44 protein-coding genes and 2 pseudogenes are annotated in these 45,421 nt (G+C 67.1%); 30 read left to right on the top strand and 16 right to left on the bottom strand.

Features of this window, described 5'->3' with window-relative positions; translation table 11 throughout:
* From FE811_RS11820 to FE811_RS11835, 4 genes are all read left to right on the top strand, one after another.
* Positions 1–199, top strand: a 199-nt coding sequence (locus tag FE811_RS11820; RefSeq protein ID WP_140847679.1) for an aldehyde dehydrogenase family protein, incomplete at its 5' end; no start/stop codon positions are given.
* 306 nt (positions 200–505) lie between these two features.
* The gene (locus tag FE811_RS11825; protein WP_140847682.1) at positions 506–1,465 is read left to right on the top strand and encodes an ornithine cyclodeaminase family protein; all 960 of its coding nucleotides are present in this window, start codon (positions 506–508) and stop codon (positions 1,463–1,465) included.
* A gap of 144 nt (positions 1,466–1,609) precedes the next feature.
* Complete coding sequence (locus FE811_RS11830; protein WP_140847684.1) at positions 1,610–1,825, top strand: hypothetical protein; 216 nt, start codon at positions 1,610–1,612, stop codon at positions 1,823–1,825.
* Between the two features lie 190 nt (positions 1,826–2,015).
* Complete coding sequence (locus FE811_RS11835; protein WP_255469717.1) at positions 2,016–2,273, top strand: TonB-dependent receptor; 258 nt, start codon at positions 2,016–2,018, stop codon at positions 2,271–2,273.
* Positions 2,274–2,509: 236 nt separating this feature from the next.
* Here FE811_RS11835 and proC read toward each other — a convergent pair whose 3' ends face one another.
* From proC to FE811_RS11875, 8 genes are all read right to left on the bottom strand, one after another.
* A complete protein-coding gene (gene proC / locus FE811_RS11840) occupies positions 2,510–3,340 on the bottom strand; it encodes a pyrroline-5-carboxylate reductase (protein ID WP_140847687.1) in 831 nt (276 codons plus the stop codon).
* A 13-nt stretch (positions 3,341–3,353) separates the two neighbouring features.
* Positions 3,354–5,075: a chloride channel protein gene (locus tag FE811_RS11845; RefSeq protein WP_140847689.1), complete on the bottom strand. Its 1,722-nt coding sequence runs from the start codon at positions 5,073–5,075 to the stop codon at positions 3,354–3,356.
* A gap of 43 nt (positions 5,076–5,118) precedes the next feature.
* Positions 5,119–6,033 carry an aminotransferase class IV gene (locus tag FE811_RS11850; protein WP_072463447.1) on the bottom strand — a complete coding sequence of 305 codons (915 nt, stop codon included), beginning with the start codon at positions 6,031–6,033 and terminating at the stop codon, positions 5,119–5,121.
* A gap of 26 nt (positions 6,034–6,059) precedes the next feature.
* Complete coding sequence (locus FE811_RS11855; protein WP_036755495.1) at positions 6,060–6,830, bottom strand: amino acid ABC transporter ATP-binding protein; 771 nt, start codon at positions 6,828–6,830, stop codon at positions 6,060–6,062.
* 19 nt (positions 6,831–6,849) lie between these two features.
* On the bottom strand, positions 6,850–7,518 hold the full coding sequence (locus tag FE811_RS11860; protein WP_231486716.1) for an amino acid ABC transporter permease: 669 nt from the start codon (positions 7,516–7,518) through the stop codon (positions 6,850–6,852).
* 7 nt (positions 7,519–7,525) lie between these two features.
* Entirely contained in the window at positions 7,526–8,191 is a 666-nt protein-coding gene (locus FE811_RS11865) for an amino acid ABC transporter permease (RefSeq protein ID WP_024844348.1), read from the bottom strand.
* A 76-nt stretch (positions 8,192–8,267) separates the two neighbouring features.
* Entirely contained in the window at positions 8,268–9,092 is an 825-nt protein-coding gene (locus FE811_RS11870; protein ID WP_024844349.1) for a transporter substrate-binding domain-containing protein, read from the bottom strand.
* Positions 9,089–9,907 carry a GntR family transcriptional regulator gene (locus FE811_RS11875; RefSeq protein WP_255469718.1) on the bottom strand — a complete coding sequence of 273 codons (819 nt, stop codon included), beginning with the start codon at positions 9,905–9,907 and terminating at the stop codon, positions 9,089–9,091. Before FE811_RS11875 ends, FE811_RS11870 begins: the two co-directional genes overlap by 4 nt.
* Positions 9,908–10,413: 506 nt before the next feature.
* On the opposite strand from FE811_RS11875, the gene FE811_RS11880 reads away from it, so the two are divergent.
* From FE811_RS11880 to FE811_RS11940, 13 genes are all read left to right on the top strand, one after another.
* Complete coding sequence (locus FE811_RS11880) at positions 10,414–11,301, top strand: substrate-binding domain-containing protein (RefSeq protein WP_140847692.1); 888 nt, start codon at positions 10,414–10,416, stop codon at positions 11,299–11,301.
* 60 nt (positions 11,302–11,361) lie between these two features.
* The gene (locus FE811_RS11885; protein WP_140847694.1) at positions 11,362–12,873 is read left to right on the top strand and encodes a sugar ABC transporter ATP-binding protein; all 1,512 of its coding nucleotides are present in this window, start codon (positions 11,362–11,364) and stop codon (positions 12,871–12,873) included.
* Positions 12,870–13,847 (top strand): ABC transporter permease, encoded by a 978-nt coding sequence (locus FE811_RS11890; protein WP_036755508.1) that lies wholly within the window; start codon positions 12,870–12,872, stop codon positions 13,845–13,847. Before FE811_RS11885 ends, FE811_RS11890 begins: the two co-directional genes overlap by 4 nt.
* Before the next feature lie 2 nt (positions 13,848–13,849).
* Positions 13,850–14,791 (top strand): sugar kinase, encoded by a 942-nt coding sequence (locus tag FE811_RS11895; RefSeq protein ID WP_140847698.1) that lies wholly within the window; start codon positions 13,850–13,852, stop codon positions 14,789–14,791.
* Positions 14,792–14,794: 3 nt separating this feature from the next.
* The gene (locus FE811_RS11900) at positions 14,795–16,072 is read left to right on the top strand and encodes a D-tagatose-bisphosphate aldolase, class II, non-catalytic subunit (RefSeq protein ID WP_140847701.1); all 1,278 of its coding nucleotides are present in this window, start codon (positions 14,795–14,797) and stop codon (positions 16,070–16,072) included.
* Positions 16,073–16,248: 176 nt separating this feature from the next.
* Positions 16,249–17,271 carry a LacI family DNA-binding transcriptional regulator gene (locus tag FE811_RS11905; protein WP_072463455.1) on the top strand — a complete coding sequence of 341 codons (1,023 nt, stop codon included), beginning with the start codon at positions 16,249–16,251 and terminating at the stop codon, positions 17,269–17,271.
* Between the two features lie 109 nt (positions 17,272–17,380).
* On the top strand, positions 17,381–18,685 hold the full coding sequence (locus tag FE811_RS11910; RefSeq protein WP_140847703.1) for a sugar ABC transporter substrate-binding protein: 1,305 nt from the start codon (positions 17,381–17,383) through the stop codon (positions 18,683–18,685).
* Between the two features lie 101 nt (positions 18,686–18,786).
* Positions 18,787–19,659, top strand: coding sequence for a carbohydrate ABC transporter permease (locus tag FE811_RS11915; RefSeq protein ID WP_140847706.1), 873 nt, complete (start codon positions 18,787–18,789; stop codon positions 19,657–19,659).
* 7 nt (positions 19,660–19,666) lie between these two features.
* Positions 19,667–20,497, top strand: coding sequence for a carbohydrate ABC transporter permease (locus tag FE811_RS11920; protein WP_072463458.1), 831 nt, complete (start codon positions 19,667–19,669; stop codon positions 20,495–20,497).
* 10 nt (positions 20,498–20,507) lie between these two features.
* A complete protein-coding gene (locus FE811_RS11925; protein ID WP_140847708.1) occupies positions 20,508–21,506 on the top strand; it encodes an ABC transporter ATP-binding protein in 999 nt (332 codons plus the stop codon).
* The gene (locus tag FE811_RS11930) at positions 21,503–22,273 is read left to right on the top strand and encodes an L-iditol 2-dehydrogenase (RefSeq protein WP_140847711.1); all 771 of its coding nucleotides are present in this window, start codon (positions 21,503–21,505) and stop codon (positions 22,271–22,273) included. The genes FE811_RS11925 and FE811_RS11930 overlap by 4 nt, the downstream gene beginning before the upstream one ends.
* 57 nt (positions 22,274–22,330) lie before the next feature.
* Positions 22,331–23,317, top strand: coding sequence for an alcohol dehydrogenase catalytic domain-containing protein (locus FE811_RS11935; RefSeq protein ID WP_140847714.1), 987 nt, complete (start codon positions 22,331–22,333; stop codon positions 23,315–23,317).
* A gap of 82 nt (positions 23,318–23,399) precedes the next feature.
* Complete coding sequence (locus tag FE811_RS11940; RefSeq protein ID WP_255469719.1) at positions 23,400–24,071, top strand: HAD-IA family hydrolase; 672 nt, start codon at positions 23,400–23,402, stop codon at positions 24,069–24,071.
* Positions 24,072–24,119: 48 nt separating this feature from the next.
* Here the strand turns inward: FE811_RS11940 and FE811_RS11945 are convergent, their stop codons facing one another.
* The gene (locus FE811_RS11945) at positions 24,120–24,635 is read right to left on the bottom strand and encodes a GNAT family N-acetyltransferase (RefSeq protein WP_140847716.1); all 516 of its coding nucleotides are present in this window, start codon (positions 24,633–24,635) and stop codon (positions 24,120–24,122) included.
* 241 nt (positions 24,636–24,876) lie between these two features.
* On the bottom strand, positions 24,877–26,271 hold the full coding sequence (locus FE811_RS11950; protein ID WP_255469720.1) for a PLP-dependent aminotransferase family protein: 1,395 nt from the start codon (positions 26,269–26,271) through the stop codon (positions 24,877–24,879).
* Between the two features lie 121 nt (positions 26,272–26,392).
* Here FE811_RS11950 and FE811_RS11955 point away from each other — a divergent pair, with 121 nt between their 5' ends.
* The 6 genes and pseudogenes from FE811_RS11955 to FE811_RS11980 all read left to right on the top strand — a co-directional run.
* On the top strand, positions 26,393–27,253 hold the full coding sequence (locus tag FE811_RS11955; protein ID WP_140847719.1) for a DMT family transporter: 861 nt from the start codon (positions 26,393–26,395) through the stop codon (positions 27,251–27,253).
* A 248-nt stretch (positions 27,254–27,501) separates the two neighbouring features.
* Positions 27,502–27,711, top strand: a pseudogene (locus FE811_RS28720) (RNA polymerase sigma factor); the annotation flags it as partial.
* 25 nt (positions 27,712–27,736) lie between these two features.
* On the top strand, positions 27,737–28,018 hold the full coding sequence (locus FE811_RS28265) for an RNA polymerase sigma factor (RefSeq protein WP_255469721.1): 282 nt from the start codon (positions 27,737–27,739) through the stop codon (positions 28,016–28,018).
* A gap of 55 nt (positions 28,019–28,073) precedes the next feature.
* Positions 28,074–29,003, top strand: a complete 930-nt coding sequence (locus tag FE811_RS11970) for a FecR domain-containing protein (RefSeq protein WP_140847728.1) — start codon at positions 28,074–28,076, stop codon at positions 29,001–29,003.
* Between the two features lie 97 nt (positions 29,004–29,100).
* Positions 29,101–31,548: a TonB-dependent siderophore receptor gene (locus FE811_RS11975; RefSeq protein WP_181180857.1), complete on the top strand. Its 2,448-nt coding sequence runs from the start codon at positions 29,101–29,103 to the stop codon at positions 31,546–31,548.
* A 148-nt stretch (positions 31,549–31,696) separates the two neighbouring features.
* Positions 31,697–31,969 (top strand): annotated as a pseudogene (locus FE811_RS11980) (alkaline phosphatase PhoX); the annotation flags it as partial.
* A gap of 57 nt (positions 31,970–32,026) precedes the next feature.
* Here the strand turns inward: FE811_RS11980 and FE811_RS11985 are convergent.
* The 4 genes from FE811_RS11985 to aztA all read right to left on the bottom strand — a co-directional run bounded on the left by FE811_RS11985 (position 32,027) and on the right by aztA (position 35,917).
* Positions 32,027–33,259, bottom strand: coding sequence for a metallochaperone AztD (locus tag FE811_RS11985; RefSeq protein ID WP_140847734.1), 1,233 nt, complete (start codon positions 33,257–33,259; stop codon positions 32,027–32,029).
* Between the two features lie 75 nt (positions 33,260–33,334).
* Entirely contained in the window at positions 33,335–34,264 is a 930-nt protein-coding gene (gene aztC / locus FE811_RS11990; RefSeq protein ID WP_140847736.1) for a zinc ABC transporter substrate-binding protein AztC, read from the bottom strand.
* A gap of 19 nt (positions 34,265–34,283) precedes the next feature.
* Positions 34,284–35,147, bottom strand: a complete 864-nt coding sequence (gene aztB, locus FE811_RS11995; RefSeq protein WP_140847739.1) for a zinc ABC transporter permease AztB — start codon at positions 35,145–35,147, stop codon at positions 34,284–34,286.
* Positions 35,147–35,917: a zinc ABC transporter ATP-binding protein AztA gene (gene aztA, locus FE811_RS12000; RefSeq protein WP_140847742.1), complete on the bottom strand. Its 771-nt coding sequence runs from the start codon at positions 35,915–35,917 to the stop codon at positions 35,147–35,149. Before aztA ends, aztB begins: the two co-directional genes overlap by 1 nt.
* Before the next feature lie 213 nt (positions 35,918–36,130).
* On the opposite strand from aztA, the gene FE811_RS12005 reads away from it, so the two are divergent.
* Entirely contained in the window at positions 36,131–36,796 is a 666-nt protein-coding gene (locus FE811_RS12005; RefSeq protein ID WP_181180858.1) for a DUF1007 family protein, read from the top strand.
* Positions 36,778–37,674 (top strand): nickel/cobalt transporter, encoded by an 897-nt coding sequence (locus FE811_RS12010; protein WP_140847748.1) that lies wholly within the window; start codon positions 36,778–36,780, stop codon positions 37,672–37,674. The genes FE811_RS12005 and FE811_RS12010 overlap by 19 nt, the downstream gene beginning before the upstream one ends.
* A gap of 476 nt (positions 37,675–38,150) precedes the next feature.
* Here FE811_RS12010 and FE811_RS12015 read toward each other — a convergent pair whose 3' ends face one another.
* Positions 38,151–39,314, bottom strand: a complete 1,164-nt coding sequence (locus FE811_RS12015; RefSeq protein ID WP_140847752.1) for an S-(hydroxymethyl)glutathione dehydrogenase/class III alcohol dehydrogenase — start codon at positions 39,312–39,314, stop codon at positions 38,151–38,153.
* A 127-nt stretch (positions 39,315–39,441) separates the two neighbouring features.
* Here FE811_RS12015 and FE811_RS12020 point away from each other — a divergent pair, with 127 nt between their 5' ends.
* Entirely contained in the window at positions 39,442–40,449 is a 1,008-nt protein-coding gene (locus FE811_RS12020; protein ID WP_140847755.1) for a GlxA family transcriptional regulator, read from the top strand.
* Positions 40,450–40,474: 25 nt separating this feature from the next.
* Here the strand turns inward: FE811_RS12020 and FE811_RS12025 are convergent, their stop codons facing one another.
* Positions 40,475–41,809: a GTP-binding protein gene (locus tag FE811_RS12025; RefSeq protein WP_140847758.1), complete on the bottom strand. Its 1,335-nt coding sequence runs from the start codon at positions 41,807–41,809 to the stop codon at positions 40,475–40,477.
* A gap of 333 nt (positions 41,810–42,142) precedes the next feature.
* On the opposite strand from FE811_RS12025, the gene zigA reads away from it, so the two are divergent.
* The 4 genes from zigA to FE811_RS12045 form a co-directional block, all read left to right on the top strand.
* The gene (zigA, locus tag FE811_RS12030) at positions 42,143–43,366 is read left to right on the top strand and encodes a zinc metallochaperone GTPase ZigA (RefSeq protein WP_140847761.1); all 1,224 of its coding nucleotides are present in this window, start codon (positions 42,143–42,145) and stop codon (positions 43,364–43,366) included.
* A 61-nt stretch (positions 43,367–43,427) separates the two neighbouring features.
* A complete protein-coding gene (locus FE811_RS12035) occupies positions 43,428–44,093 on the top strand; it encodes a DUF1826 domain-containing protein (protein ID WP_140847764.1) in 666 nt (221 codons plus the stop codon).
* Positions 44,093–44,401 (top strand): DUF6525 family protein, encoded by a 309-nt coding sequence (locus tag FE811_RS12040; RefSeq protein ID WP_140847767.1) that lies wholly within the window; start codon positions 44,093–44,095, stop codon positions 44,399–44,401. The genes FE811_RS12035 and FE811_RS12040 overlap by 1 nt, the downstream gene beginning before the upstream one ends.
* 802 nt (positions 44,402–45,203) lie before the next feature.
* Positions 45,204–45,421: NADPH-dependent FMN reductase (locus tag FE811_RS12045; RefSeq protein ID WP_370362675.1), on the top strand; the 218-nt coding region annotated here is incomplete at its 3' end.

Here is a 45,421-nt window from a genome sequence, read left to right on the forward strand (position 1 = left end):
CTTGCGCGGGGCGCGGGCCTTGCGGGCGGGCACGGTGACCGTCAACAGCTTCGGCGAGGGCGACGTCACCACCCCCTTCGGCGGCTACAAGCAATCGGGCTTCGGCGGCCGCGACAACAGCGTCCACGCCCACGACCAGTACACCCAGCTCAAGACAATCTGGATCGACCTCAACCAGCAAGACGAGAGCCTGGGCTAGCGCTCTCCCAAGCCACCCGCTGCTTGGGGACGGGTGGCTTGAAGTGACTGGGTGAAAAGCTTTTCAGGGATCCTGGTGCATCGAAAGAGGCTTGCCCAGGATCGGGAACTTCGGGGCTGCGGCGTCGCATATCGCCGCTCGCCCGGGCCCAGGCATATGCTTCCTGCTTCAGCGACTGGACGAACGAGCATGTTGCCCGCTATCAGTTGCGTCAGCGCAATCCGTGTCGGCCGGTCCGGCCCGGCCTGGGCGTCACCATCGACTGTTTCGGCGCCCCGGTCGCCAGCTTTTCGGGAAGGAAAGACCATGCTTCCAGCCGTGCTGACCTATGAGGCAAGCGTCCATGCGCTGAGCTGGCCGGGTGCGATAGACGCCCTGCGCCGTGGCCACCGGCTGCCGCGGCCCGAGCAGGGCGACCTGCTGCTCGGCTCGGGCGATGCCAGGCTGCTGAACCGGGCCGCCCGGATCGAGGGCCTCGGCTTCGCGATCAAGGGCGACAGCATCTTTCCCGGCAATGCCGCCAAGGGCCTGCCCACGGTGCATGGCGCGGTGCTGCTCTACGATCCCGATTGCGGCGCCGTGCGCGCCGTGATCGACAGCCAGCTGGTCACGCAGGTGAAGACCGTGGCCGACAGCTTGCTGGGCGCGCAATGCCTGGCGCGCCCGGACAGCCGGCACCTGCTGATCGTTGGCGCCGGCGCGGTGGCGGCGACGCTGGCGCGCGGCTATGACGCGGCCTTTCCCGGCATCGAGCGGATCTCGATCTGGTCGCGGCGGCCCGAGCAGGCCCAGGCGCTGGTCGCGACGCTGGGCGATCTGCGGGCCGAGGTCGCGGCCGTCGGGAACCTGCCCGAGGCCGTGGGCCAGGCCGACATCGTCTCGGCCGCCACCATGGCCCGGCAGCCGGTCCTGCTGGGCGAATGGGTGCGGCCGGGCACGCATGTCGACCTGATCGGGGCCTTCACGCCGGAGATGCGCGAGGCCGACGATGCCCTGATCGCCTCGGCCCTGGTCTACGTGGATTTCGTCGACACGGTCGTGGACCGGATCGGCGAGATCATGCAGCCGATCCTATCGAGCGCTATCAGCCGCGGCCATGTGCGGGGCGACCTCTACGATCTGGTGGCGGCGGACGGCTCCAGCCGCCGGTCCGATGACCAGGTCACGCTGTTCAAGAACGGCGGCGGCGCGCATCTGGACCTGATGATCGCCAGCTATGTCGTCGAGGCGGTCGAGGCGTCAAGGATCTGTTCCACGGATGGATAGGCCCGCGCCCCGGACGCGGATCTTGTGGCTTGTCATGCGTCCAGGTTTTCTTGGCAGGCCCGCCGGATGACCGAGCGACCCGAAGCGGTCGTCAAGGCAGCGGGCGAGTGACACGGCCCACAAACAGGGGCGAAGGGGATCGTCGTGGCCAAAGCCGAGCCGCTGGGAAGCCTTGTCGCGCGGATCGCGCGTTGGTTGCCCGGCCGCGTGATCGTCGCGGATGCCGCCATCGGTCGCACGCGGATCCGCGGCCTTTTCGACATTTCCGACCCCGAGCGCGCGCTGGACGCCGCCGTCCGCCCGACCGGCGGCCGGTTGCGCCGGGTCTCGGGTCTGTTGGCGGTCATCTCCAGCGTCTGAACTTTTTTCGGCAATCGACCGAGTGAATCGCCCGCCCGGTTGTCTTAGTCATAAGGTTGGGCAATGCCTACAACCACAACAAGAACGTAAGGCATGGCGCGGTTTATCACGCCCTGACCCCGCGGCACATGCGGAAGCTGTGGACGGACTACACCCTGCCGGGCGAATACTCCGATGGAACGGTGGGGGCGTGACGGTGAAAGGCCGCCATGGCACCTCGGGGACCGCGCGGATCGGCGGAGCGAGCCAGGACTACCGGATCCGGCAGGGCGGCCATGCGGTTGGGGACGCGCATGTCAGCTGCCGGATCGACGATCCGTGGCAGATGATGCTGAACGTCAACGATGTCTTCGACAAGCCCTATTATTCGGTGCTGGGCACGCCTACCGGCGGCAACTGGTATGGCGACCCGAGGAACGCCACGCTGACGCTGCGTGGACGGTTCTGACCTTGCCGGGTCGTCGCCGATCCGTTCGGCGATACCGCGCTGCAAGGCGCCGCCCGGTCGGGAAGGCTCAGCCTTCCGCTGACTCCCTTCGCGCTGGCCTTCTGCCGGCACCGGCTTGCAGGCGCCGGTCCGGTCCGCGCGGGTGGACGGGAAGGGCGGTGGAGATGGTGGAAACCGGCAAGGCGAAAGCCGCTTGCCGGCGGCTGCTCACCGGAGCTCTGTCCTGCCGGGAGCGGCTATTGCCGGGGGCTTTCCGGCGCGGCGGTTCGGGAAAGCTCTCGCGCCCGCTGCGCGGCGGCGGCGACGGCTTTCAGGCAAAGTTCCGGCAACGCGCCTTCTGCTTCGAAGACGGCCAGACCGGCCTCGGTCGTGCCCGCCTTGCTGGTCACGGCTTTCTTCAGCTCTTCCGCCGTCCGGGGATCGGCATGCATGAGTTCGGCCGCGCCGCGGAAGGTTTGGCGCACGAGCAGGTCGGCAAGCGCGGCATCCATGCCCGACGCCATGGCCGCTTCCATCATGGATTGCGCAAAGGCGAATATGTAGCCCGGCCCGCTGCCCGCGACCGCGGTTGCCGCATCGATCAGGGTTTCGTCCGAAAGCCAGCGGAACTGGCCGACGGCCTCGAACAGGGTCGCGACCATGCGCCGGTCGGCCTGGGTCAGCCCATCCGCGGCAACTCCGACGGTCATCGCCTGCCCGACAAGGGCGGGCAGGTTCGGCATGGTCCGCGCGATCCTTTCGCTGCCGAGCCGCGCTGCAAGCGCGTCCAACGTGACGCCCGCCATGATCGAGGCGATGGCGCCGGAGCGGATCACCGAAATCGCCAAGGGGGAGAGCTCGGCAAATTGCTGCGGTTTCACGCAGAGGATGCCGAGATCGAACCTGGCCTCCCCGAGCTTTGCAAAGTCCGGGTGCATCTCGACCGCCATGCCGGCGGGCAGAAGCGCCTTTGCCCGCTCGGGCGAAGGGTCGACGACGGTGATCCTCGCATCGGGGATCGCCCGCATCGCGGCGGAGGCGATCGCGCCACCCATGTTGCCGCAGCCGACGAACAGAAACCGTCTCATGTCCTGATCCTTTCTAGCCGCGCTGGGGATAAAGCCGGCGGTTGACCTCGTTCGAATAGCGCCGCAGGCAATATTGCTCGTTCAGGGTGCCGAGAACCCGGTGGTCCGCGTCCAGTACCGCGAGCGTATCGGCCTCGTGGCGGCCGAATGCCAGGATCGCCTCGCGCACCGTCTGGTCGGGCCGCAACCATGCCGATGTCTGGTGGGCGATGGAGGCAAGCGGCATCTGCGGGTCCAGCCCTTCGCCATAAAGTTCGCTGGTGATGCACAGCCCGGCATAGCGGCCGGCGTCGTCCACCATCGGCACCGCCTTGGTCGAGCCCGGCGGAAACCGGCGCCGGGCCTCTGCCAGCTTCATCGACGCCGGTGCCTCGGACGCGACGCGACGCATCATCTTTCCGACGCTGAGTTCGCGCACCCAGCCGATGTCCGCGGCCGACCGGATCGTTTCCCCCCGGATATGGAAACGCCAGGTGGAAAAGCTGAAGCCGAAGAACTGCCGCACGATTGCCGTGGCGATCAGCGCGGCAAACAGCACCGCAAGCGCCAGGGGCAGGCTCTTGGTCGTCTCGAGGGCAAGGAAGCACATCGCCAGGGGGGCGCCGATCACCGCCGTCGCCAGGGCGCACATGCCGACCACGGCAAAGACGACGATGGGCAGTTCCAGCCCGAATGCCATCAGCCAGGCGATGCCGAGGATCTTGCCCAGGATGGCCCCGAGCAGAAGCGACGCAAAGAACAGCCCGCCCCGGAAGCCCGACCCGATGGAGATGACCGAGGCGAGCGCCTTCAGCACGAAAAGCAGGACAAGGGCACCCAGCGTCAGGTTGCTGCCGAACACCACGTCCATCGCTCCATGGCCGGAGGACAGCACGCGCGGCGTCGCCAATGCCAGCAGGCCGACGCAAAGCCCGCCGACAACCGGCTGGCTCCATCCCGGCAGGACGCTTTTGCGGAACGTGTTCTCGGTCGCGGAGACGGCGCGCATGATCAGGATGCCGACCACGGCAGAGATGACGGCAAGCACCGCGATGGGGATGAAGGACGGTGCCGGGATCTGGCCGGCGAAATAAAGGTCCAGCCCGTGATGCCCGCCGACAAGGCGGGTGACGGCCGTCGCGGAAATCGCGGCGGCAAGGACGGGCAGAAGCGCGGCGACCGTATAGGAGGCCAGGACAAGCTCGAAGGCATAGAACGCCCCGGTCAGCGGCGCGTCGAAGGCGGCGGCAATCGCGCCCCCGGCACCGGCGGCGACCAGCTGGCGCAGGTCTTCCCGGCGCAGGCGAAGCTTTTGGCCGCCCCATGAGGCGAGGGCCGAAGCGGCCTGCGTATAGGCCGCCTCCATCCCGACCGAGGCGCCGAACCCGCTGGAAACCATGGTCTGCCCGGAAATGAACAGGCTGCCGGGCACGGCGATCTTGCCGCCGGTCACGGCATTGGCCTCGATCGGGTCGGCGACGCGCCGGAACCAGCGCTGGCCGATCAGATAGGACGCGCCGAGCAGGATACCGCCGGCCAGCGGGCCGGATAGGGCGCGCAAAGGGTTCACGCTTTCCGCGCCGCTGACCTCGCCGGCGGAATCGAAGATCAGGACGGCCATGAAGGTCACGGCTTCCTGCATCAGGACCACCGCGCCGCCGGCGACGATCCCGATCACGGCCGCGATCACCGTATAGGCGATCTCGCTGCGGCGGACCAGCGCGCGCAGGCGGAAGGGGGCGAGCAGGCGCCGCAACCGATGGCGCCTGCGATTGAATCCGGTTCGCCTTGCCACCGGCTTACTGCGAAATATACTCTTGGTAGAGTTGGTTGATCCGGGCGGTGCGGGCGCCGGGCTTCCCGTCCCCGATAGGGCGGCCGTCGATCATCGCGACCGGGGTGATCCCCCCAAGCGTGCCGGTGACGAAGGCCTCGTCCGCGGAATAGACCTCGGCCAGGGTGAAAGGCTTTTCGCGCACGGTGAAGCCCGCTTCGCGCCAGATATGGATCGCCTTTTTCCGGGTGATGCCGTTGAAGCAGGTCAGCCCTTCCGAGGTCCAAAGCTCGTCGCCCCGGAAGATGAAGAAATTGGTCGAGTTGCAGGAGGCCACGAAACCCCGGTCGTCGAGCATCAGCGCCTCGTCCGCGCCCATGTTGATCGCCTGGATGAGGGCCTGGATGAAATTCAGGCGGCTGTGCGAGTTCAGCCGCAGGTCGAACACGTCCGGCGTCGAGCAGCGGATGGTGGAGGTCATCAGCTTCAGCCCCTTCTTCTTCAGTTCGGGGTTCGGCTGCTTGTATTCGGCGACGATCACGATGGTCGCGCCGGCGACGACGAAGCGCGGATCCTGGTTCGGCGTCGACTTCAGCCCGCGCGAGATCATCAGCCGGATATGGACGCCGTCCTCCATCCCGTTGTGGCGCAGGCATTTCCAGACCTCCTCGACCAGGCCCTGCTTGGAAAGGCCGATGTCCAGCTGGATCGAACGCGCGCCTTCGAAGATGCGGTCCATATGCTCGTCGATGGCCAGAAGCTTGCCGTTGACCAGGCGGAGACCTTCCCACACGCCGTCGCCCAGGACGAAGCCCGCATCGAAGATCGACACCTTGGCCTCGTCGCGCTTGTAGAACTGGCCGTTGACATAGATCTCGACGGATTCGTTGCGCGGATCCTTGACATAGCTTTGCGACGAAGCGCTGCTCTGCGGAGTCATTTCAGTGTCCTTTGATATGTGGAAGCTCAGAAGGCGAATTCGCCGAAACGGCGCAGGAATTCCTGCGTGCGGGCTTGCCGCGGGTTTTTCAGAACCTCGTCCGGCGTGCCGACCTCGTGGAACACGCCGTCCGCCAGGAAGATGACCTTGGTCGCGAAATGATAGGCGAATCCAAGCTCATGCGTGACCAGAAGCATGGTGCGGCCTTCCTCGGCAAGGTGATTGATCACCCGCAGGACCTCGCCCACCAGCTCGGGGTCGAGCGAGGATGTCGGCTCGTCGAAAAGCAGGATCTCGGGTTTCATCGACAGGGCGCGGGCAATGGCCACGCGCTGCTGCTGGCCGCCGGAAAGGCGGCCGGGCCAGGCATCGACCTTTTCCGACAGGCCGACCTTGTCCAGTTCCTGCAGGGCGATTTCCCGCGCCTGCTCCCTCGCCATGCCCTTGACGGTGACAAGCCCCTCCATGACGTTCTGAAGCACGGTCATATGCGGGAAAAGGTTGAACTGCTGGAACACCATCCCGACGCGTTCGCGCACCGCGCACAGCTGGCGTTCCGGGTAGGTGACCTGGCCGTTCCTTTCGGTGCCGATGCGCTTGCCATCCAGCCAGATTTCGCCCTCGCTCAGCGTTTCCATGAAGTTCATGCAGCGCAGGAAGGTGGACTTGCCCGAGCCCGATCCGCCGATGATCGCGATGCGCTCTCCCGCTGCGACGGAAAAGTCGATGCCCCTGAGGACGTGGTGGTCGCCGAACCGCTTGTGCAGGCCCTTGATCTCGAGAATTGGCTTTTGCATGGGGTATCCTTTCCTTTGCTCAGGACGACCGCGCGAGGCGCTTTTCCAGACGCCCTGCCAGGAAGGTGCCGGGATAGATCAGCACGAAATAGATGAAGGCCACCGCCGTCAGGATCTCGAACGGGCGGTAATAGGTCGAGGACAGAAGCCGGCCCTGATACATCAGCTCGTGGACCGAGATGACCGAGGCGAGCGAGGACATCTTGGCGACCTCGATCATCCGGTTGGTGAAGGCGGGAAGCATCCTCTTGACCACCTGGGGCAGGATCACCCGCCGCATCGCCTGGGCATGGGTCATGCCGATGGCCTTGGCCCCCTCCATCTGGCCGCGATGGATCGACTTGATGCCGCCCCGGAAGATCTCGGCCGAATAGGCCGTCGTGTTCAGCGTCAGCCCCAGCAGGGCCGCGGTGAAGGGGGTCAGCTGCACGCCGATCAGGATCGGGAAGGCGTAGAAGAACCAGATCAGCTGGATCAGCACCGGCGTGTCGCGGAACAGCTCGACATAGACCAGGCTCGGGATCGAGAGCCAGCGGCGCGACGACAGCCGGGCCTGCGAGATCAGGAAGCCGCCGATCAGCCCCAGCGCGATCGAGGGCAGCCAGATCTGGATCGTCACCCAAAGCCCGCGGGCAAGCACGGGCCAGTTGTCCAGGACGACGCTGAAATCGGGGGAATAATTCATCATCGGCCTCTTACTGATAGGCGGTCAGCCGGGCCTCGGCGAGGCGCGCGAGCTGGCTGGCGGTGACCAGCAGGACCAGATACATCAGCGCGATGGTCGTATAGACTTCGAGGGGCCGGAAGGTTTCGGCATTCACCATCATCGCCTGATAGAGCAGGTCCGCATAGGCGAGGGTCGAGGCCAGCGCCGTGGTCTTCAGCAATTCGAAGCTGCGCTCGATGAAGGGCGGGACCATGCGCGAAATCGCCTGCGGCACGATTATGCGCCGCATCAGCGCGGCATGGGTCATGCCAAGCGCGCGGGCGCCCTCCCACTGGCCGCGCTCGATCGAGACGATGCCGCCCCGGAACACCTCGGCATAGAAGGCGCCGGACTGCGTCGACAGCGCCAGGACGGCCGCGACATAGGGATCGAGGCTGACGGACAGAAGCACCGGCAGCGCATAGAAGAACCAGAAGAAATGCACGATCGGCGGCGTATTGCGGTAGAACTCGATGAAGATCGCCGCGGGCCAGGAAAGCCATTTGCGCGGCGAAAGCCGCATCAGCACCAGCACCAGGCCGACGACGACGCCCAGAAGGATCGACACGATCGCGATCTTGATCGTATTCAGGAAACCGATCGCAAGCATGTCGAAACGGGCAATGACCGGGCCGAAGTCCCAGGAATAGTCCATCTGACATCTTTCGCTTGGGGGGAAGAAGGCCGGCGCGCCCGGCCACGGGACCAGGCGGCGGGCCGTCCGGGGTGGTCTACCAGCTCTCTTTCACGAGGCCCGGAATGCCGGTCGGGTCGATGTTCTTGCTTTCCAGATAGGCGCTGAAGATCTGGTCCGGCACGCCTTCTTCATAGAATTTGGCGAAGGTTTCCCCGACCCAGGTCCTGAAGCTGTCGTCGCTTGCCTTGCGCATCCCGGCCGAGGTGGCGACAGGATCGACCGGCGTGGGCAGCACGACCTTGCCCATCTTCAGCCGCGAATATTGCACAACAAGCGCCGGATGGAACTGCACCACCGCGTCCACGCGGCCGGCGGCGAAGGCGGCGATCGCCTCGTCATTCGAGGAGAAGCGGTTGATCGCCGCACTCTTCATCATCTCGGTCACGTTGCGGTCGAGCGAGGTGCCCAGGGTCACGCCCAGCTTGGTTTCCGGCGTGTCGAGGTCGGCCCAGCTTGCGACGGCGGAATCCTCGGGGACGAGTGCCCCCATGGCATAGTAGAACAGCGGCTGATCCGGGAAATCGACGGCGTTCCGACGCTCTTCGGTGGGGTCGAGGACGAACATGATGTCGAACTGGTTGGCCTGCAGCCCCGCGACGGCATTGGCCCAGCTCGTCTCCACCGGGACCATCTCGACGCCCAGCTCCTGCGCCATGCGCTCGCCCATGGCGATGCCGACGCCGGTCCATTTCTCCGTCATCGGATCCTTGAAGAACCAGGGCTCGGCCGAGGTCACGCCGATGCGCAGCTTGCCGCTGGCCTTGACCTGCGAAAGCGTATCGTTGTCCGCCGCAAAGGCGCGCGCATAGGGCAGGCAGGACGCAGCCGCCCCTGCGATCAGGAACATCCGTCGTTTCATTTCGTTCTCCCGTTGGGTGATGTTTGCCGCCTTTGCTCGTCGAGGGACTCGACGAAGGCCTTGGTCTTGTCGAGACCGCGCCGCATGTGGCTGTGGATCTCGTTCTTCATCGCCTCGAGGCTGTCACCGCAGGCGAGGCGAATATAGTCGTCATGGCTTTCGCGGAGCGGCCCGGTGATGCCATGGGCGCGGTGATGCGCCGCCCAGTAAAGTTGCAGCCGGCCGCGAACCGCATCCCAGCTGCTGAGCAGCAGCTTGTTGCCGCACCATTCATAGGCCAGCCCGTGCAGGTCGAGTTCGGCGTCGATCGCCCGGACATCGTCGCGGGCATCGATCGCCTCCAGCAGCTTGCGGTGGCGTTCGGCCATCTCGTCCCGGAAGGCCGCATCGCGCCGGTCCCAGGCCTGTTCGAAGGCAAAGATTTCCAGACAGATCCGCATCGAATAGATGTCGTTGATGTCGGCGGTCGACAAATCCAGCACGCGCGTGCCGGTATAGGGGACGGTGACGAGCAGGCCCTGGTCGATGAGGTGCCGCATCGCCTCGCGCATGGGCCCGCGGCTGACGCCGAAACGCAGCGCCAGCGCCGTCTCGGTGACTGGCTCTCCGGGCGCGAATTCACCGGACAGGATCGCCGACCGCAGCATGGCCACCAGCTGGGCCCCCATCGTTTCACGTCTTATCGACTGCGCAGCCATGGTTCCCGTCCCGCTGTCCGAATCCCTGATTGCAGATTGTCTACAATGAAAGCGTGAGTCGGAGGAGCAGAAAATGCGACCGGCATCGCAGACGGATGTCTTGTCGTTGTTTGTCATGGATATTTTTATGTATTTCCTGGTGGAATGATGGCGGTGGAGGCCGCTTCAGGGACAGGGTCGCCAAGGGGAAGGGGCATCGGTGGCTGGTCGCGGGCCTTTGATTCGATGCGGAGACGCGGGCGTTCGGGCCGAGGTTTCTGGAAGCCGTGCCGGCATCGCTGTTTCAAGCAACGGCACAATCCCTGCCGGCCCCCGGATGAGGCCGGCAAGGCCATGTCTCCTTTCACGATTCGCCGGTTGCTGCTTACGCTGTTCGGCCTGCGTGGTCTTTAGGGTCAAAACCCTTCCAGAAGACACCTGGCCTTGTCTGGGATGATTACAATTTGAAATCAATACGATAGATTTCATACACCCGTAAGATAACTTCGCGGACAAACGTTAAATTTGACACGCGTAAAATATATGGCTAGCGTCCCCTGAGCCGCCATAGGGGGAGGAGCTTCGGCGGACGGCCGGGACTTGCCGGCACCATCTCCTCGAAATCGAGATCCTGGGAGGACTCCATGACCTTCAAGAAAGCGCTTTCGGCGCTGTTGACGACTGTTGCCTGCGGGCTGGGCGGGGCGGCCCATGCCGATGGCATCGGCGCCTCGCTGCTGACCCAGCAGCATCCGTTCTACATCGAGCTTGCCGATGCGATGAAAGCCCAGGCGGAAGCCAGGGGCGTGCCGCTGGAAATCAGCATCGCCAACCAGGATCTGAACAAGCAGCTGGCCGATGTCGAGGATTTCATCGTCAAGGGCGTCGATGTCATCGTGATCTCGCCGGTGGACAGCCAGGGGGTGATGGCTGCCATCGCCAAGGCGGATGCGGCGGGGATCAAGGTCGTCACGGTCGACGTGCCCGCCGCCGATGCCAAGGTGACGTCGCATATCGGCACGGACAACTACACCAGCGGCGTGAAGGCCGGCGAGCTGATGGCCGAGGTTCTGGGCGGCAAGGGCAAGGTCGCGATCATCGACTATCCGACCGTGCAATCGGTCGTCGCGCGGGTCGAGGGCTTCAGGAAGGCGTTGGAGGCCCATCCCGAAATCGAGATCGTCGCCCAGCAGACCGGCATCACGCGGGCCGAGGCACTGGCTGTCGCGCAGAACATGCTCCAGGCCAATCCCGACATCTCGGGCATCTTCGGCTTCGGCGACGATGCTGCGCTGGCCGCCGCCGTCGCGGTGAAGTCGGCGGGCCTTCAGGACCAGGTCAAGGTGATCGGCTTCGACGGCATGGAAGAGGCCCGCAACGCGGTCGACACCAACCCGGTGATGGCCGGTGTCATCCAGCAGTTCCCCGACCAGATGGGCAAGACCGCGGTGGATACCGCCGCGATGGTGATCGAAGGCCAGGACGTGCCGGCCGAGCAGCCCATCGTCCCAGGCGTCTACGTCAAGAAGTGACCGCTGCGCCGCAGGGCTTCGGCGATGCCTTGCGGCGTGACCACGGGGGGAGTTGAACGGATGAACCAGCCAGCGGAATTCGTGCTGTCCTTGCGCGATATCAGGAAGAGCTTCGGCCCCGTCGAGGCGCTGAAATCCATGCGGCTGGATGTCCGGCCGGGCCGCGTGCATACCATCCTGGGCGAGAACGGTGCCGGCAAGTCGACCTTGATGAAGATCCTGGTCGGCGTGCATCCGCCTTCGGGTGGCGAGATGATGCTCGACGGCCGAGCCTATGCGCCGCAAAGCCCGAAAGACGCTGCCGCCCAGGGGCTGGCGATCGTCTTTCAGGAACTCAGCCTGTGCAACAACCTCAGCGTCGCCGAGAACATCATGGCGACGCATGAACCGGCGCGCTTCGGCTTCATCAACGACCGGACGCTGCGGGCGAATGCCAGGGCGCTGGTGCGCGAGCTTGGCCTGCCCGTGGACGTCACCGCAAAGGTCGGGCGGCTGTCCATCGCGCAGCGCCAGCTTGTCGAGATCGCCAAGGGGCTCAGCCGGCCCGCCAAGGTGCTGATCCTGGACGAGCCGACCTCGTCGCTGTCGGATTCCGAGGCCGAGATCCTGTTCCGCATCATCGACCGGCTCAAGGCGCGGGGCACGGCCATCATCTACATCTCGCACCGCATGGAAGAGATCATGCGCCTGTCCGACGACATCACCGTCATCCGCGACGGCGCCTATGTCGCGACACGCGCGCGCGACGAGACCTGCATCGAGGAGCTGATCGCGCTGATGGTCGGCCGAAGGATGGACGAGATCTATCCGCCGCGGCTTTCGCCCGTGCCCGGTGCGGATATGCCGCCGATGATTGCCGTGCGGGGCCTGTCCTGCGCGGGCCGGTTCCGGGATGTCGGCTTCGAGGTCCGGCCGGGCGAGATCCTCGGCTTCTTCGGCCTGATCGGCTCGGGCCGCTCGGACGTGATGAATGCGCTGTTCGGCATGCGCCAGGCGAGCGGCGAGATCCGCATCGACGGCAAGCCAGCCAGGCTGCGCAATCCCGCAGACGCCATCGCCGCCGGGATCGGCTTCGTGACCGAGAACCGCAAGGAGGAAGGGCTGGCCCTGGGCGCCCCGGTGCGCTCGAACATCTCGATGGCGGCGCTGGACGGCTTTGCGGGAAAGGGCGGTTTCCTGCGCTTCGGCAGCGAACGCCGCGCGGCCGGGGCAGAGGTGCAGCGCCTGGGGGTCCGCACCAATTCGCTTGAAACGCTTGCGGGCAAGCTGTCCGGCGGCAACCAGCAAAAGATCGTGCTGGCGAAATGGCTGCTGACCCGCCCGCGCGTCCTGATCCTGGACGAGCCGACGCGCGGCGTCGATGTCGGCGCGAAATTCGAGATCTATCGCATCATCCGCGAACTTGCCGCCGAGGGGACCGCGATCCTGCTGGTCTCCTCGGAACTGCCCGAGGTGCTTGGGCTGGCGGATCGCATCGCCATCATGGCCGAGGGGGAGTTGAGGGCCACCTTGGCCCGCCGCGACCTGACGCCCGAGCTTGTCATGGCCCATGCAACGGGAACGCATCAATGACCCAGACAACCGACACGACCCTTAGCGCCGGGCGAGAGCAGCTGCGCGCCGCCTTGCATCAATACGGGGGCATCCTCGTCTCGCTTATCCTGCTTTGCGTGATCTTCACCGTCCTGAACGAGCGGTTCATGACGGTCGCCAACCTGACGAACATCCTGCAGCAGGTGGCGGTGGTCGCCATCGCCGCCTTCGGCATGACCTGGGTCATCCTGCTGGGCGAGATCGACCTGTCCATCGGCTCGATCATCGCGGTGGCGGGCATGGCGGGCGCGCAGGCGCTGGCCTTTGGCTGGGGCTTTGCCCCCGCGCTGCTGTTCACGCTTCTGGCCGGCGCGGCGATGGGGCTGGTGAACGGCGTGCTGACCGCCCGGCTGATGCTGCCGTCGTTCATCGTCACGGTGGCGACGATGGGCATCTATCGCGGCTTGGTCAGCCTGCCGACCAACGGCGCGCCGGCGATGATCTCGGACCCGGCCTGGACGGCGATCGGCAGCGACAGCTGGCTCGGCCTGCCGATCATCATCTGGATCGTCGTGGCGCTGTTCCTGTTCAACCATGTCCTGCTGTCGCGCACGACCTTCGGCCGGCGCGCCTATCTGACCGGCGGCAACCGCGAGGCGGCGCTTTATTCCGGCATCAAGGTGGACCGGCTGAAGATCGCCATCTTCACCCTCTCGGGCGTGATGGCGGCGGTGTCGGGGATCCTGCTGTCCTCGCGCCTCTATTCGGCGCAGACCAATGCCGGGATGAGCTACGAACTCGACGCCATCGCCGCGGCGGTGCTGGGCGGCACCAGCCTGGCGGGCGGCGTCGGCACCATGGTCGGCACGCTGATCGGCGCGCTGATCATCGGGGTGATGAACAACGGCATGAACATGCTGTCGGTGCCCTATTTCTACCAGCTCATCGTCAAGGGCCTCGTGATCCTGATCGCGGTCTGGCTGGACGTGCGCGCCAAGCAGAAGCGGGGTTGAGCATGAACAAGGTTCTGACCATCGGCGAGGTTCTCGTCGAGATCGTGGCGACCACCCGCGGCAACGGCTTTCTTGCGGCGCAGCCGCTGGTCGGCCCTTTCCCCTCGGGCGCGCCCGCCATCTTCATCGACCAGGTCGGCAAGCTGGGAACGCCTTGCGCCATCATCTCGCGCGTGGGCGACGACGATTTCGGCCGGGTGAACCTTGAAAGGCTGCGGGCCGACGGGGTGGATGTCTCGGGCATCGAGATCGCGGCGGGCGAAAGCACCGGCAGCGCCTTCGTCCGCTACCGCGAGGATGGCAGCCGCGCCTTTGTCTACAACATCCGCCACGCCGCCTGCGGCAAGCTGCGGCCGACCGCGGCATCCGAGGCGCTGATCGAAAGCTGCACCCACCTGCATGTCATGGGCTCGGCCTTCTCGGCGCCGGAGCTGGGCGGGATGGTGATGGACGCGGCGCGGCGCATCAAGGCGCGCGGCGGCACCATCTCGTTCGACCCGAACCTGCGGCCGGAACTGCTGGACGCGCCCGGCATGCGCGCGGCGCTGGATGCGGTGCTGGCGATGACCGACCTGTTCATGCCCTCGGGCGAGGAGCTGTTCCTGTTCGATGCGGGTCGGGATGAGCCGGTGGTGATCGCCGCCCTGCTGGATCGCGGCATCCGCACCGTGGTCGTCAAGCGCGGCGCGGGCGGCGCCAGCCTGTTCCAGCGCGGCCTGCGCGTCGATGCCAAGCCGCTGGCGGTCGAGGAGGTCGATCCCACGGGGGCCGGCGACACCTTCGGCGGCGCCTTCCTCAGCCTGTGGCTGGCCGGGTCCGACCCGGCCGAGGCGCTGCGCCTGGCCAATGCCGCGGGCGCGCGCGCCGTGACCCGGCTGGGGCCGATGGAGGGCACCTCGACCCGCGCGGAACTGGACGCGCTGCTTTCGGAACAAAAAGGCTGAAGTATGACCTATAATCCTCTGAAATCTATCGCGGAATGGCGCGACGGTCACGGCCCCTCGGGCATCCCTTCGATCTGCACCGCGCATCCCATGGCGATCGAGGCGGCGATGCGCTGCACCCTGCCGACCCCCCTGCCGCTGCTGATCGAGGCGACCTGCAACCAGGTCAACCAGGACGGCGGCTATACCGGCATGACCCCCGCCGATTTCCGCCGCTTCGTGGAAAGGATCGCGGCGCGCACGGGCTTCCCGCCGGAGCGGCTGATCCTGGGCGGCGACCATCTGGGCCCGAACCCGTGGAAAGGCCTGCCCGCCGACCAGGCGATGGAGAGGGCCGAGGTGATGATCCGCGCCTTTGCCGCGGCTGGCTTCACCAAGCTGCACCTGGACTGTTCCATGGGCTGCGCCGGCGAGCCGGTGGCGCTGGACGATGCCGAAACCGCGACCCGCGCGGCGCGGCTGGCGGCGGCGGCCGAGGCGGCGCGACCCCAAGGCGGCGTTGCCCCGGTCTATATCATCGGCACCGAGGTTCCGATCCCCGGCGGCGCGATGGAGGAAATCGAGGGGTTGGAGCTGACCAGCCCCGATGCCGCCCTGACCACCTTCGAGGTGCATCGGCGGGCCTTCGCGGATGCGGGCCAGCAGGACGCCTTCGCCCGCGTCATCGGCCTGGTGGTGCAGCCGGGGGTCGAGTTCGGCAATCACAACGTCATCGACTATGACCCCGCGGCGGCGCGCGACCTGTCCGCCGCGCTGGCGCAAATGCCCGGCACGGTCTTCGAGGCGCATTCGACCGACTACCAGACCCGCGATGCGCTGGCCGCCCTGGTCCGCGACGGTTTCGCCATCCTCAAGGTCGGGCCGGGCCTGACCTTCGTGCTGCGCGAGGCGCTTTACGGTCTGGATGCCATTGCCGGGGAACTGTTCCCCGGCCGGCGCCGGCGGACCCTGCGCCAGGCCATGGAGGCGGTGATGCTGGAGGCGCCCGGCAACTGGGACCGCTACTATCACGGCACCGATGCCGAGCGCGCCTTGCAGCGGCATTTCTCCTACAGCGACCGCATCCGCTATTACTGGCCGCAGCCTGCCGCCGAGCAGGCGGTGGACGAGCTTTTCGCGCTGCTGGACGGGGTGGACCTGCCCGAGACGCTGGTCGCGCAATATCTGGGCGGGCTTTATCCCGCGGTCCGGGCCGGCCGCCTGCGGCCTCGCGCCAGAGATCTGGCGCTGGCGGCGGTCGAGCGGCTGGCGCAGGATTATGTGGCGGCCTGCTGTTCCTGAACGGCCCCGCCGCCGTGCAAGGGCTGGGATCTTCCCGGCCCTTCGCCGTTCCCGACCATGCTGCACCAGGGATCGCGGCTATTGACCCTCGCCGTTTCGCGGCTGATATTGTCAAGATAAGTCTTTACGCGAGACAAGATATTGCTTTCGGATTTCCAACCGAAAGGGGAGGCGGCATGGAAGAGCAGAAGATCAGGAATATGGAAGAGTTTTCGGCGGTCAGCGGCATCTCGCGGCCGACGATCTCGAAATATTTCAACGACCCGTCCAGCGTCCGCCGTTCGACCCGAGAGCGGATCGAAGAGGCTATCGCCCGCTACGGCTATCGGCCGAACCTGTTCGCCATCAACCAGAACCGCAAGTTCACCAAGAACATCGGCATCATCGTCCCGCATATCGTCGATCCCTTCTATGCCGAGATCGTCCGCCAGATCGAGACGCGCTGCGTCGAGGCGGGCTATTGGGCCATCGTCCTGGGCTCGCACGGCGATGCCGAGCGCGAGCTGAGCGCCATCGAGATGCTCTATTCCCTGCGCATCGCCGGGGCGATCATCGCGCCCCTGGGGGACACGTCAGTCTCGGACCGCATCCGGCAGCTTGCGGCGGACATTCCCACGGTGATCTTCGACAACCACATGAACGGGGACGAGATTTTCGTCGGCACCGACAATTTCCAAAGCGTCGGCCTGATGGTCGACTACCTGTGCCGCAGCGGCGAGCCGCCCTGTTTCCTGGACATGCCCGCCGTCAATACCAATGCCCGCGAACGCCGCGAAGCCTATGTCCGCGCCATGGAGGAGCAGGGTTTCGAGCCGCATGTGATCCCGGCCGAATCGGCCGGCTGGGACTTCGAGGAACTGGGCTACAATGCCGGGCTGCGCCTGCTGCCCACGCATCAGCTGCCGACGAATACCGTGCTTTGCGCCAACGACCGCATGGCGATTGGGCTGATCGCGGCGGCCTTTGAAAAGGGGCTGCGGGTCGGGCGCGGTGCCGCCACGGCGCTGCGCGTGGCCGGCCATGACGACCACCCGATGGCCCGCTTTACCGCGCCGGCCCTGACCACGGTGGCGCAAGATTATGTTTCCATTGCGGAAAACAGCGTCTCGACGCTTTTCGGCATGATCGAGGACGGGGTGCGCCCGTCCAGCCCGCTGCGCCGGTTGGAGGGCAGGCTGATCCTGCGTGCCTCGGCCTGATTATTGGTTCGCGACTTCTAAAAAATTTTCGCGCGTAAAAATATTGATTGACCCATTCGGTGGAAATCCGTAGCTTCCTTGGCAACAGCTTCACCGAGGGAGGACAAGGATGAAACTGAAGACGGCGTTGCTGGCCGCGACGGCGATCGCCCTGACGGGCGCCGCGCAGGCCGAGGAACTGACCATCGCCACCGTGAACAACGGCGACATGATCATCATGCAGAAACTGGCCCCCGAATGGGAAAAGGCCACCGGGCACAAGATCAACTGGGTGATCCTGGAAGAGAATGTGTTGCGCCAGCGGGTGACGACCGACATCGCCACCAAGGGCGGACAATTCGACATCATGACCGTCGGCTCCTACGAGGCGCCGATCTGGGGCAAGCAGGGCTGGCTGATGCCGCTCGACGACCTGGGCGAGGATTACGACTACGGCGACCTGATCCCCTCGGTCGCGGCCGGGCTTTCGGCCGATGGCAAGCTGGTCGCGGCGCCGTTCTATGCCGAAAGCTCGTTCACCATGTATCGCAAGGATCTGTTCGAGGCGGCGGGGCTGATAATGCCCGAGCAGCCGACCTATGACCAGATCGGCGAGTTTGCCGAAAAGCTGACCGACAAGTCGAAGGAGCAATACGGCATCTGCCTGCGCGGCAAGCCGGGCTGGGGCGAGAACATGGCCTTCCTGGGCACCTTGGTGAACACCCATGGCGGGCAATGGTTCGACATGGACTGGCAGCCGCAGATCGACAGCCAGCCCTGGCAGCAGGCCATCACCTATTACGTCGACCTGATGACCAAATACGGGCCCCCCGGCGCGGTCAGCAACGGCTTCAACGAGAACCAGGCGCTGTTCCAGACCGGCAAATGCGCGATCTGGATCGACGCCACTTCGGCCGCGGGCCGGGTCTACGACCCCAAGCAAAGCGAGGTCGCCGACAAGATCGCCTTCGCCCCCGCGCCGCAGGCAGTCACCCCGGCGGGTTCGGCCTGGTTCTGGGCCTGGTCGCTGGCCATCCCCTCCAGCTCGACCAAGGCCGACGTGGCCAAGTCCTTCATCGCCTGGGCGACCTCGAAGGATTACGTGAAGCTGGTCGGCGAAAACGAGGGCTGGGTCGCCGTGCCGCCGGGCACGCGGCTGTCGACCTACGCGCTGCCCGAATATCAAGAAGCCGCGCCCTTCGCCGCGACCGTGCTGGCCTCGATCGAGGCGGCAGATCCGGCCAAGCCCACCAAGGATCCGGTGCCCTATACCGGCATCCAATATGTGACGATCCCCGAGTTCCAGGGCATCGGCACGGTCGTCGGCCAGCAGATCTCGGCCGCGCTGGCCGGGCAGACGAGCGTCGAAGCGGCCCTGAAGGCCGCCCAGGACTACGCGGCGCGCGAGATGACCCGCGCCGGCTACCCCAAGTAAAGGGCTCCTCCCTGGAGGGGGGCGGAGCGGCAAGCTCCGCCCTTTTCGAGAGCGGCCGATACCCGTCCGCACGCGCCGATCATCTTTCATTGGAGACACGCATGGCCACCGCGCATTCGCGCGCGCTTGCGCGCCTGATGGTCTCGCCCTCGGTCATCCTGCTGCTCTTGTGGATGATCGTGCCCCTGGGCATGACCGTTTATTTCAGCTTCCTGCGCTACAACCTGCTCATGCCCGGCATGGAGACCTGGGCGGGTTTCGACAATTACTATTACTTCGCGACGCAGCCCTCGTTCTGGATCGCGCTGAAGAACACGCTGTATCTGGTCCTTGGCGTACTTTCGATCACCGTGATCGGCGGCATTGCCCTGGCCTTGCTGCTGAACCAGCCCTTCTGGGGGCAGGGCATCGTCCGGGTCATGGTCATCGCGCCCTTCTTCGTCATGCCCACGGTCTCGGCGCTGGTGTGGAAGAACTTCTTCATGAACCCGGTCAACGGCATGTTCGCGCATCTGGCCAAGGCGCTGGGGTTCGCGCCGCTGGATTTCCTGTCGCAGGCGCCGCTGGCCTCGATCATCCTGATCGTTTCCTGGAGCTGGCTGCCCTTTGCCACGCTGATCCTGCTGACCGCGCTGCAGTCGCTCGACAGCGAGCAGATGGAGGCGGCCGAGATGGACGGCGCCGGCTGGCTTTCGCGCTTTCGCTACCTGACGCTGCCGCATCTGACGCGCTCGATCACCGTGGTGGTGCTGATCCAGACCATCTTCCTGTTGTCGATCTTTGCCGAGATCCTGGTCACGACCAACGGCGGCCCCGGCGTTGCATCGACCAACCTGCCGTTCCTGGTCTATTCGCAATCGCTTCTGTCCTTCGACGTGGGCGGCGGCTCGGCCGGGGGCATCATCGCGGTCATCCTGGCCAATATCGTCGCGATCTTCCTGATGCGGATGATCGGCAAGAACCTGGACGCATGAGGAAGCCATGGCACGCAAGACTTCCCCCACCCAACGGGCCGTGGTCACTGTGGCGGCATGGACCATCGGCTTCCTGATCTTCCTGCCGATCCTGTGGACGGTGATCCTCAGCTTCAAGTCGGAAACCGATGCGATCCGCACGCCCTTGCAGGTGCTGTCGGCGCCCTGGACAACGGCCAGCTATGCCGAGGTGCAGGCCCGCTCGAACTACGGCGCGCATTTCATGAACTCGGTCATCATCTCGGTCGGCTCGACGGTGCTGGCGCTGATCGTCGCCATTCCGGCCGCCTGGGCCATGGCCTTCCAGCCCGGCCGGCGGACCAAGGACCTGCTGATGTGGATGCTGTCGACCAAGATGATGCCGGCCGTGGGCGTCTTGATCCCGATCTACCTGATGTTCCGCGACTTCGGCCTGCTGGATACGCGGATCGGGCTGACGGTGGTGATGACGCTGATCAACCTGCCGATCGTGGTCTGGATGCTCTACACCTATTTCCGCGAGATCCCGTCCGAGATCCTCGAGGCGGCACGGATGGACGGCGCCAGCCTTGGCAAGGAAATCCTTTACGTGCTGACGCCGATGGCGGTGCCTGGCATCGCCTCGACCTTGCTGCTGAACGTCATCCTGGCCTGGAACGAGGCGTTCTGGACCCTGCAGCTGACCACCTCGAAAGCGGCGCCGCTGACGGCCTTCATCGCCAGCTATTCCTCGCCCGAGGGGCTGTTCTACGCGAAACTCTCGGCGGCCTCGACCATGGCCATCGCCCCGATCCTGATCCTTGGCTGGTTCAGCCAGAAGCAACTGGTCCGCGGCCTGACATTCGGCGCGGTGAAGTGAGGTAAACCCAATGGGACAGATTACGCTCAACAAGGTCCGCAAGGCCTTCGGCGAGGCCGAGGTCATTCCCGGCATCGACCTGCAGATCAACCACGGCGAGTTCGTCGTCTTCGTCGGCCCTTCGGGCTGCGGCAAGTCCACGCTGCTGCGGCTGATCGCCGGGCTCGAGGACATCAGCTCCGGCCAGATCGTCATCGACGGGAAAGAGGCCAGCAACGCCCCTCCGGGCGAGCGCGGGCTGGCGATGGTGTTCCAGTCCTATGCGCTCTACCCGCATATGTCGGTCAGGAAGAACATCGCCTTTCCGCTGAAGATGGCCGGCATGCCGCCGGCCGAGCAGGACCGCCGCGTCGAGGATGCGGCGCGCATCCTGAACCTGTCGAACTATCTCAACCGTCGTCCGGGCCAGCTTTCCGGCGGCCAGCGCCAGCGCGTCGCCATCGGCCGCGCCATCGTGCGCGAACCGGCGGCGTTTCTCTTTGACGAGCCGCTGTCGAACCTGGATGCCGCGCTGCGCGTGACCATGCGGCACGAGATCACCGAGCTGCACCAGAAGCTCAAGACGACGATGATCTACGTCACCCATGACCAGGTCGAGGCCATGACCATGGCCGACAAGATCGTCGTGCTGCACGCCGGACGCATCGAGCAGGTGGGCAGCCCGCTGGAACTCTACAACGCACCCGCGAACATCTTCGTCGCGGGCTTCATCGGCAGCCCCCGGATGAACTTCATCACCGGCCCCGAGGCGGCGAAACACGGTGCCCATACCATCGGCATCCGCCCCGAGCACCTGGAGATCGCGGCCGAGGGCGGCTGGCAGGGCCGGGTGCATCTGGCCGAGCATCTGGGTTCGGACACCTTCCTCAAGGTGGACAGCCCCGAACTGGGCGAGCTGACCGTCCGCGTCAGCGGCGAACGCGGGCTGAATCCTGGTGACGAGGTTCGGCTGACACCCCGCCCCGACCGCATTTATCGTTTCTCTGAAGATGGAAGGTCCATGACATGAGACTGCAAGGCAAAACCGCCCTCATCACCGGCGCCGCGCGCGGCATCGGGCTGGAATTCGCCCGCGCCTATATCGCCGAGGGCGCCCGTGTCGCCCTGGCCGACATCAACGCCGATGCCGTGCGCGCCGCCGCCGAAAGCCTGGGGCCGCAGGCCATCGCGGTACAGATGGATGTCGCGAAACAGGACAGCATCGACGCGGGCTTCGCCGAGGTGATCGCCCGGTTCGGCCATCTCGACATCCTCATCAACAACGCGGCGCTGTTCACCGCCGCCCCGGTCGAGGAAGTGACCCGCGCCGATTACGACCGCGTCATCGCCGTGAACATGACCGGCGCCTTCTTCTGCATGCAGGCGGCGGCCAGGCACATGATCGCGCACGGCAAGGGCGGCAAGATCATCAACATGGCCTCCCAGGCCGGCCGGCGGGGCGAGCCGCTGGTTGCGGTCTATTGCGCCAGCAAGGCCGCTGTCATCAGTATGACGCAAAGCGCGGGTCTGGGCCTGATCCGCCACGGCATCAATGTCAACGCCATCGCCCCCGGCGTGGTGGACGGCGAGCATTGGGACATGGTGGACGAGCATTTTGCCCGCTTCGAGGGGCTGAAGCCGGGCGAGAAGAAGAAAATGGTCGGGGCGGCCGTGCCCTTCGGTCGTATGGGGGTCGCCGCCGACCTGACCGGCATGGCGATATTCCTGGCCACGCCCGAGGCCGATTACATCGTCGCCCAATGCTTCGGCGTCGACGGCGGCAACTGGCTGGCCTGAGCGTTCATCCTCGCGGTCCCGATGATCGTCGGTTCCGCCACACCATTTGGGGGCTATATGCAAGCCATCATCTTTCGTCAGGGTCGGCAGGTTGCCGTCGAAACCCTGCCCGATCCCGAACCCGGTCCGGGCGAGGCGCTGATCGCGGTCCGCGCCAGCGGCATCTGCCACACCGATATCGAGATCCTGCGGGGCAATTACGGCGCCTCGGCCTTTCCGCTGGTGCCGGGGCACGAATATGCCGGCGAGGTCGTCGCCCTGGGTGCTGACGTCGACGCCTTCTCTGTCGGCGATCTGGTCGTGGTCGATCCGAACATCGGTTGCGGTGATTGTCCCGGCTGTCGCGCCGGCCGCGTCAACCTGTGCGAGAATCTTGGTGCCTATGGTGTCACCCGCAACGGCGGCTTCGCCGAGCTTTGCGTGGTGCGGTCCGACGCGTTGGTGCGCGCGACCGGGATGGACCCTGCGCTTGCGGCCCTGGCCGAGCTGATGGGCTGCGTGCTGAACGGCCTGTCGCCCCTGGCCGGGCACCACGTTGACCGGGCGCTGGTCTTTGGCGCCGGACCCATCGGCATGCTGATGGGCATCGCCCTGCACCAGCGCGGGGCCGAGGTGGCGATGGTCGACCTGGACGAGAGCCGGCTGGCCATGGCGGCGGAGTTCGGCCTCGGCGCGCTGCCCCAGGGCTCGGCCGAACTGGATCGGCTGCGCCGCGGCTGCGACCTGGCGGTGGATGCGACCGGCGTGCCGGCGGTGGCGGCGGGCCTGCCGGGATACGCTGCGAACGGCGGCAACGTGCTGTATTTCGGCGTCTGCCCGCCCGCGGCGCGGATCGAGATTTCCCCCTTCGAGATCTTTCGCCGCCAGCTATCGCTTTTCGGCACGCATTCCCTGAACCGCAATATCGCCGAGGCGCTGGAGGTCATCCAGGCCTGCGGTCCGGGCCTGGGCAGGCTGATAACCCATCGCCTGCCGCTGCCCGAGATCGCCGGGGTCTTCCGGGCCGGCACGCCAAAGGGCGCCATGAAGGTGCTGATGGCGTGACCGGCAGGGATGCGATCGGGGTTTGTGATCGGTTCCGAAATGGTCCAGACCACGGGATGGGAAATCGGGCGGGATGATGGAATTGACGCAAACCCCTGGAGGCTACGAAGCCTTCCTGTTCGACATGGACGGCACGCTGCTGACCTCGATCCCGGCCGTCGAGCGGGTCTGGACCGGCTGGGCGCATCGCGTCGGGGCGCCGGTCGCCGAGGTTCTTGCCTATCTGCACGGCCGCCGCGCCGTCGATACCGTGCGCCATTTCGCCCCGCCGCATCTGCGGATCGCTGAGGAGGTTGCCTGGGTCGAGGCGCGCGAGATCGAGGATGTCGATGGGGTCGTCGCCATCGCAGGCGCCATCGACCTGCTCGCCTCGCTCGCGCCGGGGCGATGGGCCGTGGTGACTTCGGCAAGCCGCAGGCTGGCGCTGCGGCGGATGGCGGCCGCGGGGCTTCCGCTGCCCCGGATCATGGTCACTTCGGACGACGTGTCGCGCGGCAAGCCGGACCCCGAAGGCTATCGTCGAGGGGCTGCGCTTCTGGGCGTGGACATCGGCCGCTGCCTGGTTTTCGAGGACACGGAAGCCGGCCTGCTGGCCGGGCGGGCTGCGGGCGCCCAGGTCATCCGCATTGCCGGGCCCCATACCGTGCCCCAGGACGAAGAAGCGCCGACGATCACCGGTTACGGCGGGCTTCGCGTCTTGTCCGGCGCCAGCGGCATGGTGCTGAGTAGGGCGACGGAACCTGTCGGACCCTAGGATTTCGCTCTCCAGCCGCTGGGCGGGGGCCATCGCGGTGCTTGGTCGTCACCGCCCCGGCACGTCGCGCTGGTCCAGGATCAGTTGAAGAAATGCCAGGTCGAGCCATTTGCCGAACTTGGCGCCGACCTGCTTCAGATGGCCCGCCTGCTCGAAGCCCAGCGTCTCGTGCAGCCGGATCGAGGCGGTATTGCCGGCCTCGATCCCGGCCACCATCACATGCTTGCCCAGGTCTCGCGCGCGCTCGATCAGCGCCAGCATGAGGGCGCGGCCGATCCCGGCGCCGCGCTGGTCGCCACGCACATAGACCGAATGCTCGACGGTATGGCGATAGCCGTCGAAGGCACGCCAGTCGCCGAAGGACGCATAGCCCAGGACCGCGCCATTTTCGTCCACCGCGACCAGCACCGGATAGCCGGCCCGGCGGCGCTCGGCCAGCCAGGCCATGCGGTTGGCGGCATCGACCTGCGTCTCGTTCCAGATCGCCGTCGTATGGGCGACGGCATCGTTGTAGATCGCGGTAATGCCGTCGATATGCTGGTCCTCTGCGTCGCGGATGTCCATTCCGGCCCTCTGCCTGTTCGCCATACCGGGGCACGATCCGCCAAAGCGGGCGCACCGTCAACGCGATCCCGGCGGGCTTTTTTTCGGTGTCGCGAAGGTGGCGCGGCAATCTCCATGGCGATCCCGGCGATGGGCAGGCCCTGGGCAGGCCGCCGCCTTGCAAAGCCCGTCACCGGCCAGGCTCACTGCGCAGGGGCTGCACGAATGCATCGGGTTTTCGAAGCCGGATCGGCCCAGCCTCTCACCCTTCCATCGCCCTTTCGAGTGCCGCGAAGATCCGCGCATCGCCAAGCTGCGCGACGTTGAAGCGCAGGAACGCGCTTGCGGATTGCGAGACGCTGAAGACGTTTCCCGGCGCGAGGACGACGTTCTCCTCCAGGCAGCGCCGGGCGATGGCGGTGGAATCCCGGCCCTCGGGCAGCCGGCACCACAGGTAGAAGCCGCCGCGCGGCATGATCCAGGGAACCAGGCCAAGCGGCCGCAGCCGGTCCTCCGCCTCCTTCCGGGCCCGCGTCAGCCGCTGGCGCAGCTCGTCCATATGCTTGCGATAGCTGCCGCCAGCCAGAACGCCTGCGATCACCTCCGCCGCCACTGGGCTGGGACCGCCGAAGCTGGTCGCGACCTGCAGGTCGGCCAGCCCCTCGATCCAATCCGGCCGGGCGGCGATATAACCGCAGCGCAGCGAGGCCGAGAGCGTCTTCGAGAAGCTGCCGATCCTGATGACGCGGTTCAGCCCGTCGAGGATCGCCAGCCGCGGCGACAGGGCGGGCTCGAAATCCGCGAAGATGTCGTCCTCGACGATGGTCAGCCCGTGGGCCGCCGCCGCGCTCAGCAGCCGATGCGCGGTCTGCGGCGAAAGGCTGGCACCGGTCGGATTGTGCAGCGCCGAATTGGTGATGTAGAGCCGCGGGTTTTCCTGGGCGAGGGCGCGCTCGAAGGCAACGATGTCCGGGCCGGTGGGGGTGAAGGGGATGCCGACGACCCGCACCTGATGGGCGCGCAGCAGCGCCTGGAAATTGAAATAGCAGGGATCGTCGATCAGCACGGTATCCTCGGGCCGCAGCAGCAGGCGGCAGATCAGGTCGATGGCCTGCGTCCCCGAGCCCGTCAGCATGACCTGGTCCATGGTGGCCAAGATGCCCTCGTCGGCGAACCGGCCCAGCAGCAGGCGCCGCAGGGCCGGCGCGCCGCGGGTGCTGCCATAATCGGAAAGCAGGGCGTCCTCGGCCCTGGCCAGGGCCCGCAAGCCTTTCCGCAGCGCGGCATGGGGCATCCAACCGGCAGGCAGCCAGCCGCAGCCCGGCTTCAGCACCGCGGGGTCGGCATCGAGCGATTGCCGCGAGACCCAGAACGGATCGACGGCGCGGTCGCGCGGCGGCCCCATTTCGGCCAGCGCCATCGGCGGCAGGTCCGCGCCGGTGACATAGAAGCCCGAGCCGCGCCTGGCGCGGATGACACCCTCCGCCGCCAGCCGGTCATAGGCCTCGACCACGGTCGAGGGCGAGACGCCCATGGTTCTCGCGAAGCCCCGGACCGAGGGCAGGCGATCGCCGGGGCCGAGCGCCCGGTTCGCGATCTTGGCGCGGACGGCATTCATCAGCGCCTGCGTGCGCGTGGTTTCCTGGCTGTCCATCATCGCGCCTTCTCCCGCTGTATGGGCCGTTTCACCCATACGGATTGTCGAAACTGTAATGTATTGTTCCTGTCCGGGCCAGAGCCGGATCGCTATTGCCGGGGGCGGTAAAGCGGGGATCGCCATGGAACGTGGAACGGCAGGTTGGGGCAGCGGCCTTCTGGGCGTCATCATCTTCAGCGGGTCGCTGCCGGCCACCCGCGTCGCCGTGGCGGATTTCTCGCCGATGTTCCTGACCTCGGCCCGCGCGGTGATCGCCGCGCTGCTGGGGGCGGCTTGCCTGTTGGCGCTGCGCCAGCCCCGGCCCGAGCGCCGCGACCTGCTGTCCCTGGCGCTGGTCGCCTTCGGCGTCGTGCTGGGCTTTCCGCTGCTGACCGCGCTGGCACTGCAGCACATCACCGCGGCCCATTCCATCGTCTTCGTCGGGCTGCTGCCGCTGGCGACCGCCATCTTCGGCGTGCTGCGCGGAGGCGAGCGGCCCGCGCCGGCCTTTTGGGTCTTTGCGGTGATCGGCGCGGCTGCGGTTGCCGGCTTCGCCCTGCATGGCAGCGATGGCGGCACGCTGGCCGGCGACCTGCTGATGATCGCCGCGATCCTGGCCTGCGGGCTGGGCTATGCCGAAGGCGCCGCGCTGTCGCGCCGGCTCGGCGGCTGGCAGGTCATCTCCTGGGCCTTGCTGCTGTCCCTGCCGATCATGGCGGCGATCAGCCTGTTCACCTTGCCGCCTGCATGGTCCCTGATCACCATGCCCGCCTGGCTCGGGCTTGGCTATGTCTCGGTCTTCAGCATGATGGTCGGCTTCATCTTCTGGTATCGCGGCCTCGCGCTTGGCGGCATTGCCGGGGTCGGGCAGTTGCAGCTTCTGCAACCCTTCTTCGGCTTCCTGCTGGCGGCGATCCTGCTGGGCGAGCCCATCGCCTGGACCATGATCGCATCCGCCGTCATCGTCGTCCTCTGCGTCGCCGGGGCCAAGCGATACGCGTGAGGCCCGGACATGGCCCTCGTCATTCCCGAAACCTCTGCGGCAAAGACCGATCATGATCCGGCATGGATGGCGAAACCGCAGGCATCACCAGGCCGGCGGTATGCGGCCTGCGTGGCTGGCGGGACGAGCTTGCCACCGCAAGGCCCCGCGCGGCTTGGCCGTTGCGTCATGGCCGGGCGCGGGGTAGGAGGGAGGCAGCCAAGCCGTCCAGCACAGCCACCCCGAAACCTTTGTGGTGCCGCGCGACGATGGAACCGACCTTCTCTTTCGACAAGCTCTATCTCGGCCAGCGGGGCCGGCTGCAACGCCTGGTGCTGCGCGTGACCGGGCAGCGGGCGACGGCCGAGGATGTCGTGCATGACGCCTTCCTGCGGCTGCTGAACATGCCCCAAGGCCATGTGATCGCGCAGGACGCCTGGCTGGCCCGCGTCGCGCGCAATCTGGCGCTGAACCACATGCGTCATGAACGCCAGGGGGGTCGTCGTGGATGCCCCGCCCGGCGGTGTCGAAACCATCACCTCGGACACGCCCTCGGCCGAGATGGTGCTGGTCTGCCGCGAAAGCCTGCGCCGTGTCATGCAGGCGATCCTGGCGCTGCCGCCGCGGCGGCGCGAGATCTTCGTGCTGCATCGGTTCGGAGAACTGACCTATGACGAGATCGCCGCGCGGCTTGGCATTTCGCGCAATACCGTCATGGTGCAGATCGTGAACGCCCTTGCCGACCTGCGCCGCGAACTCGGCCGCGACTTTTTCCGGCAAGGATGATGCGCCAGCGACGCCGGGGTGCCATAGAGGCAGGAACGCGTTTCAGGATCCGTGCATGCTGAAGGACGAGGACCCCCCCGAGCTGCGCAAGGCGCTGGAATGGCTGGTGCGGCTGAACGACGACCGCGCGCCGCCCGACCTGGAGCGCCGGTTCCAGGCGTGGCTGGCGGCCTCGGCCAGGAACCGTGCCGCCTGGGACGAGGCAAATGCGCTCTGGGCCGGGATGGAGCCGGTCAAGGCCGAGTTCGACACCCTGCGCCGCCGCGACCGGGCCATCAGCCGCCACCGCCTGATCGGCGGGCTGGCGGGCCTTGCCGTCGCCGGCGCCGGCGGCTGGCATGTCTCGCGTCCCTGGTTCCGGGCCGATCACGTCACCGATGCCGGAGAGGTGCGCGACATCGCGCTTGCGGATGGCTCGCTGGTCAATCTCGGCAGCCGCTCGGCCCTCTCGGTCGACCTGGGGCCCGAGCGGCGGCTGGTCCGGCTGCTGCGAGGCGAGGGGTTCTTTGCCGTGGCGCCCGACCCGCGGCCCTTCGCGGTCCGGGCCCTGGGCGGAGAGGTGGCGGCATTGGGAACGCGGTTCAACGTCTGCCTGCAGGGCGGCCGCGTCGACGTCGCGGTGGCAGAGCACGCGGTTTCGCTGAAGCTGCCGGGCCTGCCTGCGGTCGAACTGGGCCAGGGCTGGCAATCCAGCTATGGCCGCGACTACATCGCGCCGCCGGTGCAGGCAGAGCCGGACAGCATCGGCGCCTGGCGGCAGGGGCGGATGATCTTTCGCAACACCCCCCTGGGCGAGGTGCTGGCCGAGATCGCGCGCTGGCGCGGCGGCAGCATCTCGGCCTGGGGCAGCGGGGTGGCGGCGGTCCCGGTCACGGCGATCTTCGACACGAACGCGCCGGATGCGGCGCTGGAAACCATCGTCCAGACCCTGGACCTGCGCATGGTCAACCTGCCCGGCGGGATCACCCTCATCCGCGGCGGATGATTTTTTTCACCGCCGCCTTAATGACCTTTCCGTTCCCAGGTGTCTGCCATGCGAGGGCCGAAGAAAGCCGGTCATGGCACATGCAAGAGGGACAAGGATGGAACGGACACGCAAGGGGTTGCCGGGATTTTGGCTGGGGATCGCCACCGCGATGCTGCTGGCATCGACGGCGCTAGCCATGCCGCTGACGGCGCCGGCGGCGGCGGCGCAGGAAACGGCCGGGACAGGCAGCTTCGCCATCCCCGCCCAGCCGCTTTCTGCGGCGCTGGTCCGCTTCGGCCGGGCCAGCGGCTTGCAGATCTTCTTCGACGAGCGCGTGGTCGCCGGCCACCGCAGCCCCGGCGTCAGCGGCAGCATGACCGCCGAGGCCGCGCTGGCCCGGCTTCTGGCGGGCACCGAGCTCGGCTATCGGTTCAACAATCCCCGGACGGTCAGCATCCTGGCGCAAACACCCGCGGCACCGGCGGCGGCCGAGCCCGGCTCGATCCTGCTGGACACCGTCGTCATCCAGGGCGAGGGCATGGGAAGCTGGGACGTTCCGCCGGCCTATGCGGGCGGGCAGGTCGCCTCGGGCGGCGCGCTTGGCATCCTTGGCAATACCGGCGTGATGGACACGCCGTTCAACCAGACCAGCTATACCAGCAAGCTGATCCAGGACCAGCAGGCCGCGACGGTCGCCGACGTGCTGGACAACGAACCCTCGGTGCGTCGCGCCACCCCGGCCTATGGCTCGGCCGAGAACGTGAAGATCCGCGGCTTCGACATGAACGTGGGCGAGGCGGCGATCAACGGGCTCTATGGCCTTGCCCCGCTGTCGGGCAGCCTTCCGGTCGAATTCGTCGAGCGCGTCGAAGTCCTGAAGGGCCCGAATGCGCTGCTAAGCGGGATCACCCCGTCGGGCCAGGTCGGCGGCGGCATCAACCTGGTCATGAAACGCGCGGGGGACGAACCCCTTGCGCGGCTGACCATGGGGCTCGATTCGGATTCGTCCCTGCGCGCGCATGTGGATGTAGGCCGGCGCCTTGGCGCGCAAAGGCAATGGGGCCTGCGCGTCAACGGCAGCTATCGCAGCGGCGAAACCTTCATCGACGGCCAGTCGCGCAAGGTTCCGGTGGGCGCAGTCGGGCTCGACTATCGGGGAGGGCGCTTCCGCGCTTCGCTCGACGCCTATCACCTGCAGGAAAAGACCGAGGGCGGGATCGCCTTCTACGCCTCTCCGGCGGCCGGCCTGACCGAGATGCCCGCCGCGCCCTCCGGCAACACCAACATCTATCCGGGGATCCGGTCGGACTACACCACCCAGGGCGCCGTCCTGCAGGCCGAACTGGACATTGCCGACGGCGTCACCGCCTATTCCAGGCTGGGGGAGCAGCGTTTCCGGCAAAGCGGCTTCTTCGGCGGCATCGCCATCGCGCTGGCCCAGAACGGCGACACCGCCGTCAACGTGACCGACTGGCCCTATGAATCGGATGGCAGCTCGGCCGAGGTCGGGGTGCGCGGCGCGTTCTCTACCGGCGGGGTCGAGCATCGCTTTGCCGTCAGCGCCGCGCGGCAGAAGCGCGAGCTGGCATCCAGCGTCACCTTTGCCCGCAACCCGACCAACATCTACGATCCGCTGCCGATCACCCTCTGGCCGGACCCGGCAGGCGCGCCGCTGAAGACCGCCGAATCGACGATGACCAGCCTGGCCCTCGTCGATACCATGTCCCTGTTCGACGACCGCGCGCTGCTGACGCTGGGCATCCGCCACCAGAAGGTCCGGTCCGACAGCTACGACACCGCCACCGGCCTTGTCGCCAGCAGCTACGATTCCAGCGCCTGGACGCCGATGGTCGGGCTGGTGGTCAAGCCCAGCGAACATCTGTCCTTCTACGGCAGCTATATCGAGGGCCTGTCGCCCGGCACCGTCGTCGATGCCGCCTACCAGAACGCCGGGCAGGTCTTTGCCCCCTACAAGACCCGCCAGGTCGAGATCGGCGCCAAGCTGGAGACCGGCGGCTTCATCAACACCGTCAGCCTGTTCCAGGTCGAAAAGCCGGGCACCCTGGTCGATTACGCCACGGCGCCGCTGCCCACGCTGCGCGAGAACGGCGAGCAGCGCAATCGCGGCATCGAATGGGCCATCATGGGCGAGATCGCGCCGGAACTCCGCGCGCTTGGAGGCGTGAGCTATACGCAGGCCCGCCTGACCAGGACGCAGGACGGCGCCCATGACGGAAACCATGCGCCCGGCGCCGCGCCCCTGGCGGTCAACCTTGGCCTGGAATGGGATACCCCCTGGGTGCAAGGGCTGACGCTCAGCGGGCGGCTGATCCACACCTCGTCGCAATATGTCGACAACGCCAATGCCATCAGGATCCCGGACTGGACGCGGGTCGATCTGGGCATGCGCTATGAGACGGTCCTGGGCGGCAGGAAGGTCTCGGTGAACGGCGGGGTGAAGAACCTCTTCGACCAGAGCTACTGGGCGGGCGCCAATGCAAGCAATGTGGTGGCGCTTGGCGCGCCGCGAACCTTCCAGCTTTCCGCTTCGGTGGATTTCTAGGGCAGGGTCGGGCTGTTCGCCATCGGCCCTTGCGCCGGTGCGCCGGCTGGGCAAACGGGGCAAAGCCATGCCGCTGTCCTCGGGCGGCGGCGTCCGGGCGCGGGGCATTGACCGGCATCTTCCGGCAAAGCCGCCCGTCGCCGCGCCGGTGGATGCCGAGGGCAGGAGGCGCTGCACCTCGCCGCTGTTCCATCGCGTGCCCGTGGGGGCCGAGATGTGCGGCCCCTGTCCGACGCCGGACCTGGCCACCTTCTTCGTGGCGGTGCAGCATCCGGGCGATGGCGGCGAGGATTGGGAGGGCCACGGCCGCCCGTCCTATTACGAGGACCTGTCCACCCGCTGGCCGGATTTCCGCGACGACATGCCGGGGCGCCCGGCGGTGGTGGCGATCACGAAACAGGGCGGCGGCCGGATCGGTTAACCGAGGCCGGGAAGCAAAGGGGGCGGTTCGTCGCCCCCTTTTCGTGTCGTGCCTGCGTCAGTGCGTGACGCCGCTGCCGCCGGTCACAGCGATGTTGTAGGGCTTGCCCTCGACCGGCACGGTGCCGCGTTCCGTCAGGTCCTCGGTCGCGATGCGGCGGACCAGGCCGGCGTTGGGGTCGGTGACGACGATTTCATCCCCGGCCATGGCGAGGCGCGGGCGCGGGTCGTTCCAATGCCCGTCCATCGAATAGGGCTCCGTCACCTTGGCGCTGGCCGCGATCTCGGCCTTCAGCAGGTCGATGCGGTGCAGGCTGCCGTCCTCGGTCAGCACGTAGCCGGTCGAGGGCCTGGCCGGGTCGAGCGCGAAATCCACCCGGCGGAAAGGCAGCTTGATGTAGCGGTAATGCGGCTCGTCCACCGGGTCGATGACCGCCAGCCCGTCGGGGCCGTAATTGCCCAGGAAGACCTGGATGCCGGTCGAGCCCAGCAGCGTGCCGGTGGTCACGCCCTGCGGCAGGTCGGCCGGATAGGGCAGCAGCCTGTATTCCGGGCCGTTCGCGCCGGCCTTGACGGTCAGCACGCCTTCCTTGCAGCCCGCGGCCAGATAGGCGCCCGAGAAGGCCTCGCCATGGATCGCGGTGCAACTGGCCAGGTCGCCTGCCGGCTTGCCCTCGGCGTCGAAGGCCTGCAGGCCCAGTCGCGGCACCGAGGCGTCGCCCTCGACCTTCTCGTCCGAGGCGACGGTGGACAGCCAGCTGTCGCCCATGGGCGCGACGAAGCCGTGATGGGCGCGGGCCTGCGGGAACCTGACCGGCTCGACCTTGCCCTCGGCCAGCGCGTGGCCGTCGAGGATCTCGGCATAGCCGCCCTGGTCGTAGTTCAGCACCACCTTGCCGTCGTGCTCGACCAGGTGGAAGGGCCGCGGCCCGGTCAGGCTGGCGTCGATGGCCGCGGGATCGCCGACCTCGATGTCGCGGTGGTCGCCGTGGTCGTGGAACGCGATGCCGCTGCGGATGAACTGCACCGTGTCGGCATCGGACTGCACCGCGGCCACCACCGCGCCGCCCGCCACCGGGAACAGCTTGACCTGGCCGGTGGTCGGGAAGATCCAGCGGTGATCGGGTTCGGACAGGTCGAACGCCGTGACCTGGGCCTTTTCGTGATCGCCGACGAAGACGCGGTAAAGCGTGACGTCCTCATGGCCGTGATCGTGGTCATGGTCCTGCGCGAAAGCCGCGCCGGCCAGGATCAGCGCCAGGGCGCTGGCGCCCGCGAGATGTCTGAGCATGGATGGTCTCCTTGGATGGTGGATCGGGGTGAAGGCGCCGGGACGGGGCAATGGCTGGTCCCGGCGGAAATCTGGTCAGCGGGCGGCCAGCGCCGCGGCGATGGCGCCGGCGTTGTGGCGCATCATCGCGATGTAGTCGGGCGCCGGGCCGTCCGGGCCGGACAGCGCGTCGGAATAGAGCGTGCCTGCCAGCGGCAGTCCGGCCTCGGCCGCGATCTGCTCCAGCAGCCTGGTGTCGCTGATGTTCTCGGCGAAGATGGCCGCGGCCTTGCGGTCGCGGATCTCGCGGATCAGGCCCGCCACATCGGCCGCAGCGGCTTCGGATTCGGTCGAGACGCCCTGCGGCGACAGGAAATGCACGCCATAGGCGGCCTCGAAATAGCGGAAGGCGTTGTGGGCGACCACCACGGTGCGGCGGTCCGTGGGTAGGGCGGCGACGGCGCTGCGGATTTCGGTATCGAGGGCGTCCAGTTCGCCGATATAGCGGGCCGCATTTGCCTGATAGGCGGCGCAGCCTTCGGAATCGGCCGCGCAGAAGGCTGCGGCGATGTTCTGCACATAGACCTTGGCATTCGGCACCGATTGCCAGGCATGGGGATCATGCGCGCCGGCATGGAAGACCGCCTTGCCGTCGATATAGTGGTAATGGCCGCCGCCCGGCTCCTCCATCGTCTCGACCCCGTCGGTCAGGGTGGCGACGGCGGCATCGGTTCCGCTGGCGGCGATCAGGCGGGTCAGGAAGCCCTCGAATTCCAGCCCGTTGGTCAGCACCACATCGGCGCCGGCCAGCGCGATGGCATCGGCCGGTCGCGGCTCATGGACATGCGTGTCGGAATCCGGGCCGACCAGCACCTTCAGCCTGATCCGGTCGCCGCCGACCTCTGCCGCGAAATCGCCGATGATCGAGAAGGTGGCGACCACGTCCAGCGGTTCCGCCTGCGCAGCCGCAAGGGATGAAAACGCAATGGCTGCACAGGCGGCAATGCGGCGAAGCCAATCTCTCATGGGATATCCTTTCATGGCGTCAGGCCGTCCGGTGGCGGCGGGGCAGGGCGGGCCGCAGCACGCCGCGCGGCCCGGTCAGAAGCGAGACGAGATAGACCACCCCGGCCGAGAGGATGATCGCCGGACCCGAGGGCAGGCTGGCGTGATAGGACAGCAGGAGCCCGCCCAGCGATGAGACGATGCCGATCCCGACCGAGGCGACGCACATCGCGACGGCATCGTTCACCCAGAACCGCGCCGCAGCGCCGGGCAGGATCATCAGCCCGACCGACAGAAGCGTGCCAAGCGCCTGGAACCCGGCGACCAGGTTCAGCACCACCAGCCCCAGGAAGACGAAATGCACCACCCCGCCCAGACCCGAGACCGAGCGCAGGAACAGCGGGTCGAGGCATTCCGCCACCAGCGCCCGCCACAGCAGCACCGTGGTCGCCAGCGTGACGGCGGCGACCAGCCCGATCAGCCACAATGCATCGTCGTTCAGCGCCAGCACCGTGCCGAACAATACATGCATCAGATCGACGCTGGAGCCGCGCAGGCTGACCATGACGACCCCGATGGCCAGCGAAACCAGGTAGAAGGCCGCCATCGAGGCATCCTCCCTCTGCACCGTCAGCCGTGCCACGGCGCCGGCGCCAAGCGCCACGATGGCGCCCGCGACCAGCCCGCCGATGGTCATCGGCACGATCTCCAGCCCGTAAAGCAGGAAGCCCGCCGCCGCGCCCGGCAGGATGGCATGGGACATGGCGTCCCCGGTCAGGCTCATCCGGCGCAGCATCAGGAAGACGCCGACCGGGCAGGCCGACAGCGACAGCAGCAGCGCCCCCGCCAGCGCACGCTGCATGAAGGCGAATTCGATGAAAGGCGCCACGACCCAGTCGACCATCACGCCACGTCTCTGGCCGGGGCGGGGGACGGCTCGCACCAGGGGGCGTCGTCGTCCCAGGCTTCCTGGAACTGCCGGGCGCGTTGCATGTTCTGGGGCGTCACCACCTCGGCGCTTGGCCCCCAGGCGATGGGGCGGCGGGCAAGCAGCAGCGCCTGCGGGAAATGCGCCCGCACCAGATCGAGATCGTGGACGACCACGACCACCGTGCGCCCTTCGCCATGCCAATGCAGGATCAGGCCGATCAGGTCGCGGATGGTCTTTTCGTCGATGGCGTTGAAGGGCTCGTCGAGCAGGATCAGATCGGCATCCTGCACCAGAACCCTGGCGAACAGGGCGCGCTGCAACTGTCCGCCCGACAGGCTGTCGATGGGGCGGGTCTCGAAGCCTTCCAGCCCCACGGCGCGCAAGGCATCCGCCACGGCACGGCGATCCTCGGCCCGGTGCCGGCCCAGCAGGCCGCGCTTGTGCCACAGGCCAAGCGCCACCAGGTCCACCACCCGCGCCGGAAAGCTGCGGTCCAGTTCGGATTGCTGCGGCAGGTAGGCAAGGCTGGCATCTGTGGCGACCCGGCAAGTGCCGCTCATCGGCGCCAGCAGGCCGGTGATGCATTTGACCAGCGTCGACTTGCCCGACCCGTTCGGCCCGACCACGGCCAGCAGCGCGCCGCGCGGCACCTGGCCGGTCAGGTGATGGACGGCGGCGTGGCTGCCATAGCCGACCGTCAGATCCTCGAAGGTGATACAGGCATCGGCCGTGCGGGGGTTCATTTCAGGCGGCTCCGGGCGTCGCTGCATGACAGACTCGAATTTGCGTGATGTTATTACATTACGATAAGAGAAGGGCAAGAGAGGCCGTCGCGCGTCCCGGCGTCAGAAAACGGCGGCTGAGGCCGGAACGCGGGCGGGATGCCGGCAAGGACATGCCGACGCGCCAGTTTTGTGATTTGTCGAAACGGCGCCCGCGGCCTAAAGTCTGCCGCCATGCGTTGTCTGCGGCTTGCTTTGCTGTCCCTGCTGTCGGCCCTTGTCCTTGCAAGGGCCGAGGCGCATCCACATGTCTTCATCGACACCGGCCTGACCTTTCACTTCGACGGCGAGGGCAGGATGGGGGCGGTCAGCGTGACCTGGGTCTTCGACGAGCTTTCCTCGATGCTGATCGTCGAGGACATGGAGCTGGACGCTGACGGCAACGGCGTGCTGACCGATGACGAGACCGCCCGCCTGACCGCCATGTTCAGCGACTGGCCCGAGGATTTCGCCGGCGACCTTTACCTGACCCATGACGGAAAGCCGGTCGCGCTGTCCGGGCCGATGGAGATCGAGGTCCGCCATCGCGACGGCCGGCTGGTCGTGAGCCATATCCGCCCGCTTCTGGACCGGATCGGGCCCGAGGACGGGCGGATCGTCGCGCAGGTCTACGATCCGACCTATTATACCTTCTACGAGCTGGCCGGGACGCCGGAAATCCGGGGCCGGGACGATTGCCGGATCGAGATAGAAAAGGCCGACATCGCCGCAGCGCAGCGCAAATATGGCGACGAGCTGGCGAAGCTCAGCAATGACGAGATCATGGACCAGGGCAAATACCCCGACGTGGGCGGCGATTTCGCCGACGACATGAGGCTGGAATGCGCAAGGCCGTCCTGATCGCCCTGCTTGCGCTGGCGGTGGTGGCCGGGCTGGTTCTCTGGACCGGGCTGGACGACCGCGTCGCCCGCATGGCCCTGGGCTGGCAGCGCGACTACCAGAACGCGCTGGCGCGGGCCTTGCGCGCCCTGCGGGGCGGCGAGGCCGGGGCGGTCACGGCATTCCTGGGCATCTGCTTCGCCTATGGCTTCCTGCATGCGCTGGGGCCGGGCCACGGCAAGGCGCTGATCGGCGCCTACGGGGTCGCGACGGACGTGCCGATGAGACGCATGGTAGGTCTTGCCGCTGTCACAAGCCTTGCGCAGGCGACGGTCGCGGTGGCCGTGGTCTATACGGGCGTCTGGATCTTCGGCGGCGCGCGCGACCGCGTCGAGGGCGCTGCGGCCGGTCTCGAGCCGTTCTCGGCTGCGGCCATCGCCCTGCTGGGGGTGATCCTGTGCTGGCGGGGATTGCGCCGGCTGGCCGCGGGCCGGCACCGGCATGGCCACACGCATTCCGAAACCTGCGGCTGCGGCCATGCCCATGTCCCCGATGTGCAGGAGGTTCGGGCAATCCGGTCCTGGCGCGAAGCCGCGGCGCTGGTCGCCGGAGTGGCCCTGCGGCCCTGCACCGGGGCGCTGTTCCTGCTGATCCTGACCTGGCGGCTCGATCTGGATGCCATCGGGATCGCCGGGGCCTATGCCATGGGGATCGGCACCATGATGGTGACGGGCCTTGCCGCGGTCATCGCAGTCGCCCTGCGCCGCGGGGTGCAGGTCTCGCTGCCGTCCCTCGGCCGCGCCTCGGTCCTCGCCGGCCTGGTCGAGGTCGCCTTCGGCGGCCTGGTGGCGATCTTCGCCTTCGCGACGGCGTTTCGCCTGGTCCAGGCGCCCTTCTGATCCGATCCTGGCGCGGCTACCCGACCGGACCAGCCGGGATGCCTTCCCCAGGGGTCGGCTTCGGTATCCGGCGATACCTGCCGTCGTGGCAGAAACATTTCATCGAAGAAGAGAGCGCCAACGCGAATTGCCAACGCCGTTCTTGTCCTTGCGCTCGTTGGAGGATGCACGACACGCGGCCTCGGAGCCCATTTCATGGATGAAAACGAGGGACGGGAGCGGCTGGCAGTCGAGGCCCGAGCGACGGCATATGCCCTGTCGCTCTATCTGAACGGCATGGTTTCGCACCTCTAGGTGAAGCTCCGCCCGTCGCTGCCGCGTGTCGAGGTGGTCCCGGCATGGCGGGAACCACCAAAAGGATCGATGCGGCATCGGGCGATGATCTTCCCAGTTTGGCCGGCTTCGGCGCAGTCCATTGCAGAGGCTATGCTCCGAACCCCGGACATGCAGGATGTCCGGGGATTTACCTCATCCGCTCATGCCGGGACGATCTTGCCGGGCAGGCTGTTGACCCGCATCGTCTCGTCGGGGCGGAAATGGATGACCGAGCGGATCGACTCGCCTGCGTGCAGCAGGTCGAAGGCGGTGTTGATCTGCTCATGCGTCATGTTGTGGGTGATATAGGGATCGACGCTGAACTCGCCCCGCAGCCATTCGTCCACCATGCCGGGCAACTGGCTGCGCCCGCGCACCCCGCCAAAGGCCGAGCCGCGCCAGACCCGGCCCGTCACCAGTTGGAACGGACGGGTGGCGATTTCCTCGCCCGCGCCTGCGACCCCGATCACGGTGCATTCACCCCAGCCCTTGTGGCAGCACTCCAGCGCCGAGCGCATGACGTTCACGTTGCCGATGCATTCGAAGGCATAATCCACCCCGCCGTTGGTCATGTCGATGACGACCTGGTGGATCGGCTGCTGGAACTCCTTGGGGTCGATGCATTCGGTCGCGCCCAGGCCGCGGGCCAGCGGGAACTTGCTGGGGTTGGTGTCGATGCCGATGATGCGGCCGGCGCCCACCATCTTCGCCCCCTGGATCACCGCCATGCCGACCGCGCCCAGGCCGAAGACTGCGACGGTCGCGCCGGGCTGGACCTTGGCGGTGTTCCTGACTGCGCCCATGCCGGTCGGTATGGCGCAGCCCATGACGCTGGCCTTGGCCAGGGGCGCCTCGGTCGAGATCCTGGCCACCGAGATCTCGGGCAGCACCGTATATTCGCTGAAGGTGCTGGTGCCCATGTAGTGATGGATCATCCGGCCCTTATAGGAGAAACGTGAAGTGCCGTCGGGCATCACGCCGCGGCCCTGCGTCTCGCGGATTGTCTGGCACAGGTTGGTCTTGCCCGACTTGATATAGGGGCAGTCGGGATCCTCGGGGATGTAAAGCGGGATGACGTGGTCGCCCGGCTTGACCGAGGTGACGCCGCGGCCGATTTCCTCGACGATGCCGACGCCCTCATGGCCGAGGATGGCGGGGAACAACCCCTCGGGGTCCTTGCCCGACAGGGTGAACATGTCGGTATGGCACAGGCTGGTGGTGACGATGCGGACCAGGACCTCGCCGTCCTTGGGGCCTTCAAGGTCGATTTCCTCGATCTCCAGCGGGCGGTTCGGTTCCCAGGCGATGGCGGCGCGGGTTTTCATCTCGGACAGTCTCCTCGGCTTGCATCCAGTGAAGTAATGTTATTACGTTTCGGATATTGCAGGAACCTGCTCGGCCGGTCGATTTCGGACAGGGTTGCCGATGTTCAGGCCAGGGGGCGGGAAGCGAATGACAAGGCAGGGGCCAGCCGCGCCCGGCAGGGACAGCCACCGGGTGCATGTCGTCGTCTATCCTGGCTTCAAGTCGATGGAGGCGGTCGGGCCGGTCAATGTGCTCAGCTATGCCAACCGCCACCTGGCCGAGCGGGGCGATCCGCGCCGCTATGACATCGTGCTGGCTGCGCGCCAGCCCGGCATGGTGCCCTCGGACACGCTGATCTCGCTGGAGGCGGGGCCGCTGCCGGAAGGTCCGCTGGCCACGGTCATGGTCGCCGGGGCGCTCGACATCCAGGCGGCGCTGGCGCGGGAAGCCGGGTTGGTGGAGTGGTGCCGCAGGCGGGCCTTCGAGGCGGAACGCTTCGCGGCGCTCTGCTCGGGGTCGTTCTTCCTGGCCGCGGCGGGGCTTCTGGACGGACGGTGCGCAGCGACGCATTGGAGCGTGGCCGAGCTGTTGCAGAGCCGCTTTCCCAAGGTTCGCGTGGATGCCGACGCGATCTTCGTGCAGGACGGCAGCCTGTGGACCTCGGCCGGGGTGACGGCGGCGATCGACCTGGCGCTGGCCTTTGTCGAGCAGGATTTCGGCCGCGATCTGGCGCTGGCGGTGGCGCGCGACCTGGTGATCTATCTGAAGCGGCCGGGCGGGCAGTCGCAGTTCAGCGCCGCCCTGACCAGCCAGATGCGCGGCCCGCCGGGAATGCGCGACATCCAGTCCTGGCTGCTGGCCAACCTGGACCGGTCCCTGCGCATCCCCGACATGGCGGCCCGCGCCGGGATGAGCCCGCGCAACTTCACCCGCCTGTTCGCCGCCGAACTGGGCACGACCCCGGCCAGCTATCTGGAAGGCGCGCGCTGCGAGCGGGCCAAGGCGCTGCTTCTGGACGGCGACCTGCCGCTGAAGGCCATCGCCTTCCGCTGCGGCTTCACCTCGGACGAGCAGTTGCGCAAGGCCTTCCTGCGCCGGTTTTCGCTGACGCCGCGCGACTATCGCGACCGTTTCAGGACGACGCGGCCGGCCTGAAGGGCGCATTGCAGGACAGCGCGGCTTACCGCTGCGACAATCGCGCCGTGCTTGCCGGCCAGGGATCGTCGAAGGCTTTGCCCGCCCTCCAGGCCGCGACCTCTGCAGGGGTGCAGAAGCATTCCCTGACGGCATCGGCGAATGCCGCAAGCCCGTCGCGGTCGCCGATCACGGTCAGCCGGCAGCGCCGGTCGCCGAATTCGGGCGACATGCCGGCAAGGCGGCGGCGCATCTCTTGGCGTTCCTCGGGCAGCAGGTTCAGGCTGTTGTCCTCAAGCGCGGCGATTTTCCAGTAGTTGACGATCTCCAGCCCGATGCTGCCCGCCGTCTGGTTCCACAGCAGTTGCAGCCGGTCGCGCGTCGGCAGCCAGAAGAAGCCCTTGCTGCGGTGGATGCCGGTGCCGAGGGCGTGGTTATAGACCTGCCACAGCCTTTGCGGGTGAAAGGGGCGGGGGTCCGCGATCACGATGCTGTCGATGCGATAATCCTCGGCCCCGGACATCGAGGCGGTGCCGCGGCTGCGGTCCCAGTCGGTCAGTTCCGCCCCCAGGGCGGCGACGCGCGCATGGTCATAGGGCGGCAGGGCCAGCACATCGGCCAGCCGGACATTGCCCCATTGCATCCCCATGATGTCGGCGAAGGGGTTGAGCGGATGGATCGCCTGCGCGACAGTGCGCAGCGTCTCGCCGGACACCCGGTCCATCTTGCTCAGCAGGATGCGGCTGGCGAACATGATCTGCTCGGCCAGCAGGTTCTCGATCCCGCGCTGGCCGGCGACCAGATGGCGCGAGGCGGCGGGCAGGATGGCGCGGCCCAGGTCGTGGTCCTGCGCCAGCGTCGCCGTGTCCACCACCGACAGGAAGCCGTGCAGCCGCAGGGCGGGATGCGCTCGGATCGCCTCGAGAAGCGGCCAAGGATGGGTGCTGCCCGAGGTTTCGATCAGGATATGGGTGGCGTCCCCCTGCGCGGTCACCTTGTCCACGGCGCGGACGAACTGCTCCAGCCCCTGCGCGCCGCTGATGCTGCCGGCCGGGATGGCGGCAAAGCGCGGGTCGCGGCGCGAGATCGCATCGCTGGTGTCGAGGATTGCGCCATCGACGGCGAGTTTGCTCATCGCGTTGACGATGACGCCTGGCCGGACGCCCGGCATGCTGCGGGCCTGCACCAGCAGGCTCTGCATGAGCGTGGCCTTTCCGGCGCCGAGAAAACGTTGAGGATCGTGACCGGAGCCTGCGGCATGATGTCGTCCTGAATGAAAGCGGGTCAACTGGCGGGGCGCTTGCCTGCGGCCTCGCGCGATGGAAACTTCTGGGCCTGGAAGAGGGGTCGCCTTCCAGCACCACGATCCGCCCGGTTGCATGCAGGATGCCGCATCTCACGCGGATACAGAGTCAATGTTTATCAGTATGTTGAAAGATATTAGTCATGCAGATTCTCATGATGAATTGGGCGAGGCATGCGCGGGTTTTTAGAACCAGCGCCCGGCCATCCGACGGTCATCAGGCTGGGCGCATGGGCCTCGGTCGTGGCGGCATTGGTGACGGCCGGGATCAGCCCGTCGGCGCCGATTTCGAGGCCAGACGGCTGCCTTCCTCGACCTGTCCGACGCAGGGCCGGCCTGAAAACGGCATTGCAGGTCCCGGTGATTCTGGCTATTTGAGTAACGTAATAACATTACATTTACGAGGATGCCATGCCAGCCAGCCAGCAAACGCGCGACAAACGCCTGCCCGTCACCGTCCTGTCCGGTTTCCTGGGGGCGGGGAAGACCACGCTTCTGAACCATATCCTGAACAACCGCGAGGGCCGCCGGGTCGCCGTCATCGTCAACGACATGTCCGAGGTGAACATCGACGCCGATCTGGTGCGCGACGGGGCGGAGCTGAACCGGGCCGAGGAAAAGCTGGTCGAGATGACCAATGGCTGCATCTGCTGCACCCTGCGCGACGACCTGTTGCAAGGGGTGCGCAAGCTGGCCGAGGAGGGCCGCTTCGATTATCTGCTGATCGAGGGCACCGGCATCGCCGAGCCGCTGCCGGTGGCCGCGACCTTCGATTTCCGCGACGAGAACGGCGAGAGCCTGTCGGATGTTTCCCGGCTCGACACGATGGTCACCGTGGTCGATGCGATCAACCTGACGAAGGACTTCGCCAGCGACGATTTCATCTCCGAGCGCGGCGAGAGCCTTGGCGAGGAGGACGAGCGCACGCTGGTGAACCTGCTGACCGACCAGATCGAATTCGCCGATGTGATCGTGCTGAACAAGGCGAGCGATGCCGGGCCGGAGCGGCTGGACCGGGCGCGCAAGATCGTGCGGGCGCTGAACCCGGATGCGAAGCTGATCGAGACCGATTTCGGCCGGGTCGCGGCGGATGCGATCTTCGACACCGGGCTTTTCGACTTCGACAAGGCGCATATGCATCCGATGTGGGCCAAGGAGCTTTACGGTTTCGCCGACCATGTGCCCGAGACCGAGGAATACGGCATTTCCTCCTTCGTCTATCGTGCCCGGCGTCCGTTCCACCCGCGCAGGATCTATGACGTGCTGAACGGCGAGTTGCCCGGCGTGATCCGCGCCAAGGGGCATTTCTGGATCGCCTCGCGCCCGAACTGGGCGGTGGAGTTCTCGCTGGCCGGCGTCGTCTCTTCGGTTACGCCTCTGGGTGGCTGGTGGGCCTCGGTGCCGCGCGAACGCTGGCCGACGCATCCCGACAGCCTCGCCGAGGTGGCGAGGAACTGGCAGGAACCCTGGGGCGACCGCCGGCAGGAGCTGGTGTTCATCGGCGCGGGCATGGACCCTGCGGCAATCACCCAGGCCCTGGACGATGCCCTGGTCGAGGCCTGGGACTTCACGCCCGAAGCCTGGGCGAGGCTTCCCGATCCCTTTCCGCAATGGGGCCAGCGTCGCGTGGCCTGAGCGCGGCAAGGGCGGGGGCTGGGATGCCCCCTCAGAAGCGGACCAGAGGAGAAGCAGCCGCATGACCAAGACCGATACCGCAATCCCGCAAGCTCCAGGCCCCGATGCCGCCGAGGCGCGGGAAATCCGCGAATCCGACAGCGGGCTGGTGCTGCAGCAGGTGGCGCAGCCGGGGGTGGGCGCCGCGATCTGGCGGCGCCGCCTCTCTCCCGCTTTCGCCGAATGGATCGAGGGCATTCCGGTCGGCCAACTGCCGGCCCTGCGCGCCCTGGTGGATTTCCGCGCGGCCGAGAACTGCATCCACGCCGCCTGCGACTGCTCCGGCCTGCCCGCCGGGACGATGCGAGACCTGCTGGCCAGCGATATCGGCGCGCTGGCGCTGGTCTTTGCCCAGGTCGTGCGCAACCCGCTGATGCATATCCGCTTCGAAGCCGTGACGACGGATGCCTGCCGGAAATTCCATGTCGACCAGATGCCCGCCCGGCTGCTTTGCACCTATCGCGGGCCGGGGACGCAATTCGGGCTGGAGGATGCCAGTGGCCAGGTCGTGCCTGCCGGCGAGATGCGCGCCGGCGAGGCCGCGATCCTGCGCGGCGCCCTGTGGCCCGGCATGGAGGTCACGCGGCTGCTGCACCGTTCCCCGCCCATCGCCGGAACCGGGCAGGTGCGGCTGTTCCTGGCGCTCGATCCGGCCGTGGACCCGGCCGCGGCGCGGAGGCTGCACTGATGCGCGGCAACCTTGCCACCTCGCTGCGCCGCCGCCGCAGGCCATGCCCGATCAAGCAATACGACCGCCTGCCGCCCGAGTTGCGCCGCTGGCTGGCGCAGGCGGCGCTGCCCTGGAGCCCGGCTTCCGCCCTGCGCCTGTGGCAGAAGCTTCTGGGCGAGACCGCGGGCAATGCCGAGGCCGTCTGCCGACGTCTCGACCTGATCGAGGCGCGGATGCTGATGCGGGACGCGCCGCGGATTTGGGGCTTCCCGCCGCCTGCCGCCGCGCAGACGGCCGGGGGCGAAAGCGCCCTCCCGCGCCGGTGAATTGCCTTGCCATTCGCCTGCGCAAAAGGGCCGTGGGGCTGCCCCGCCTGATCGCCGGACTTTCCGGCTGTGTGCTCGCCGCGGCTGCCGCGCATCCGCATGGCTTTGTGGATGCGTCCCTGACCCTGCGCCTCGATGACCGGGGACGCCCTGGGTGGCCGAGGTCAGCTGGGCCCATGACGCGCCCAGCACCCTGCTGATCCTGGCCGATCTGGGGCGGGATACGGATGGCGATCACGGGCCGAGCGCGGTCGAGCCCCCCAGGTCTCCCGCCGATGGCCCCAAGGTTTCGACGGGGATCCGTATCTGTCCCGCGACGGCCTGCCGCTTGCCCCGTCCGAACCGCTGCAGCGGTGGCTGGACTCGCGGCGGCCGCCTGATCAGCACGCTCTTTGCGACCCGCCCGACCTGGCGGATGGGGCAATATCCGTCAGGATGGATGATCCGGGTCACTACACGGCCTATCGACTGTCCTCTCCCAAGGGTGTCGGACGGAAGGCCTGCAAGGTCCGAGTATAGCGGGCTGACAGCAAGGCAGGGCACCGTCGCCATGCCGACCAGCCGACGCTGCTGGATGCGCTGGTCGCGATGGGACGAAAGACCACGCCGCCTGTCGGGCTGCCTTCGCCGACGAATGGACGCGGTCCTGCGCGCAGCGGCCCTATGCTTCGTTCGGGGGGATGGCTGGGATCGCGGGCGCGCGCAGGCAGTCGGGCGACAGGTTCGGCAGGTCGGGGATCATGCGCGGGCCTCCTTCGCGGCAAGTTCGGGGAACCAGCGGCCGCCCAGCCACAGGGCGGCGTTGACCAGCAGGATCGGCACCGGCACCTCGACCAGCGGGCCGATCCTGGACACTCCCCGCGCGACGCATCCGCCGCGCATCCTGCTGCTCTACGGCTCGCTGCGCGAACGCTCCTGCAGCCGCTTCGCCACGCTGGAGGCCGAGCGCCTGCTGCGGCATTTCGGCTGCGAGACGCAGGTGTTCCACGCCAACGGCCTGCCGCTGCCCGAGGATGCCGA

It is taken from the genome of Paracoccus sp. FO-3, assembly GCF_006386455.1.
Lineage (GTDB): Bacteria > Pseudomonadota > Alphaproteobacteria > Rhodobacterales > Rhodobacteraceae > Paracoccus > Paracoccus versutus.

Bases quoted from the DNA above. Each gene is read 5' to 3' on its own strand.
- FE811_RS11890 (WP_036755508.1), top strand. From the start codon at position 12,870: ATGACCCAGACAACCGACACGACCCTTAGCGCCGGGCGAGAGCAGCTG.
- FE811_RS11855 (WP_036755495.1), bottom strand. From the start codon at position 6,830: ATGCAAAAGCCAATTCTCGAGATCAAGGGCCTGCACAAGCGGTTCGGC.
- FE811_RS12015 (WP_140847752.1), bottom strand. From the start codon at position 39,314: ATGAAAACCCGCGCCGCCATCGCCTGGGAACCGAACCGCCCGCTGGAG.
- FE811_RS11920 (WP_072463458.1), top strand. From the start codon at position 19,667: ATGGCACGCAAGACTTCCCCCACCCAACGGGCCGTGGTCACTGTGGCG.
- FE811_RS11975 (WP_181180857.1), top strand. From the start codon at position 29,101: ATGGAACGGACACGCAAGGGGTTGCCGGGATTTTGGCTGGGGATCGCC.
- FE811_RS11910 (WP_140847703.1), top strand. From the start codon at position 17,381: ATGAAACTGAAGACGGCGTTGCTGGCCGCGACGGCGATCGCCCTGACG.
- FE811_RS12005 (WP_181180858.1), top strand. From the start codon at position 36,131: ATGCGTTGTCTGCGGCTTGCTTTGCTGTCCCTGCTGTCGGCCCTTGTC.
- FE811_RS11905 (WP_072463455.1), top strand. From the start codon at position 16,249: ATGGAAGAGCAGAAGATCAGGAATATGGAAGAGTTTTCGGCGGTCAGC.
- aztA (WP_140847742.1), bottom strand. From the start codon at position 35,917: ATGAACCCCCGCACGGCCGATGCCTGTATCACCTTCGAGGATCTGACG.
- FE811_RS11950 (WP_255469720.1), bottom strand. From the start codon at position 26,271: ATGATGGACAGCCAGGAAACCACGCGCACGCAGGCGCTGATGAATGCC.
- FE811_RS12025 (WP_140847758.1), bottom strand. From the start codon at position 41,809: ATGCAACCGGGCGGATCGTGGTGCTGGAAGGCGACCCCTCTTCCAGGC.
- FE811_RS11930 (WP_140847711.1), top strand. From the start codon at position 21,503: ATGAGACTGCAAGGCAAAACCGCCCTCATCACCGGCGCCGCGCGCGGC.
- FE811_RS11870 (WP_024844349.1), bottom strand. From the start codon at position 9,092: ATGAAACGACGGATGTTCCTGATCGCAGGGGCGGCTGCGTCCTGCCTG.
- FE811_RS11895 (WP_140847698.1), top strand. From the start codon at position 13,850: ATGAACAAGGTTCTGACCATCGGCGAGGTTCTCGTCGAGATCGTGGCG.
- FE811_RS11865 (WP_024844348.1), bottom strand. From the start codon at position 8,191: ATGGACTATTCCTGGGACTTCGGCCCGGTCATTGCCCGTTTCGACATG.
- FE811_RS11850 (WP_072463447.1), bottom strand. From the start codon at position 6,033: ATGACTCCGCAGAGCAGCGCTTCGTCGCAAAGCTATGTCAAGGATCCG.
- FE811_RS12010 (WP_140847748.1), top strand. From the start codon at position 36,778: ATGCGCAAGGCCGTCCTGATCGCCCTGCTTGCGCTGGCGGTGGTGGCC.
- FE811_RS11885 (WP_140847694.1), top strand. From the start codon at position 11,362: ATGAACCAGCCAGCGGAATTCGTGCTGTCCTTGCGCGATATCAGGAAG.
- FE811_RS11945 (WP_140847716.1), bottom strand. From the start codon at position 24,635: ATGGACATCCGCGACGCAGAGGACCAGCATATCGACGGCATTACCGCG.
- FE811_RS11915 (WP_140847706.1), top strand. From the start codon at position 18,787: ATGGCCACCGCGCATTCGCGCGCGCTTGCGCGCCTGATGGTCTCGCCC.
- FE811_RS11935 (WP_140847714.1), top strand. From the start codon at position 22,331: ATGCAAGCCATCATCTTTCGTCAGGGTCGGCAGGTTGCCGTCGAAACC.
- proC (WP_140847687.1), bottom strand. From the start codon at position 3,340: ATGAGACGGTTTCTGTTCGTCGGCTGCGGCAACATGGGTGGCGCGATC.
- FE811_RS11925 (WP_140847708.1), top strand. From the start codon at position 20,508: ATGGGACAGATTACGCTCAACAAGGTCCGCAAGGCCTTCGGCGAGGCC.
- aztC (WP_140847736.1), bottom strand. From the start codon at position 34,264: ATGAGAGATTGGCTTCGCCGCATTGCCGCCTGTGCAGCCATTGCGTTT.
- FE811_RS11970 (WP_140847728.1), top strand. From the start codon at position 28,074: ATGCTGAAGGACGAGGACCCCCCCGAGCTGCGCAAGGCGCTGGAATGG.
- FE811_RS12040 (WP_140847767.1), top strand. From the start codon at position 44,093: ATGCGCGGCAACCTTGCCACCTCGCTGCGCCGCCGCCGCAGGCCATGC.
- zigA (WP_140847761.1), top strand. From the start codon at position 42,143: ATGCCAGCCAGCCAGCAAACGCGCGACAAACGCCTGCCCGTCACCGTC.
- FE811_RS12035 (WP_140847764.1), top strand. From the start codon at position 43,428: ATGACCAAGACCGATACCGCAATCCCGCAAGCTCCAGGCCCCGATGCC.
- FE811_RS11985 (WP_140847734.1), bottom strand. From the start codon at position 33,259: ATGCTCAGACATCTCGCGGGCGCCAGCGCCCTGGCGCTGATCCTGGCC.
- FE811_RS12020 (WP_140847755.1), top strand. From the start codon at position 39,442: ATGACAAGGCAGGGGCCAGCCGCGCCCGGCAGGGACAGCCACCGGGTG.
- FE811_RS11875 (WP_255469718.1), bottom strand. From the start codon at position 9,907: ATGACAAACAACGACAAGACATCCGTCTGCGATGCCGGTCGCATTTTC.
- FE811_RS11880 (WP_140847692.1), top strand. From the start codon at position 10,414: ATGACCTTCAAGAAAGCGCTTTCGGCGCTGTTGACGACTGTTGCCTGC.
- FE811_RS11900 (WP_140847701.1), top strand. From the start codon at position 14,795: ATGACCTATAATCCTCTGAAATCTATCGCGGAATGGCGCGACGGTCAC.
- FE811_RS11860 (WP_231486716.1), bottom strand. From the start codon at position 7,518: ATGATGAATTATTCCCCCGATTTCAGCGTCGTCCTGGACAACTGGCCC.
- aztB (WP_140847739.1), bottom strand. From the start codon at position 35,147: ATGGTCGACTGGGTCGTGGCGCCTTTCATCGAATTCGCCTTCATGCAG.
- FE811_RS11825 (WP_140847682.1), top strand. From the start codon at position 506: ATGCTTCCAGCCGTGCTGACCTATGAGGCAAGCGTCCATGCGCTGAGC.
- FE811_RS11955 (WP_140847719.1), top strand. From the start codon at position 26,393: ATGGAACGTGGAACGGCAGGTTGGGGCAGCGGCCTTCTGGGCGTCATC.